This is a genomic window from Pontibacter chitinilyticus (assembly GCF_039748935.1).
Lineage (GTDB): Bacteria > Bacteroidota > Bacteroidia > Cytophagales > Hymenobacteraceae > Pontibacter > Pontibacter chitinilyticus.
In genome coordinates this window covers 115,343-173,013 of record NZ_JBDIZJ010000006.1, presented here as the reverse complement: position 1 = coordinate 173,013, position 57,671 = coordinate 115,343, and the positions used below count along the sequence as shown (strand labels likewise).

General features: G+C 51.1%; 38 protein-coding genes, 1 tRNA gene and 7 pseudogenes (2 of these 46 running past the window's edge). 21 read left to right on the top strand and 25 right to left on the bottom strand.

Translation table 11 applies throughout. The features are described 5' to 3' along the window. A protein-coding gene (locus ABDW72_RS11550; RefSeq protein WP_347158712.1) for an ABC transporter permease/M1 family aminopeptidase crosses the window boundary here: on the top strand, position 1 shows a 1-nt sliver of it. The gene continues 3,626 nt to the left of window position 1, outside the view; a 1-nt sliver of its 3,627-nt coding sequence is all that appears in the window; its start codon lies beyond the left edge, outside the window; the stop codon is cut by the window's left edge — 1 of its three bases falls inside, at position 1. A gap of 1,062 nt (positions 2–1,063) precedes the next feature. On the opposite strand, the gene ABDW72_RS11545 is transcribed toward ABDW72_RS11550, so the two are convergent. Beyond that, positions 1,064–1,375: a spore photoproduct lyase family protein gene (locus ABDW72_RS11545; RefSeq protein ID WP_347158711.1), complete on the bottom strand. Its 312-nt coding sequence runs from the start codon at positions 1,373–1,375 to the stop codon at positions 1,064–1,066. Next, a pseudogene (locus ABDW72_RS11540) lies at positions 1,324–1,896 on the bottom strand (SPL family radical SAM protein). The gene ABDW72_RS11545 and the pseudogene ABDW72_RS11540 overlap by 52 nt, the downstream one beginning before the upstream one ends. A gap of 447 nt (positions 1,897–2,343) precedes the next feature. Between ABDW72_RS11540 and ABDW72_RS11535 the strand changes: the two are divergent. Next, a complete protein-coding gene (locus tag ABDW72_RS11535; RefSeq protein WP_347158710.1) occupies positions 2,344–3,375 on the top strand; it encodes a spore photoproduct lyase family protein in 1,032 nt (343 codons plus the stop codon). 212 nt (positions 3,376–3,587) lie between these two features. On the opposite strand, the gene ABDW72_RS11530 is transcribed toward ABDW72_RS11535, so the two are convergent. After that, positions 3,588–3,875 carry a T9SS type A sorting domain-containing protein gene (locus ABDW72_RS11530; protein WP_347158709.1) on the bottom strand — a complete coding sequence of 96 codons (288 nt, stop codon included), beginning with the start codon at positions 3,873–3,875 and terminating at the stop codon, positions 3,588–3,590. Between the two features lie 408 nt (positions 3,876–4,283). Here ABDW72_RS11530 and ABDW72_RS11525 point away from each other — a divergent pair, with 408 nt between their 5' ends. From ABDW72_RS11525 to ABDW72_RS11490, 8 genes and pseudogenes are all read left to right on the top strand, one after another. Further along, entirely contained in the window at positions 4,284–5,981 is a 1,698-nt protein-coding gene (locus ABDW72_RS11525; RefSeq protein WP_347158708.1) for a glycoside hydrolase family 43 protein, read from the top strand. A gap of 76 nt (positions 5,982–6,057) precedes the next feature. Then, a complete protein-coding gene (locus tag ABDW72_RS11520) occupies positions 6,058–7,182 on the top strand; it encodes an alpha/beta hydrolase-fold protein (RefSeq protein WP_347158707.1) in 1,125 nt (374 codons plus the stop codon). Positions 7,183–7,254: 72 nt separating this feature from the next. Next, positions 7,255–8,085: pseudogene (locus tag ABDW72_RS11515) on the top strand (alpha/beta hydrolase); the annotation flags it as partial. 271 nt (positions 8,086–8,356) lie between these two features. Beyond that, the gene (locus ABDW72_RS11510) at positions 8,357–8,878 is read left to right on the top strand and encodes a VOC family protein (RefSeq protein WP_347158706.1); all 522 of its coding nucleotides are present in this window, start codon (positions 8,357–8,359) and stop codon (positions 8,876–8,878) included. Between the two features lie 95 nt (positions 8,879–8,973). Continuing rightward, a complete protein-coding gene (locus ABDW72_RS11505) occupies positions 8,974–10,566 on the top strand; it encodes a glycoside hydrolase family 43 protein (protein ID WP_347158705.1) in 1,593 nt (530 codons plus the stop codon). A 300-nt stretch (positions 10,567–10,866) separates the two neighbouring features. Next, positions 10,867–10,986 (top strand): annotated as a pseudogene (locus ABDW72_RS11500) (short-chain dehydrogenase); the annotation flags it as partial. Between the two features lie 400 nt (positions 10,987–11,386). Beyond that, positions 11,387–13,843, top strand: a complete 2,457-nt coding sequence (locus tag ABDW72_RS11495; RefSeq protein WP_347158704.1) for a glycoside hydrolase family 95 protein — start codon at positions 11,387–11,389, stop codon at positions 13,841–13,843. A 206-nt stretch (positions 13,844–14,049) separates the two neighbouring features. Continuing rightward, positions 14,050–16,578 carry a glycoside hydrolase family 9 protein gene (locus ABDW72_RS11490; RefSeq protein WP_347158703.1) on the top strand — a complete coding sequence of 843 codons (2,529 nt, stop codon included), beginning with the start codon at positions 14,050–14,052 and terminating at the stop codon, positions 16,576–16,578. A 472-nt stretch (positions 16,579–17,050) separates the two neighbouring features. Here ABDW72_RS11490 and ABDW72_RS20365 read toward each other — a convergent pair. Next, positions 17,051–17,896, bottom strand: a pseudogene (locus tag ABDW72_RS20365) (IS982 family transposase). 127 nt (positions 17,897–18,023) lie between these two features. Here ABDW72_RS20365 and ABDW72_RS11475 point away from each other — a divergent pair. Together ABDW72_RS11475 and ABDW72_RS11470 are read left to right on the top strand one after the other, a co-directional pair. Further along, entirely contained in the window at positions 18,024–18,407 is a 384-nt protein-coding gene (locus ABDW72_RS11475) for a hypothetical protein (RefSeq protein ID WP_347158701.1), read from the top strand. Further along, positions 18,404–18,793, top strand: coding sequence for a hypothetical protein (locus ABDW72_RS11470; protein ID WP_347158700.1), 390 nt, complete (start codon positions 18,404–18,406; stop codon positions 18,791–18,793). The genes ABDW72_RS11475 and ABDW72_RS11470 overlap by 4 nt, the downstream gene beginning before the upstream one ends. 200 nt (positions 18,794–18,993) lie before the next feature. Here ABDW72_RS11470 and ABDW72_RS11465 read toward each other — a convergent pair whose 3' ends face one another. Together ABDW72_RS11465 and ABDW72_RS11460 are read right to left on the bottom strand one after the other, a co-directional pair. Beyond that, positions 18,994–19,455: a transposase gene (locus ABDW72_RS11465; protein ID WP_347158699.1), complete on the bottom strand. Its 462-nt coding sequence runs from the start codon at positions 19,453–19,455 to the stop codon at positions 18,994–18,996. Between the two features lie 15 nt (positions 19,456–19,470). Beyond that, on the bottom strand, positions 19,471–19,665 hold the full coding sequence (locus ABDW72_RS11460; RefSeq protein WP_347158796.1) for a winged helix-turn-helix domain-containing protein: 195 nt from the start codon (positions 19,663–19,665) through the stop codon (positions 19,471–19,473). A 936-nt stretch (positions 19,666–20,601) separates the two neighbouring features. Between ABDW72_RS11460 and ABDW72_RS11455 the strand changes: the two genes are divergently transcribed. The 3 genes from ABDW72_RS11455 to ABDW72_RS11445 all read left to right on the top strand — a co-directional run bounded on the left by ABDW72_RS11455 (position 20,602) and on the right by ABDW72_RS11445 (position 23,623). Then, positions 20,602–21,477: a universal stress protein gene (locus ABDW72_RS11455; RefSeq protein WP_347158698.1), complete on the top strand. Its 876-nt coding sequence runs from the start codon at positions 20,602–20,604 to the stop codon at positions 21,475–21,477. Between the two features lie 177 nt (positions 21,478–21,654). Next, a complete protein-coding gene (locus ABDW72_RS11450; protein WP_347158697.1) occupies positions 21,655–22,815 on the top strand; it encodes a L,D-transpeptidase family protein in 1,161 nt (386 codons plus the stop codon). A 28-nt stretch (positions 22,816–22,843) separates the two neighbouring features. Continuing rightward, the gene (locus ABDW72_RS11445) at positions 22,844–23,623 is read left to right on the top strand and encodes an LOG family protein (RefSeq protein ID WP_347158795.1); all 780 of its coding nucleotides are present in this window, start codon (positions 22,844–22,846) and stop codon (positions 23,621–23,623) included. Positions 23,624–23,807: 184 nt separating this feature from the next. On the opposite strand, the gene ABDW72_RS11440 is transcribed toward ABDW72_RS11445, so the two are convergent. From ABDW72_RS11440 to ABDW72_RS11350, 19 genes and pseudogenes are all read right to left on the bottom strand, one after another. After that, complete coding sequence (locus ABDW72_RS11440; RefSeq protein WP_347158696.1) at positions 23,808–24,719, bottom strand: universal stress protein; 912 nt, start codon at positions 24,717–24,719, stop codon at positions 23,808–23,810. A gap of 30 nt (positions 24,720–24,749) precedes the next feature. Then, on the bottom strand, positions 24,750–25,754 hold the full coding sequence (locus tag ABDW72_RS11435) for a universal stress protein (RefSeq protein ID WP_347158695.1): 1,005 nt from the start codon (positions 25,752–25,754) through the stop codon (positions 24,750–24,752). Between the two features lie 312 nt (positions 25,755–26,066). Continuing rightward, positions 26,067–28,724 (bottom strand): cation-translocating P-type ATPase, encoded by a 2,658-nt coding sequence (locus ABDW72_RS11430; RefSeq protein WP_347158694.1) that lies wholly within the window; start codon positions 28,722–28,724, stop codon positions 26,067–26,069. 155 nt (positions 28,725–28,879) lie between these two features. Then, positions 28,880–29,959: an AI-2E family transporter gene (locus ABDW72_RS11425; protein WP_347158693.1), complete on the bottom strand. Its 1,080-nt coding sequence runs from the start codon at positions 29,957–29,959 to the stop codon at positions 28,880–28,882. A gap of 123 nt (positions 29,960–30,082) precedes the next feature. Beyond that, a pseudogene (locus ABDW72_RS11420) lies at positions 30,083–30,474 on the bottom strand (transposase). Positions 30,475–30,640: 166 nt separating this feature from the next. Beyond that, a complete protein-coding gene (locus ABDW72_RS11415) occupies positions 30,641–30,901 on the bottom strand; it encodes a F0F1 ATP synthase subunit epsilon (RefSeq protein ID WP_347158692.1) in 261 nt (86 codons plus the stop codon). After that, the gene (locus ABDW72_RS20360; RefSeq protein ID WP_430438154.1) at positions 30,825–31,328 is read right to left on the bottom strand and encodes a F0F1 ATP synthase subunit beta; all 504 of its coding nucleotides are present in this window, start codon (positions 31,326–31,328) and stop codon (positions 30,825–30,827) included. Before ABDW72_RS20360 ends, ABDW72_RS11415 begins: the two co-directional genes overlap by 77 nt. A gap of 19 nt (positions 31,329–31,347) precedes the next feature. Then, positions 31,348–32,367, bottom strand: a complete 1,020-nt coding sequence (locus tag ABDW72_RS11405; protein ID WP_347158689.1) for a 2-hydroxyacid dehydrogenase — start codon at positions 32,365–32,367, stop codon at positions 31,348–31,350. Positions 32,368–32,591: 224 nt separating this feature from the next. Next, on the bottom strand, positions 32,592–33,356 hold the full coding sequence (locus ABDW72_RS11400) for a VIT1/CCC1 transporter family protein (RefSeq protein WP_347158688.1): 765 nt from the start codon (positions 33,354–33,356) through the stop codon (positions 32,592–32,594). A gap of 57 nt (positions 33,357–33,413) precedes the next feature. After that, positions 33,414–35,843 (bottom strand): phosphoenolpyruvate synthase, encoded by a 2,430-nt coding sequence (gene ppsA, locus ABDW72_RS11395; RefSeq protein WP_347158687.1) that lies wholly within the window; start codon positions 35,841–35,843, stop codon positions 33,414–33,416. A 186-nt stretch (positions 35,844–36,029) separates the two neighbouring features. Beyond that, positions 36,030–36,473 (bottom strand): Hsp20/alpha crystallin family protein, encoded by a 444-nt coding sequence (locus tag ABDW72_RS11390; RefSeq protein ID WP_347158686.1) that lies wholly within the window; start codon positions 36,471–36,473, stop codon positions 36,030–36,032. A gap of 54 nt (positions 36,474–36,527) precedes the next feature. Next, positions 36,528–37,379 carry a universal stress protein gene (locus ABDW72_RS11385; RefSeq protein WP_347158685.1) on the bottom strand — a complete coding sequence of 284 codons (852 nt, stop codon included), beginning with the start codon at positions 37,377–37,379 and terminating at the stop codon, positions 36,528–36,530. A gap of 191 nt (positions 37,380–37,570) precedes the next feature. After that, positions 37,571–38,134, bottom strand: a complete 564-nt coding sequence (locus ABDW72_RS11380; protein WP_347158684.1) for a hypothetical protein — start codon at positions 38,132–38,134, stop codon at positions 37,571–37,573. Between the two features lie 21 nt (positions 38,135–38,155). Then, on the bottom strand, positions 38,156–38,662 hold the full coding sequence (locus ABDW72_RS11375) for an alpha-amylase family protein (RefSeq protein ID WP_347158683.1): 507 nt from the start codon (positions 38,660–38,662) through the stop codon (positions 38,156–38,158). 80 nt (positions 38,663–38,742) lie between these two features. Then, complete coding sequence (locus ABDW72_RS11370) at positions 38,743–39,426, bottom strand: alpha-amylase family glycosyl hydrolase (RefSeq protein WP_347158682.1); 684 nt, start codon at positions 39,424–39,426, stop codon at positions 38,743–38,745. Beyond that, positions 39,393–39,584: an early set domain-containing protein gene (locus ABDW72_RS11365; RefSeq protein ID WP_347158681.1), complete on the bottom strand. Its 192-nt coding sequence runs from the start codon at positions 39,582–39,584 to the stop codon at positions 39,393–39,395. Before ABDW72_RS11365 ends, ABDW72_RS11370 begins: the two co-directional genes overlap by 34 nt. Before the next feature lie 89 nt (positions 39,585–39,673). Further along, positions 39,674–40,432: pseudogene (locus ABDW72_RS11360) on the bottom strand (SDR family oxidoreductase). 136 nt (positions 40,433–40,568) lie between these two features. Continuing rightward, a pseudogene (locus tag ABDW72_RS11355) lies at positions 40,569–41,099 on the bottom strand (hypothetical protein). 195 nt (positions 41,100–41,294) lie between these two features. Then, a tRNA-Glu gene (locus ABDW72_RS11350) sits at positions 41,295–41,369 on the bottom strand. 290 nt (positions 41,370–41,659) lie between these two features. Here ABDW72_RS11350 and ABDW72_RS11345 point away from each other — a divergent pair. From ABDW72_RS11345 to ABDW72_RS11320, 6 genes are all read left to right on the top strand, one after another. Continuing rightward, positions 41,660–43,264 carry an alpha-amylase family glycosyl hydrolase gene (locus ABDW72_RS11345; protein WP_347158680.1) on the top strand — a complete coding sequence of 535 codons (1,605 nt, stop codon included), beginning with the start codon at positions 41,660–41,662 and terminating at the stop codon, positions 43,262–43,264. A gap of 517 nt (positions 43,265–43,781) precedes the next feature. Continuing rightward, positions 43,782–48,863, top strand: coding sequence for a translocation/assembly module TamB domain-containing protein (locus ABDW72_RS11340; protein ID WP_347158794.1), 5,082 nt, complete (start codon positions 43,782–43,784; stop codon positions 48,861–48,863). Between the two features lie 6 nt (positions 48,864–48,869). Beyond that, complete coding sequence (tamL, locus tag ABDW72_RS11335) at positions 48,870–51,254, top strand: translocation and assembly module lipoprotein TamL (RefSeq protein WP_347158679.1); 2,385 nt, start codon at positions 48,870–48,872, stop codon at positions 51,252–51,254. Positions 51,255–51,556: 302 nt separating this feature from the next. Continuing rightward, complete coding sequence (locus ABDW72_RS11330; RefSeq protein ID WP_347158678.1) at positions 51,557–51,943, top strand: hypothetical protein; 387 nt, start codon at positions 51,557–51,559, stop codon at positions 51,941–51,943. Between the two features lie 219 nt (positions 51,944–52,162). After that, positions 52,163–56,536, top strand: coding sequence for a CusA/CzcA family heavy metal efflux RND transporter (locus ABDW72_RS11325; protein WP_347158677.1), 4,374 nt, complete (start codon positions 52,163–52,165; stop codon positions 56,534–56,536). A gap of 3 nt (positions 56,537–56,539) precedes the next feature. Then, positions 56,540–57,671, top strand: partial view of an efflux RND transporter periplasmic adaptor subunit gene (locus ABDW72_RS11320; RefSeq protein ID WP_347158676.1) — the 5' portion only. It continues 11 nt past the right edge of the window; the window shows 1,132 of its 1,143 coding nt (coding positions 1–1,132); its start codon is at positions 56,540–56,542; the stop codon falls past the right edge of the window.

Here is a 57,671-nt window from a genome sequence, read left to right as displayed (position 1 = left end):
AAAGGGAGTAACCAGGTAGCAGCCTTGCCTCTATCTGTTGGCATAATACAGCAGGGAACAAGGCGAAGAGCATGCTTTGGTCTTTTTTCAGAATTTAGGCTGCACTAGAATAGATGAGACTCAGAAGGGTAGAGAACGTACAGCTATTGGGAAAATAATATAGCGCTAATCTAAAGGTTAGCAGTTGTTGAAAGTAGTTATGAGCTATAGAGAGCGGAAAGCCTCAAGCTATCTCCCGACCAGAATGTTCCAGGCAATGTGGCGAGGATTTATGATCTTATGTATGATGACCTGGTAAACAGACAGAAGACATCGAAGTTGTTCAGAAGAAATCAAAGCTCTTGATCTGGAAGAGAGAAAACGCCAGTTTCAGTATAGTAAATACTAGTAGTTACCGCCTTAGAGGTTGCTTTATAGAGAAAAATATAATGATGCGGATATAGCTGTTAATTAGGACGATATTCAAAGTGCGCCTTCACCCCTATCTCTGAAGATAATTTAAATTAGTTGAGTGAAACCCAGTATTAGTTTGGCGTGTGGCCTACATCTTGTTTGAACGCGTGGCTTAAATGCGATTGATATTTGAAACTTAGCTCATAGCCAGCTTCGCTCAGTGTTCTACTTGTGTCGAATATCTTCTCCTTGGCTTCATCTATAATATTCAGCTAGATATACTCCCGCAATTTTAGTTCATTGTTCACACTGCAGACTTACCGCAAAGTCGAACAGTTAAAAGTCACCTGCTGCTCGAAAACGAGACGATGCTCATCGTGAACTGGCAGACATGTATGAACTGCAGCTAATCAGAGCAAAACTAAAGAAAGGCGGGCAGCTGCGAAACGCAAATAAATAATGGAAAGCAGAGCGAAAGGAATAACAGCAAAGCAGAAACTTTTTGTTATGCTGAAAATAGAGAAGCATCTTATAATGTATGCTAAATTACTATTTGCTGTTTACGCTGTAGATCAAAGAAATGAATTATCGAATTTAATCATAGGGATCTTGTAGTTCTGAGAGCACATTTAGAGGAGAAGCGTCAGCATTGCCTTAAATGTGCTACCACTTAGGTCCAGTACAGGATAGGTGCATGAGGGAATCGCCTTTTCAACTCACCCTCAAAGAAGCTGCGGAGCGTTTTCATGGTGAGCGCCGGGTACACATACTTACTGCCGCCAAACTTATTAAACTTTAGCGAGCGGCTGCTTTCGTCGAAGTCTACCTGCGTATTTGGGTACCACTCCTGCAGGATGGCCTTGGAACCTGGCGTAAAACGGTGGCTAATCAGCTCAAAGGTAAGCTCACAGTCAAAGTCGAGCGTATGTTCTAACCTATCCAGCAGGTCCGTGTACTGCTCTTCCCAGTCAGGTAGGGGCATAATGGGCGCACCACTTTATAACCGCCTCCGCCCATGGATTTAGGCAGGGCTAGTTTGCGTATGGCTGCCAATCGCGCGTGCAAGGAAGCGGTGCCGCCCTCCATTCTCTTGGATACAAATTCTGTGTTTATACTTATCCGCGGCTGAGTGTTATTGTTGTGTGGCAACTGCAGCAAGCCATCTACCCGATCGAACTTAGACACCCAGCACAAGTGCATGTTTTGCTGCTCTCCGAAGAAGCGGATTGTCACAGCGAGGCTTCCAGTCAGGTGCTCTATACCCAGTGGGTCTGTATAGCAGCTTGCTTCATACGTGGTGACTTGTACTGCCTTTTTATACTTGGGCAGGTTGTTTAAAATAGCCGGTAAATTCGCGAAAGCCCTTATCACAGGAGGGCCTTACAGGCTTCCTGCCAGGTAGCAGTACTGGCAATGGGCGGGGCAGCCTTCTGCCAGGTGAAACTGGAAATCAGCGGAGGACGGGATTGGCTGCAGTTTCAGAGCACTAGCTGGCGCTGTCACAATGGCCAAAGTACTTTTAGCCTTGCGGCAAGTTTCCCGCTCATCTTCACCACGTAGCCCCAATTCTGTTTTGCTTTAACGCCGTCACGGGTAGCCCCAGAGCCTTTACGCGCTCATACATCTGTTGTCCCCAGGGCTAGTCTAAAGCGGCGGGCATAATGAGCACCTGCGTCGGCATCCATAGCTTTGACTTCGCTTGGGTTAATTTAGTTTTTGGCTCTTCCTTCAAAGCTACTTCCATACTATATTTTATGCTGTTATTTCTGTTGAATTGCACTCCTGCATCTACCTGCTAAAGAGCTATAAGAGGTGCTATAAAAGAAACAAAATCAATGCCTATTTGATTCAGCATTAGAGATCTAGGTTAAGTTTTAAGTTGTTATAAACAGTTGATTATAAATATGGTTTTTCTAAACCATGCAGGTGGTGTGGCTGTTATAAAAGGGTATGCAGAAATTTAACCCGTCTACCATTTTTTATACTCCGGATGCCTTGAATGAGCGAGGGGAAGAGGTGTTGTTAAGTTACCCGGATGCGGCTCCAATAGAGATCAAGCAGCACAATAAGTTACCTGCTTTAGATGGCAACCACTACCAGGTAAAGTCGGATGTGCTGGTGCTGGGGCGGCTGAAAACATTGGTGTGCCGAGAGAGTGGCCGCAGCTCCGATTTTATAGCATCCAGCCTAGCCAATGGTTGCCTGGGAGCCTGCGCCTATTGCTACGTGGACCGAAACAAAGCGGTAAATCCCATTACTCTCTTTACCAACACCGAGGAAATATTGCTGGCGGTTGACAAGCACGTGCAGAAGCAGGCGTGGCCGAAAGTGCCTAACCAGACGCACGCGCAGTACTATACTTACGATATTGGTTGCAACTCTGATGCATCCGTGGATGCTGCTATTTCTGACAGCGTACATTCGGCGGTTGATTTCTTTCGGGAACACCCCAAGGCTTTTGCTACTTTCGCCACCAAGTTTGTAAACGAGGAGATGCTGACGTATGACCCGCATGGAAAAACCCGTATTCGCTTCAGCCTTTTACCGCACAAAGTGAGCAAATTGGTGGACGTGCGCACAGATAGCTTGACTAAGCGCTTGGCTGCCATTAACAATTTTTATCACGCAGGGTATGAGGTGCATGTAAACTTTTCGCCGGTTATAGTGTACGAGGGTTGGCTGGAGGATTACAGGGAGTTGTTTGAGCAGTTAAACCAGGTAGTGCACCCGAAGCTAAAGGAGCAGATGAATTGCGAGGTAATTTTCCTGACGCACAACCAGTGGCAGCATGAGCTAAACTTGTCTATTAATCTGAAGGCGGAGGAGCTGATCTGGATACCCGCTATTCAGGAGACAAAGCAAAGTCAGTTTGGCGGCATCAACGTTCGGTACCAACACCAGCTAAAGGCGCAATGGATCAGCGAATTCAGAAAGCTGCAGCAGGAGGTGATCCCGTGGTGCGCAATTCGCTATATTTTCTAAAATAAGAATTAACTACTATAACCGAAGGAAAAGAGATAACAGCATAAAGGCCGCTCCATTTTGTATGGAACGGCCTTTATGCTGTTATAGTCCGAAGGAGTAAATTATCAAACTTTATCTACATTGATTTAGTGGCTCTGGAGGAGTTTCATATTATAAAAATATCAGCTCTGACTTTGAATATTTAACATGGGCAATCAGAATTTCAGCTTTTACTTCTCGACAATGACCTTTATCGTCTGCGTTCCGGTATCAGCGGTAAGACGCACCAGGTAAAGTCTCTTCCCGAGCCCCTCTGCTCTTAACTCGTATCCATAGCGTTGGTTAGCCTTTGCCGTGCCAATTGCTATTTTTCTGACAAGCGCTCCTTTTAGATCGTAGAGTTCTAAGGAGTTGTCAGTATCCTGCTCAGCGGTAAAGGCATGCGTCGTAAGATCAGCGAAGATGGTGGGATAGGCTTGAAGTCCTGCCGCTAGAATTTCAGCTTCTGCAGTGCTCAAGAAAAGACCAGCCAGGCAGATATACAGTAAATTTTAAGAATTGATCATTTGACATATGCACAATTTTGCTTAAGTTTAAAAGTGTACTTCGTACAATTATACTTGATATTGCTACAGATTTCTAGGGTTCATAGGTTTAGCTATAGCAACTTAACTTTTACTAAATTAAATAGAGCTGTAATCCCTAGCCGCCTTTGCAAGTAGCCGTAGAGGATACGGATTCCTAGAGATGCAATGTAAGAACCGGGATGATTAATAATGAACGTGTTTTGATACAGGCTTAGGTGGTACCGGTAAATGGGGTCGTGTTCGAAAGGTTGTGAATTATTACCGTGCTTTAATAACAATAACTATAATCATTGTCTAAAACATAAATTTAAACTGTCTATGCTGCAGAAGCGACATTTAATGCTGTCCCTGATCACTATTTTAGTATCTTCTTATACATGGGCGCAGGAGGCTAAGAAGCCATCAAAAGATGCTCCGGTTTTCACCCAGTTTAGTTATCAGGGCGACGATCGTATATACAAGGAAAACCCATTGCAGCCAGACGAGTTTTATACACCTATTCTGCAGGGATGCTATCCTGACCCCAGCATCACACGCAAGGGAAATGACTATTACCTAGTAAATTCTTCCTTTGCTATGTTTCCGGGAGTACCGATTTTTCATTCCAATGACTTAGTGAACTGGAAGCAAATCGGGCACGTGCTGGACAGGCCTTCCCAGTTAAAGGTACAGGATTCAGGCATATCGGCAGGCGTTTATGCTCCTGATATTAAGTATAACAAGAACAATGACACCTTTTACATGATCACCACCCAGTTTTCCGGAGGTATGGGCAATATAGTAGTGAAGACGAAAGATCCGGCAAAGGGATGGAGCGATCCGATAAAGCTTCAGTTTGATGGCATTGACCCCTCGCTTTTTTTCGACGATAACGGGAAAGCCTATGTGGTACATAATGATGCGCCACCAAAAGGTAAAGCACTGTACGAGGGGCATCGGGTAATTAAGATCTGGGAGTATGACGTTCAAAACGACCAAGTAGTGCCAGGCACCGATAAAATTATTGTGAATGGAGGCACTGATATTTCGCAAAAACCCATCTGGATTGAAGCCCCACATATATACAAGAAAAACGGACGTTACTACCTGATGTGTGCCCAAGGCGGTACCGGCGACAATCACAGCGAAGTGATTTTTGTTAGTGACAGTGTAACTGGCCCTTATCTGCCGGCTAAAAATAACCCGATTCTTACCCAACGGTACTTCCCAAAGAACAGGCCCAATAAAATGGATTGGACCGGGCATGCGGACTTAACAGAAGGTCCTGACGGTAAGTATTACGCTGTGTTTTTAGGTATCCGTCCCAACGAAAAAGACCGGGTAAACACCGGGCGCGAAACCTTTCTATTGCCGGTAGACTGGAGCGGTGAGTTCCCGGTATTTCAAAACGGGCTGGTGCCTTTAAAGCCCAAGTTAAAAACCCCGGCCGGCGCAAAAAACCAAACTGGTCAAAACGGTTTCTTCCCGAACGGCAACTTCACCTTCACCGATAACTTTACGGCTAAAACTTTAGATTACCGTTGGATTGGAATGAGAGGCCCTCGTGAGGAGTTCATCAGCACAAGCAAAAAAGGCTTGCAAATCACGCCTTTTGCAAAAAGCATCAAAGAGGTAGCGCCCATATCGGCTTTGTTCCAACGGCAGCAGCATAATGCTTTTACTGCAACCGTTAACCTAAACTATGTGCCGAAATCAGAAGAGGATTTGGCAGGGATTGCGTGTTACCAGAGCGAAAAGTTTAATTACGTGTTAGGTATCACTAAAAAAGGAAAGGATAGCTACCTGGTACTGGCCAAAACCGAAAAAGGCGAAACATCCATTTTAGGCAGTGAAAAAATAGATGCCCATAAACCTGTGCAGTTACAGGTGGTGGCGCAGGGAGACAATTACAGGTTTAATTATGCAACCGGTAATCAGGACTTTAAAAATATCGGTGGAACAGTCTCCGGAGATATTCTTTCTACCAACGTGGCAGGCGGTTTCACCGGTGCGCTGATCGGCTTATATGCCACCTCTGCCAATGACATACGGCCTTAGCAAAGCGCAAATCCTTCTTCAAGTATACTTGCCTGACTGATGAAATTTGAAATCTCTCACCTTAAAGTATAAGCTCATGAAAATGAAGTTATTAGCAACCCTGTTTGCGGCCGTTTTAACCAGCAGTATTGCGTTAGCACAAACGAGTCAGACAGCTGTAGTGGAGGATTTTAAGCCTTCCGTTTTAAACCAGCCCAGACAAGAATATCCGCAGGTCAACTCGCAGGGGTATGCGCGGTTTCGGATAGAGGCGCCACAAGCCGACAGCGTCAGGGTAAGCCTGGGTGGAAAAGGGGGAACGTTGCTTACTAAATCGTCGGACGGGTTCTTTACCGGCACCACGGCAGGGCCAATGGATGAAGGTTTTCATTATTATCATCTTTCCGTAGATGGCGGAACCTTTGATGACCCTGGCACCCTAAATTATTATGGTTCTACCCGATGGGAAAGTGGTATCGAAATACCTGCCCACGACCAAGACTTTTACGCGCTCAAAAATGTGCCGCATGGTCATGTGCAGCAAGTGCTGTTCCCTTCCAAAAGCACCAATACCTCACGCCGCGCCTTTGTTTACACGCCACCGGGCTACGAGAAAAACACCAAAACGAAATATCCTGTCTTGTATCTGCAGCATGGCTGGGGCGAGGACGAAACCGCCTGGAGTAATCAAGGGCATGCCAATCTGATTATGGATAATATGATTGCCGAAGGTAAGACAAAGCCTTTTATCATCGTGATGACTTACGGCATGACCAACGATATCAAGCCAGGCGCACCGGGCGGTTTAAAAAGTTTCAAGATCGAGCCCTTTCAAACCGTGCTGATAGATGAACTGATCCCTTACATTGACGCCAATTTCCGCACGCTAGCCAACCCATCCAATCGTGCCATGGCTGGACTGTCGATGGGTGGGTTTGAAACACATACGATCACGCTTAACAAGCCCGACGTTTTTGGTTATTATGGGCTGATGAGCGGAGGCGTTTATACCTCGGACGAAATCAAGGACAAGTCTAAAGTGAAACTCATTTTCCTCAGCTGCGGCGGCAAGGAAAATCCGGATAGGGTAAGAAAAGCCGCTACGGACCTCAAAGCAGCCGGCTTCAATGCTGTTTCATATGTTTCGAAGGGTACCGCGCACGAGTTTCAAACCTGGCGCCGAAGCCTCCGGGAGTTTGCCCCACTGCTCTTCAGGAACTAACTTACCATATGCCAGCCACGCTTTAGCGCCTCAATACTTGATTTTTCCAACTGTCCCACTTAAAGATTTTTTATGAAACGGTTATGTACATTGCTCGCAGTCTTGATGCTGCTTCATGTGGCGGCCAAAGCCCAGAGTATTGAAAAAGAAGCCCCCAAGGGCTTTGACGTTAGACAACCTGATATTGCCCACGGTAAAATAGATACCATCACCTATGACTCTAAAACAGTCGGTACCACACGCCGAGCGTTAGTATACACTCCTCCGGGTTTTTCTAAAAGCAAAAAATACCCGGTGCTGTACCTGTTACACGGTATTGGCGGCGATGAAAAAGAATGGCTGAAAGGCGGCCAGCCCCAGGTAATTCTAGATAATTTGTATGCCCGGAAAAAAGTTCAGCCCATGATTGTGGTCATGCCCAACGGCCGGGCCATGAAAGACGACCGGGCAACGGGAAACGTCTTTGACAGTGTGAAGGTGCAGGCCTTTGCTACTTTTGAGAAAGACCTGCTCAAGAACCTTATCCCTTATATTGAAAAAAGCTACCCTGTCCGCAAAGACCGGGAAAGCCGTGCTATCGCCGGTTTATCCATGGGAGGCGGCCAGTCTTTGAATTTCGGCTTGGGCAACCTGGGCACCTTTGCCTGGGTGGGAAGCTTCTCGGCTGCGCCGAATACCAGGGAGCCGGAGAAATTGCTCCCTGACCCGGAAGAAGCAAAAAAGAAACTACGGTTGCTCTGGATTTCCTGCGGCAGTGAGGATCGCCTCATGGGGTTCAGTAAACGCACACATGATTACCTGGAAAGCAACGACGTTCCCCATGTTTTTTTCGTGGAGCCAGGAGGGCACGACTTCAAGGTATGGAAAAACGACTTGTACCTGTTTTCCCAACTGTTGTTCAGACGATAGGGTCATGCGTTCAGAATAAGCCGTCTTTCGGGTTAACCCACAGGTGGCAAGCTGTGCAAAGAATAACAGCCAATAACAAAAGACTGAGGAGTTCCCGCTAAAAAGAGCCCCTGGTATCAGCTATTCTCGCTCATGAAAAGCTTTTTCACGAGTTCAGGTCTGCTGCATCCGCCACTTCATTCCCTGCAGCAGACAAACGAGTAGGGCCGGTAAAATGAAATTAACTACTTATACAGCTTCTTTAACCTTTTATAAATCAACTTACATGAGAAAATCTGTAATAAAGAATTCTTTCCTGCTTGCCGCCGTGTTGATGACTTTTGCTTCTCAGGCGCAATCCAACTTTAGCAGCAAGCTAATCGGCATGGGCGTGGTGGTGTCTGATATGAATCGTTCGTTAAATTTTTATATGAATGGGATTGGTATGGTAAAGGCCGATAGTTTTAAGATCGAAGAGGCTTTTTCAAAGCGTTCCGGCCTTTCGAATGGCATTCCGGTTTCTGTAACAATTCTGAAATTGGAGAATAGCCCTGAAGCTAATGAATGGAAGCTTATGAGCTTTGGCAAAAAAGCCTCTCACCCTAAGCAAAAGTTTATTCAGGACGATACAGGTGTACAATACATCACCATTCATGTAAATGCACTAAAGCCAGTAATCGAAAGACTAAAGAAAATGCACGTTCCTTTCCTGGGAAGCACGCCTATACCTTTGAACCAGGACGCGTACTTTGTTTTGGTGCAGGATCCCGACGGGACTTTTATAGAACTCATCGGGCCAATGGAATAATTCATCACCTGAAACCATTAAACACAGTCAGGCTGCAACAAAGAGAACGACATTTCTTTACGGCGGTCTTACATTAAAGAAAGCGAACAACACCAATGATAAAAAGGCTTTTGCAATCAGCTTTTCTTACCCTCGTTTGCCTGTTCACTGCTTTAAATTTGCGAGGGCAAGGCGCGCAAAACCCCATCATTCATGCCGATGTCCCCGACATGGCTATGATCCGGGTGGGTGACACGTACTATATGAGCAGTACCACCATGCATATGAGCCCTGGGTTGCCCATCATGAAGTCAAAGGACCTGGTGAACTGGGAGCTCGTGAATTATGCATATGATACCCTGGGTGATGTGGCCGCTTTGAATTTGGCGAATGGGAAAAATGCCTACGGCAAGGGCTCCTGGGCCAGCAGCCTGCGTTATCATAACAACACCTACTACGTAACCACCTTCGCCCAGACTACCGGGAAAACCTACATTTATACGACCAAGGATATTGAACATGGCCCCTGGAAAGTGCAGTCCTTTGAGCCGGCCCTGCATGACCATACTTTGTTTTTCGGTGATGACGGAAAGGTATACATGATCTGGGGTAGCGGACAGCTAAAGATGGCAGAGTTGAAGGACGATTTTTCAGGTATAAAGCCCGGTACGGAAAGCGTGCTGATAGAAAACGCAACGGCACCTGCCAGCCCCAATGTAGGGCTGCCTGCCGAAGGGTCTCAGCTTTTTAAGGTGAATGGGAAGTATTACCTGTTTAACATCGCCTGGCCCAAAGGCGGCATACGTACTGTCATCGTTCACCGGGCGGATAAGCTAACAGGCCCTTACGAGGGCAGGGTGGCCTTTCAGGATAAAGGCGTGGCACAGGGAGGACTAATCGATACACCGGATGGAGACTGGTATGCATACTTGTTCCGCGATTACGGAGCGGTAGGCCGCATCCCCTACCTGGTTCCGGTAAAATGGGAGGATGGCTGGCCTGTATTGGGTGTGGATGGCAAAGTGCCTGATGAACTGAATCTTCCCGAAAGCAAAGGCTTGATTCCGGGTATTGTGGCCTCTGACGATTTTACACGCAAAAAAGGGGAACCCTCACTGCCGCTGGTATGGCAGTGGAACCACAATCCTGTCAATGCGCTTTGGTCTGTTTCCCAGCGGAAAGGCTACCTGAGACTGAAAACCGGCCGTATTGACAAGGACTTCCTGCAGGCCAGAAACACGCTAACCCAGCGAACAATTGGGCCGGAAAGCGCTGGTTCAACAGCTATCGATGTATCGAACATGAAGGCGGGCGATTTTGCCGGTCTTGCCCTGCTGCAGCAAAAGTATGGCCTCGTGGGCGTCAAATATGAAAACGGTGCTAAATCCATTGTCATGGTCAATGCCGAGTCGGGTAATCCGGTTGTAGCGGAGAGTGTGCCGCTCAACCAAAAGAAGGTATACCTGAAAGCTGAAGGAGACTTTCACGACCGCAGGGATATAGCTACTTTTTATTATAGCCTTGATAGCAAAACATGGAAGAAGATAGGTTCACAGCTGCACATGGAGTACACCCTGCCACATTTTATGGGGTATCGGTTCGGGCTGTTCAATTACGCTACTAAAACGGCGGGCGGCTATGTAGACTTTGACTATTTCCACATTGGTGACCGGATTACCAACACCAGTAGAGGCCAGGCACCAAAGTAAAATGGACTACATAGCTGTACAAAATTATTTTCACTACCAAGTATACATGGAGGAGATTATAAGAACAAAATCTCAGGTTGAAAATTTGAAAAATGCCAGAGAAGAATTTTTGGAGTCTTCTGAGCATGCAGTATGCCTTCAAAATAAATATATTTTATAGTTGATGACTGTAAAATATATTTTCGTTAGAAGCCCTTTAGTTACGTCTACCAGCTTTTGAGTTAGCGCTCTTCCGGATTATCGGGCATAGTTGATGTAAAGCAAACGGTACGGCTTTTTTGCAGGCATTTTAGCAAGAGGGCGGAGGAAATCGCCAATACCATCGCTTTCCTGCTCCCGAAGCGCTCCAGCCATACCGAGCAACTCATACATGTAGACGGTGGCTTTTTATACCTGGACAGGGCAATGGGAAATGCTTGAAGCAGCCATTAACCTTAACATATATGAGAACACTAACATGTACTACACCAGAAACATTAAAGTATGGTGCAGCAGCAAAGCCAGAGTTAACCAAAGCCAAAGCAACCATGAAAGATTAAGCAAACTGGCATCTGCGGTACTGACCTTCATGCTTTTTGGAACGCAGCCATATATTAAATATCCGCGCAGACAATCATAAGGAACAGGGCTATTCACCATACAGTAAAAGTCGGAACCAGCCCTCCTGTAGTGCTGTTTAAGTCTGTTCCACGATATGTTCTACGCTTAAGAAAGCTCAATAAAATCAACTGCTTGTTTTGGCTCAATAAGCTACAAGTTGCTTATGAGCATAAATGCTTTAAGCTACAAACCAAAGATGATAGGATCACATAGAAAAATTATGAGAGCGTTCTTATGCTGTTTGGTATTTAATCTGGCATTCCTGCTTCATGTGTCTGCTCAAAATGATTCTCAGTTAAAACTTTGGTACACAGAGCCAGCGCATCGGTGGGTGGAAGCCCTGCCGGTTGGAAACGGGCGCTTGGGAGCCATGGTGTATGGAGACCCCGCTAAGGAAGTGATTCAGTTGAATGAGAACACCGTCTGGGCAGGGCAGCCCAACCGAAACGATAACCCACAGGCCAAAGAAGCCTTGCCTGAAGTTCGGAGATTGATTTTTGAAGGTAAATACGATGAAGCCCAGAAGCTGGTCAATCAGAAATTTATTAGTAAAACGTCGCAGGGTATGCCGTATGAGACCGTTGGTAACCTGAGGCTTTTATTTGAAGGCCACGAAAACTATACAAACTACCACAGAGCGCTTGATCTTGAGAAAGCGCTAACTACTTCCCGTTACCGTGTCAACGGGGTGAACTACAAAACGGAAGTCTTTTCTTCTTTTCCAGACCAGGTCATCGTTGTTCATCTGATGGCAGATAAACCAGGCGCAATAAGCTTCTCCGCTACGATGGACAGACCTGAAAATGCCGAGGTTTCAACCAGAGGTGGGGATGAGCTTATCCTTTCTGGAAGAACAGGTAGTCATGAGGGAGTGGAAGGCAAGGTGCAGTTCCAGGCCAGGGCCAGCATTCAGCATACGGGGGGGATAGTCAAAGCCACTGAGAGCAGTTTGCAAGTTGAGCAGGCGGATGAAGTCACTATCTATCTCTCGATCGCATCTAATTTCAACAATTACAAAGATATTAGTGGAAACGCAGGAGAGCGGGCAGACGCCTACCTGCAAAAGGCTCTGAAGAAGGGGGCAGAGGCAATTCGCAAAGACCACGAGGCCGACTATAAACAATATTTCGACCGGGTGAGCATTGACTTGGGTGAAACGGAAGCCGTAAACCTGCCCACAGACCAGCGGATCGCGCAGTTTCAAATCGGGAGCGACCCGGCCTTAGTAGCCCTTTACTTTCAGTTTGGCAGGTATTTGTTAATTTCTGCTTCCAGGCCAGGTGGACAGCCGGCGAACCTTCAGGGCATTTGGAACGACCAGCTCACCCCTCCCTGGGATAGTAAATACACCGTGAACATCAACACGGAGATGAACTACTGGCCCTCTGAAATAACAAACCTGACGGAGCTGAACGAGCCGCTGATACAGATGGTGCGTGAACTTTCTGAATCTGGCCGTCAAACTGCAAGAGCCATGTATGGGGCAGATGGCTGGATGCTACACCACAACACCGACATCTGGCGCATCAGCGGGCCTGTCGACGGTGCTTTCTGGGGCATGTGGCCGATGGGCGGGGCATGGCTTTCACAGCAACTGTTCGACAAGTATGAATTCTCCGGTGACAAGAGATACCTTGCATCTGTTTACCCCATTCTAAAAGAAGCCTCCAAATTTTACCTGGATTTCCTGGTTGAAGAGCCCGAACATAAATGGTTGGTAATTGCTCCTTCTGTTTCTCCGGAAAATGCCCCGACCGTTTACCCTGAGTCCTCTATATCGGCAGGTACGACCATGGACAACCAACTGATTTTCGACCTGTTTAACAAATCCATCAAGGCTGCAGAGGTTCTAAACACAGATGAGGCACTGGTAGCAGAAATGAAGGAAAGCCTGCAGAAGCTGCCACCCATGCAGATTGGCAAGTGGGGGCAGCTCCAGGAATGGATGCAGGACTGGGATAACCCCAAGGACCACCACCGCCATGTGTCACATTTGTACGGGCTTTACCCCTCGAATCAAATTTCCCCCTACCGTCATCCAGCTTTGTATAATGCCGCCAGAACATCGCTTCTTGCCCGTGGTGATGAGTCCACGGGGTGGTCGATGGGCTGGAAGGTGAACCTGTGGGCAAGGCTGCTGGATGGGAACCACGCGTTGAAGTTAATTGAGGACCAGTTATCGCCTGCCGGTAATAAAGCCTTTGGAGAGGGAGGCGGCACCTACCCGAACCTGTTTGATGCGCACCCTCCCTTTCAGATCGACGGAAATTTCGGTTGTGCGGCGGGTATTGCTGAGATGCTCCTGCAAAGCCAGGATGGCGCTGTACACATACTACCCGCTTTGCCTGATGCCTGGGCGAAAGGCAGCATCAGCGGCCTTAGGGCCAGGGGAGGATTTGGGGTTGACATCAAGTGGGAGGACAACGCACCAGGTGAAGTAACCATCCGGTCTGCCATGGGAGGCAACTGCAGAATACGTTCTTACTACCCGCTCTCTGGCAAAGGGCTGAAGCTAGCAAAGGGGGCGAATCCGAACCCTTTTTACCAGATAGCCGAAATAAAGGAGCCGTTGGTTGCACCAGAAGCAGACCTGAAAAGTATGCCACTCAGGAAAACCTACGAGTATGACCTTAAAACCAAACCAGGAGGTGTTTATGTTATCAATTTGGCCAAGTAAATGAACGCATGAGTTAAATGATACATAAATGGTGGCTTGGAGAAGGATTGAGGTGCAGGAGAGAAATCGGCCACAGTACAAAAATGGAGATTCACCCAAGTGGATACTTTGTAACTTAAACTACTTTAACAATTTTTGACATAGTGTTTAAAACTGCTTAGTTTATCTCTAAAGGTTTGCAACCAGGTCATGAAGGAATTTCAAATATGAAAACACAAACACTTCTATCAGTTGTAGTGCTGCTACTAGGTTCATTCCATTATGCTTCGGGCCAGGACTTGAAACTCAATGATCTTGAGTATTTCGAGAGGCAAGGCGTCAATGTCCTGGTGTACAATAACCTCTTTTCGGGAGGGTTCAATGATGAAAAGAACGCCGGTATAGAATTGATTCACCATGGCGTCAGAACAGCGCAAGGTGGTGCGGTGCGACTCTCCAATACGCCGGAGCAGTGGGATCTGGTTCCGGAGGTAAAAAACCGAAAAGTTGACCGTGCGTCAAAAAGCATTGAGGCTACACTCAGGTACAACGATTACAATTTCGAGTCGCGGGTGGTAGTGACGGCCAAGGGGAAAGGCGTTGAGATAGCCGTTTACCTGGATAAACCCGTTCCCAAGGCCTTGGAAGGAAGCGCCGGTTTTAATCTGGAGTTTCTACCCTCACAATATTGGTCGAAAGCTTATTTGATGGATGGGCGTTATAACCGGTTCCCGCGCTATGTGGTAGGTAACACCGCTACAAGGCCCAACAGCGAAAAGCCAAAACAGTTTAAGGGCTATAATACTTCAGACGACAGGGGCACCGGCAAGTATATTGTTCCGCTCCCGCTTGAAACCGGACATACGCTTCTTATAGCACCCGATGAACCGTCCCGTTTGGTAAAAATCACCTCGCCGGAGGCCGATCTTATGCTTTTCGATGGCCGTTTGGTGGCACAAAATGGTTGGTTTGTCGTTCGAAGTCTACTTCCGGCAGGAAAAACAGGCAAGGTTTTGACATGGATGGTGGAACCAAACGCTATCAAAGGTTGGGTAAGAGAGCCTAATATCGGGTTATCCCAGGTGGGCTACCTCCCGGCGCAGCAAAAGGTTTCGGTTATTGAACTCGACAAGGAAGACAAACCACTTGCAAAAGCCCAATTGTATAAAATAGGCAAAGATGGCAATGCTACCGAAGTATTTAGCGGCAAAATTATACAATGGGGAAACTATTTTAAATACAACTATGTGAAATTCGATTTCACCTCAGTCAAAAACCCAGGTATATACTACATCCAGTACGGCCATTTTAAAACAAACGATTTCCTAATAGATGATCACGTTTACGATAAAATCACTGATGCCACCAGCGATGTATGGATTCCAATCCATATGAATCATATGTTCGTGAACGAGGCGTACAGAGTGTGGCATGGTGAGCCCTTTAAAGAAGGTTATCGCCAGGCTCCCCCAAACACAGATCACTTCGACCTTCATAGCCAGGGCCCCACCACCGATACCAAGTATAAAGCACTCGAGTTGATTCCCGGCTTAAACGTCGGCGGGTATTTCGACGCAGGAGATTTTGATATAGAAACGGGATCGAATATCAACGTGGTGCAGAACTTAGTCCACATCTGGGAAAACTTTAAGCCATTACGCGATGAGACGTTTGTTGACGAGAAGCAACGCTATGTAGACCTTCACCGACCCGATGGTAAGCCCGACGTACTGCAGTTTATCGAGCACGGAACATTGAACCTGGTAGCCCAGGCAGAGATTGTCGGGCATATGACGCAAGCGCTCACCAACGCTGTGCTTGACAATTACCATCACCTTGGTGACGCAGCCTCCATAACAGACGGGCTCCCTTATAACCCGGAACTAGGCCCTTACGAAATTGCCAAAGACGGCAAATCGAGTGGGGTAAAGGACGACATGTGGGCATTTACAAGCCGCAATCCTGACCTTGATCTCAGTGCAGCTACAACGTTTGCCGCAGCAAGCCGGGCGTTGAAGGGCTACAACGATGAACTATCAGCAAGAGCGTTGCAGCAGTCAAAAAGGCTTTTGAAAGAGGCAACGGAGTTGCTCGCTAGTCAGCCGCAGGATACTTCAGGTTGGGCCAGGTCAGCAAATGTCAGCACCAATCTTCAGCTGTATATTGCAACCGGAGAGCAGCAATACAAGGATAAATTCCAGGAACTCTTGTGGGCTTCGCTTGATCGCAGCGTTAATTTCAACCTGTTGACGGCACTAAATGCCATACCATACATGGACGCATCCTACAAAGCAAAACTCCGCCCTTATGTGGTAAAGTACAATGATTACATTAAAGAGCTTGATAAGGATAATCCGTACGGTGTACCGATCGGGCTTGGCAACTGGGCAGGCAACGGAATGATAACAAATTTTGGTACCACTGTTTGTTTTGCCAACAAATATTTCCCTGACATCATCGACGCCAGCCATGCTTACAAGGTTACTAACTGGTTGTTTGGCTGCCATCCGTATCATAATTATTCGTTTGTGGCAACGCTGGGTGCCACGCGTCCCAAAGCTGTGTTTTATGGAAGTAACAGGGCAGATTTCTCATTTATCCCAGGCAATGTTGCTCCCGGTGTTTTGTTCAGAAAGCCTGACCACTTTGAAAACTATGATGACTGGCCCTTTATGTGGGGAGAAAACGAGGGCACAATTGCCGGCAATACCAGTTATTTAATCTTTGGATCAGCTTTCAAGAATGTGATAAAATAAACAGGTTGAGTTGAACAGGGTTGGATCATCTCCTGCTTCAAACTGTTCAGTTTTAGCGCAAGTAATAAGTATATTGATGAGATGCTTATTACTTGCGCTATTTATTGAGTTGTTCAGAAGGTTGGAAACGATTTTATAAACTACCATACTTGACGTACAGGTACGTCAGATTTCCTTTCCTTTACAAAACCTGACGTACTCTTTCCAAAGCTGGCAAATAGTGCTTTTCGGAAGTTCGCGCTCATGAGCTGTGCGGCTTCAATTTTCTTTTCACCGATATTTTCCTTGAGATTGGGTTTTTGTCCCAACTATGGCTTGGGCTTGCAGCAGTGTACCCTCAGGCCGTAGCGAAAAAAACGCATTACACCTGGGCCTACAAGGGGAACGAAGAAGAAAGCCGACCAGCTGTTCTGTCATCACAGCTGATCGGCTTTAAAAATTTATAAACTTTCTATTAACGTGAACTCGGAAATTAAGCTAAATATCTTGCAGGGTTAAATCTTGCGTTTTGATGGTCCAGCAAGGTATAGGCGCTCAGTCCTGAGAGGATGTGGACCAGGGCGTTGCTTGGGTTTCGATGGCGGGTGTGGTCGATGTCACAAACAGTCATCAGGATTTCGTTGACTGCCTCGATGCTGCCGCGCTTGAGCAGGTTGAGTTTATCAGAAAGGATGAGGAGCATGTTTTTCATGTTGCGCCGGACCTTGGCCACCAAGTGAGGGCCCTGCTCGAGCAGTTCCTCTAGCAGAGAGGTGAGATAGCCTTTGTCGCCGTAACACTTGCCCTTCAAGCCGGAAAGCAGGAAGGCGAGCACCTTTTGATTGTTATCGGCCACGTTTGCCGGGGTGATAAGAAAGCGCATCAGTTCCCCGTGCCTGTTGATGACCAGGTGGAGCTTACGAAGAACCGGCCGGTGGAGGCTTTGTCGCGGGTGGCGATCCCTTCAAAGACCTTGTGCTGATGGGTGCGCGCCTGTTATCACAAACGGGCAGCTTCTTGGAGTCAATGTAGTATCCATTCGCTCAGAAAGGCTCGAGCGGGAGTGTGCCAGCAGAAAGGCATGCAGCAGGGCCTGACGCGCAAGCTCCAGAAAATGTGTGTAGGAGACGGCCTTGGGAAAGTAGCTTTTCATCTCTCCAAGCACCAGGATGGTCAAGACTTTACTCTCCGAGAGCGAAGACCTGCGTCCGGTCGGATGCCGCTGCTCCAAACCGTCAGGCATCAGGTGGGAAGCAAAATACTTCTTTACCGCCAGGCAAAAATCGTGTATGGTGCAGAACACTTCCACCACTTCACGAGTATCTATGATAAAGTACATAGAGCTAAGGTATAGGTAGAACATCGGATAGTATTCCTACCCAATTCTCTGCCTTCTTGTTTAGGTAAGTATCTGATTGTTATTAATTTAACGAGTTCACCTTAGTTTAAAAGCATGGGTAAGCAACATGGCAAAGGCACGGTTTACACGCACTGCGCTGGGGGCGCTACTCCTGCTGATCGCCGCCAATGCGTTTGGCGGCGGCTATTACGGTATGGCAGGCGCAGAAGGCATTCCAACGGAATGGCTGGAGCACAGCCCCTTCCGCAACTACTTTCTCCCGAGCCTCTTTCTTTTTGCATGCGTGGGCGGCGCGTGCCTTGTGGCAGGTGTCGCCGTGCTCCGGCAACACCCCTGGGCGCGGAAAGCAGCCTTTGGGTGTAGTGTGCTGCTGCTTGTGTGGCTAAGCCTGCAAGTGGCCATCATCGGCTATGTGTCGTGGATGCAGCCGGCAACAGCGGTAGCAGCAAGCTTGGTCTCACTTCTAACCTTCTTTATCCCCAAACCATGAATGCGAAGCATTTTATACTTTGGCTGCCCATGATTGTGCTTGCCTTTGCCAACGCCACGCTCCGGCAATTGGTGTTGGTGAAGCAATTCGATGAACTACGGGCGCACCAGCTTTCGACCGTCACGCTCATCATCCTTTGCGCCGCCTATGTATGGTTCGTGTTTCCGCTGCTCGCCTTCCACAGCGCCAGAGAAGCCCTGTTCGTGGGTGCTATATGGGTGGTGCTCACGGTGCTGTTCGAGTTCTCGCTGGGGCGCTTAACCAAACACTCCTGGTCGTACCTGCTACAGGACTACAACCTGTCGGCCGGGCACATCTGGCCGCTGTTCCTGCTTTGCCTGCTGTTGCTGCCGTACGTGTACTTTAAAATAAAAGGGGCCGGTTAAGTATAAGCCCTTTACCGCAGCAACCATTGCTGCACCAGCTGCTGCACTCTGAGGCGGTACAAAGTATAAATCAGGAAGTAGCTGGACTTAAATGTTTTATAGACAATGACATTACCTGTTGCAGAAAGAGATTGTAAAGTTCTGCAGAAGAGCAGGCATCAATGTTTGCTGAACCCAGCTGGCTGCCCAACTCATCTTGCTTAGCAGCAGATCAAATTCAGAGAAGATAATCTGCTCAAGTTCACTCTTTTTGCAATCCAGCCTTTCTGGCTAATCCTGTACTTGAGCTGCTTCCATATCTTCTCAATCGGGTTTAAATCAGGAGCATAGGGCAGGTTGTTGACCAGGTAAATCTGCAGCCTTCTTGCCAGGCGCTCGACAGCTTCCGTTTTATGGGCAGGCAAATTATCCCACAACAGGATGAACGCCCTGTACGCCGAATTAGCCTGCCTGATTAGTGGCAGAACCCGCAGCACCTCCTTCTCAGAGGAAGTAGCTATTTCCAGCGCCAATGACTGCCCCTGCAGTGCATAAAAGCCAAAGGTGTTCTGTTTGACCTTTTCTGTGTTCACCCTCCTTTTGGCCTTCTTGTGAAAGGACCACACCCTGGCCGTGTTCGCCTGCAGGTAAGTGCCTGTTTCGTCTGCCAGCCCTATGGCCACAGCCTCCAAGGGGACCTACTGCAGCAGCAAGGCGTCAAGGGTAGCCTGCAGGCGCTGCTGCAGCTGCTCTTGAGCTCTTTCACTTTGGCGGTAGTCTACCGGTCGTGGTTTATGGTGGTACATGCCCATCTCCTGCAGTATCCTCCGCAGATGCCGTGGGCAATAATGAACGCCAAACCGCTCTGCCAAAAGGGAGGCAACCTGCTCCAGCGTCTAGAACTGCTGCTCGCTGGCAAGAACTGCCTTGAGCTCCTGTTGTGTTGCGGCATCAAGCCTGCGTCCTACTCCTCCCCTTTTTCCAGACTGTTTCGAAGATTAGAGGATTAAGCATGTGCTGGAAACGCACTTCCACGCAGACGTCGTGTCGGGCCATGTAGATTTGGCCAAGGCGACAGGCGCCGGGGTTCAATGTCGTCGCTTTCTTTCCCTGCGCACATCGCCCACAATGGCGAGTAGGTGAAATTGGGCGATGTAACGATACAAGTGCTGCACACGCCCTGCCATACCATGGAGTCCGTCATGTACCTGCTACGCGACGAAAACTGAAAGGATTAGGGCATCTTCTCCCGTGACACTCTTTTCATCGGCGATGCGGGCCGACCGGAGCTGCCATAAAGTTATACCTGACAGAGGAGCATCTAGCAGGCTACGTCTATGAATCACTGCGCCGCAAAACTATGTTCCTGATTGATGATGTAATTGTAAACCCGGCCCATGGGTTAGTAACTAGTTTTCTCCTAGTTTTATGCTTTAAATTAAATTCACTGAAGGTAAGTTTTCCCTTAATAAAGGGCAATGACTCGCGTCACCTCTTAGTAATGAAGCTCATCAAAAGCTAAACATTCGTATATAAATTAACTAGATTTCCGCTTTTTCTCTACTGCTGGCAAAACTGCCATACCAAAACGACCTGCCCTCTGCCAAAACACCGCTTTCAGGTAGCTTTCAACTACGCAACAGCGAACAGATGCAAGCCATCACCATCCCAATGCTGTAGCGCAAACCCTAAGAAAGCCGGATCAGGCAGACAATGACATATATCACCTGTTAACATGGCAGGGGTCATTTTATTCTCTTGCAGTGTGTTGTAGCTTTAGCATTAGCTATAAAGTAGTAAGCCATCCAAAACTAAAACAGGTAAAACTTATGAAAACGATTTTAGTACCAACCGACCTTCCTGACAATGCAGCCCACGCCTTACGCTCGGCTGTCGCTTTGGCCACACTTACCGGAAGCAAACTGGTGCTGGTGCATGTTCTGCCGATACAGGTCATTGCCACCGCAGAAAGTGCTGTCTATGCATCTCAGGAACCGCTCCTGCAGGAATTTTATACCGGTAAGCTCTATGACCTTGCCCGGCAGATACAACTGGAGAACGATTTTCAGTTTAAAGTAGAAACATATTGCGAACATGGCCCCTTTCATGACATTATCAACGAAATGATTTTTCGCCTGCAGGTAGACCTGGTAGTGATGGGCAGCAAAAGTGCCAATACCTTGCTAGACAACCTCATCGGCAGCAAGACGCTTTCCTTTATGAAAGTAGCCCAATGTCCTGTACTGGTTGTTCCTGCTGCGGCTCATTTGTTTGGTCTGAAGAAAATAGCATATGCCTCAGATTTTGCCGGCGATGAGCGCGTGTTCCTCCAACAGCTTTTCACCTTTGCGGCCCCTTTTAAGGCGGAGGTGTATGTTGTCCATGTGATCACCCCCGGACATGCGCGTTCAAGCGGAGCAGGTCTGCTGGAGGATATGATACGGGAGTTTCCGGACCAGAAGTTTTGTGTTGCCCAAATAAAAGCAAATACGATTGCAGCGGGTATCAGAGCGTTTGTAAAGGAAAACAGCATCAACGTGCTGGCTGTCTCCATCCATGAAAGAGGCATGCTGGAAGACCTGTTTCACAGAAGTGTTTCCAAAAAGTTGGCCACGGAGACATTGGTGCCACTCTTAGCCTTACCTGAAAGGCCCTATAACCTGCCGCAAACACAGCCACAGGAATCAGAGTCCATTGCCAAATAAAAAGCTAATGCCTAATTAGTCATTAACCATGCTGGCTTTGCAGGTATACCTGGTTTGGCAAACACGTTTTAATTTTATCGCGATAAACAGCACCTGCTAACCCGGTATCTAAGTATAAAGTGTATAGGGAGATTTATGATGAGCGTTTGTTACTGGTGCCTGGTATGGCTGTTGCTTTTGACCGCGAGTCTCCGGGCGCCGGAGGCCTTCAAACCCAGCGAGCAGCCCCCGCAGTACATGCGTCTGGCCCATGCCTTGCAGCAGTACCAGCAGAAAATGGCCGGCTACAGTTGGATATCTTTTCCGGAAAATACCAGCCTAAGGCTTCAGGATAGTAGCCGGTATGTTTCAGACCTGCGTCACAACTTGTCATTAACGGGAGATCTGCCGGCTGGTAACGAAACAGCCAACCCTGTTTTTGATGAGGCCGTGGCAGTTGCCCTCAAAAAATTTCAGCAGCGCCACGGTTTACTGGCCGACGGCGTGGTAGGCCAGCAAACTCTCCGTGAACTAAATACGCCTCCAGCTTACCGTATCCGGCAGATCGGGGTAAACCTGAAAAGATGGCAACAGTTTGCTGCTGACTCGGCTCAGCCTTTGGTATTGGTCAATATTCCGGGCTATACGCTGCAACTTTTTGACAAGGACGGGAAAACTATTTGGTCTACACGGGTAGTGGTAGGCATGACTGGTAAAGCATACCAGACGCCCCTTCTAAACGGCTATCTACAATACCTGGTACTAAACCCCGGTTGGAACGTGCCGCAGAGTATTATGCGGAGAGAAATCATTCCGGTGCTGCGGGAGGATAAAGGTTACCTGGCCCGAAACCACATGACGCTCTACCGGCAGCAAGGAGGGCAGAAGACCCGGATCTCTGTCTATGCGGTGGACTGGAGCAAGGCCGATCCGGAGCGGGACAGACTGCTGATGGTGCAGGAACCAGGGCCCTGGAATGCCTTGGGCAGGATAAAGTTTGTTTTCCCTAACTCACACGCCGTATACCTGCACGATACCCCTGTCAAACAATTGTTTCAGTATACCTCCAGAGCCTACAGTCACGGCTGTGTCCGGGTAGAGCACCCCGATACCCTTGCTGGATACCTGCTAAGCGAAGACTGGGGGCACAAAAAAAGTATAAAAGCACTTTTAAAGGAGACCACACCAGACAAGGCCATCCGGCTGCCTAAGCAGGTGCAGGTAAAACTGGGCTACTATACCTGCTGGGTGGATGATTCCGGTGCCCTGCAGTTCCGCCAGGACATATACAAACGAGATGGCCTGCCTGAGGTTGAGCTGTGTCCGCAGCCAATAACCTATAATGCAGGCGAAAAATAAACCTGATCTATACATTTAAATGGCTTATATGATGTCTTCGCCTGTAGCTACTGCCAGAGCATCCGAAAAAAAGGAAGTATCCGATGAGGAGAGGTACTTTCTGGAAGGACCTCACTCCCGGCAGTTTGAGTTGCTGTTTTTACTTAAAGTATTGCAGGAGTTCCTTCACGGCTTCCGGGTACTGCACTTTATCGGCCCTTGTGTTACTGTATTTGGCTCTGCCCGCTTTAAAGAAGATCATACCTACTATAAGCTGGCAAATGACACCGGCTTTGGTCTGGCTAAACTAGGCTTTACCGTAATGACAGGCGGCGGACCCGGTTTAATGGAAGCCGCAAACCGCGGGGCGAAAGAGGCACATGGTGTATCGGTTGGCTGCAACATACTGCTGCCGCAGGAACAATATCCCAACCCTTACCTGGACAAGTGGGTAAACTTTAAGTACTTTTTTGTTCGGAAGGTACTGCTTTCCAAATATTCTTACGCCTTTGTAGTGCTGCCGGGGGGCATTGGCACCCTGGATGAGCTTTTTGAGGCGCTGGTGCTGATACAGACTAAAAAAATGAAGCGGTTTCCGGTGGTGCTGCTGGGCAAAGCTTATCATAAGTCCCTTTATACCCATTTCGTGCACATGGCCACCGTGGGTACCATTCACTTAGAGGATTTGGACTTATTCCTGCTGACAGATTCTGTGCAGGAAGCAATGGCACATATCGAAAAGTATGCTATCGAGCCTTTTGGGCTGAAGCGCCGGAAGATCAGGTCTTATCCCTGGTTAGGTGAATCTAAAGCTAACGCACATGCCTGAGGGGTATGCACCGTTGTATTCTGCCTCGCAAACATGCTGCTATTATCTAGTAAAAGCAGGCCATTTATCTGAGAAGATATTGATTAAAGCAAAAGGCTCTGAGACAAACTGGTTAAAGTATCTCAAGGCCTTTGCTTTCTATCACGACATTTCTAGCCCGCCAACCAATCACCGCATCAGGACTCTAAAGCGTAGGGCCGGTATCTGCCGTTGGCAATGCTGTCTTATCCTCTTCGGAGCGGACAGTAATTAACTCAACCGGCTTCCCGTGCTTGGGCAAAGCAAGTATAGGGATATTGAGTTCCTGCAGCATCCGGCTGCACACACTAGGATGGAACAGCTCGTTCCATATCGCCCCTTCCGATACCCGGAAAGCGACCATATCCGCATTATACGCTTTGGCATAGTGCTCAATGCCTGCTGCTACGTGTTTGCTCTTGATCTGAACAAAGCTGACTTCATCGTCGGGAACATGCTGCAGCAGGTAATTTTTGCATACCGCTACATTAACAGGCTCCATTTTTCCATCTGTATCCACATAAAGCAAGGTGAGAGCGGCACGAAGAAGTCGTTTTATCTGAAGCAGTACCGGCAAGGTGTCCGCTTCGGTGGGCTTGAGCGCTGTCGCATAGACAATCCGGCTCACCGGCCCCGGCTCCGCGTTGACCGGAACAGCCAGCACCGGACAAGGCGCCTGTTGCACCAGCTCTTCGGTTGTGGTACCCAACAACTTATTCAGCAAGGAAGTCCCGCCTCTTGTTCCCATCACAACCATACTTACTTTTCTGGCTTTTATCAGTTCCAGCAGTTCATCTACCACGTCTCCTGCCCGCACCGTAAATCTTAGCGGCACCGCCACCCCGGCATTTTGTTTTATCAGCCTGGCAAACTTACGCAGTTTACTCAGGGCCTCTTGCTTCGTCTCATACTCGGGCAACGCAAACACGGGCTCGTTTACATCCGAGATAAGTACGGGCGGCTGGTACACATGGCAAAGCAGCAACTGCGCCTCCATCCGGGAAGCGAGATCCAAGGCCATCTCCAGTGCTTTCAGAGCGTCCTCAGAGTAATCAATTGGTACGAGTAAGGTTTTCATACTTCACAGTAGCTTAGCTACATGGCTTCATCAAACAGGTATTGATCTTTCGGCGCGATCCTCTACGTCCCTTGTGTTTTCCCGAACACAGGATGGGAGTGCCAAGATGGGAACAAATGTTCTTGTCAGTAACTGATGTGTCAGGCTCCTGTTCAGGAGCTTTTCCAGGAACGTATGCTTCTGCGGAAGCAGCACCAGCAACCCAGCCCGCTGCTCCTGAACAAAATCCTGCACCCCCGCGGCCACGTCCTCCCGCTGCTGAAAAACGACCCGGTAGTCAACACCCCGCAACTGCTGGTCTAACGTGTTGAGCGCTGCAAGCGCCTTGTCCATTTCCCGTTCCGGACTGTTTTTCCTGTACAGATGCAGCACCTGCAGGCGGCTATGAAACAAGCTGACAAACTCCCCTAACAAACCAAGCACCGCCCTGGAGGGTAGCTTGAATAGGTCGGCGGCAAAAACAACAGACTTGTATTCTTCAAATCGGGCATCAAGCGGAACAGCCAGCACGGGTACAGAGGCCTCCTGCATGACGCGAATGGTGGTACGCCCCAGTAAAGCCCTCGTGAAAGCATTTTCCCCGCGCATGCCCATCACCACCAGGTCCGCTTCGTGCACTTCCACGGCTTTCAGTATTTCATCAAAGGCAATACCGAACTTACAGATACACTTGATGTTTACTTCCGCTCTTTTTAGTGGTGTCTCATCTATCTCAACTGTATGAAAGCCGCTTTGGGTATGCGGAATACGGTTCACCGCCACATCTGGCGGCAGGATGCTCCGGAACTGAACAGCAAAATCCTTTAACAGCAAGCTTTTCACTTCTTTGGCGTAAGCCTCCAGCTTTTTTGTTCTTCTTCTTTCCAGATCATTGATTACAGCAGTATACGATCCCATATAGGGAAAGGAGAGCGGCTCAAAAAAAGCATGCAGCAGTACGATGCGGGCATCTGCCTCCCTGGCCACTTCGATAGCATACAATAAAGCGGTACGTGCACCGGGAGAGTAATCGGTAGGTACTAAAATAGTTTTCATAGTATGGGCAATTAAGTATAAAAAGATCTTTTAAAACATCAGCTACCTGAAAGCTTCTTAAAAGTACCCTTACTAGAAAATATTTGCAGTGATGCCCGTCAGTGTAAAAGATGATCTTTATCAGTCCAGGAAGAAACTATAATTTAAGTACATGCCAGCTTGCATCAACTTATGCCCGGCTTGTTGAACAGCTTGTATACTTAAACCAGGCAGGTATATTTTGTGGCATCTTCCAACGGGTCATTTTCTGCCGGTACTCTCCCGGTAAGCTATGGAAGGTTGCTGTTTATACGCAAAAGAAACTATGCGCTCTTAGTCCCGCTTCAATCTGTTTTTAACAGACCTGCTTCGCAGCCATTTGAATAGCTCCATGGCACCTAATACAACAGCGGCAGTAGGCAGCAGTTTCAGCCATTCGTTTAGTTGTACAGGCTCAAGCTCCAGGATGGAGGCCAGAAATGGAACATACGCGGCACTGATATGCACGAGCTGCGCCCCAACAATTCCGGCAATCAACAGATAATTGTTGCGGAGCGGCACCTGAAACAAGGATTTAAATTCGGACCGGCAGTTTAAGACGTGAAAGTTCTGGAGTAAAACCATGAGCATCATCAGGTCGGTGCGGGCATGCCGTACGTCCATCCCCTGCCCTTCTACCAGCCAGTACCAGAGTCCGAAGGTCAACCCTACCATTACCGCCGCTGAAAGAAGTATCTCCTTCCACATCAGGGGGTCAAAAACAGGCTCATCCGGCTTGCGGGGCGGCAGCTGCATTACAGCCGGATCCCCTTTCTCCAGCGCCAGGGCTATGTCCTGAATGCCGTTGGTCACCAAGTTCAACCATAGCAGCTGCACCGCAATAAAAGGCAAAGGCAGGCCCAGCAGCAAAGTCAGGGCAACCAGCAGCAACTCAGCTGCACCGGTAGAAATGAGCATGTATATGATCTTACGCAGGTTCTCATAGGTAAAGCGGCCTTCTTCTATGCCTGCAGCAATGGAAGCGAAATTGTTGTCGGTTACAATAATGGACGCGGCTTCTTTGGCCACGTCTGTGCCACTGCCCATGGCCACCCCTATATGGGCAGCCTTTAATGCGGGAGCATCGTTGGCGCCGTCCCCGGTTACGGCCACAAAATGGTTGTTGCGCTTCATAGTTTCTACAATGTCCTTTTTCTGCAGGGGAGCAACCCGCGCAAAAACGCGTTTTTCTGCCATCACCTGCAGAAACGCAGAGGGATTTTCTGATTGTAGCGCCGCCATTTCCTGGCCCGTGATCACTTCCGCATCCGAAGTAGCAATTCCCAGTTGCCGGGCAATAGCAACTGCGGTCACCGGGTGGTCGCCAGTCACCATTACGACCTTGAGGCCTGCCTGCTGGCAAGCTTTTACCGCCGCCACAACTTCAGCGCGCAAGGGGTCAATCAGGCCAATGAGCCCTGCAAACTCCAGCTCTCCCAGGCTTATCACATCCGTACTGGTGGCAGGACCAACGGCCAGGCCAATCACCCGGTACCCTTCCATGGCCAGCTGGCCGGCTTGCTGCAGCAGAAATTCTTTTTGTTGCCCCACATGCCGGGCAACAACTTCGGCAGCTCCCTTCATAGCAAAGAACAGCTGGCCCCCGTCAAGGTAAAACAAGCCTGAAAACTTATTCTCCGACTCGTACGACACCTGCTTTACCACCTCTAACTGCTGCCGGAAATAAGCAGGCTCCTGCCCGGCCTTAAAGGCTAGCGCCAGCAGCGCCACATCAACTGAATCCCCGCTGTACTCCCACCCGGCTGCTTCTTGCCGCAAGCTGCCTTCGTTACACAGCACCGCAGTTTGCAGCAGTATAGCCAGAGAAGGCGTGAGCACCGCCCTGGTACCGGCCTCCGTTTCTATGGTTCCTTCGCCGTTGTAGCCCTGCCCGCTCACCAGCAATGCCTCCCCGTCTGCCAAGACCAGTTTTTTTGCCGACTGCTGGTCCATCGTCAAGGTGCCGGTCTTGTCCGAAGCTATCAAGGTGCAGCTGCCCAAGCCTTCCACAGCGGGTAGCTTACGAATGATCACGTTGCGTTTGGCCATCCTGCTGGTGCCAATTGCCAAAGCCACGGTAAGGGCTACGGGCAGGCCCTCCGGGATAGCCGAAACAGCCAGGGCCACCATAAAGAAGAAGATGTCGAACGCGGCCATCCCCCGCCACCAGCCCACCAGCCCTAACACCAGGCATAACAGGAGCACCAGCTGGCTGATCGTCCTTGAAAACACATCCATGCGGCGCAGCAGCGGGGGCTTTTCCGTTTCAGTAACAGCCAGAGAACCTGCAATCTTCCCTAGTTCGGTATCAACACCCGTAGCCGTTGCAATTCCCCATGCCCTTCCTTTTATCACGGTAGTAGCTGCAAAGGCCATGTTGCTCCTGTCGCCGAGAGATGGTGCTTCCTGCTCCAGTACGCTGCTTGTTTTCTGCACCGGCAGCGACTCGCCGGTCAGCAGACCTTCCTCTAAAGTCAGCTCCTGTACTTCCGCCAGGCGCAAATCACAAGGCACTTTCATCCCCGACTCTAGCAGCACAATATCGCCCGGCACCAGTTGTTGGGCATCCAGGTCGTATACATTCCCTTCCCGCCTCACCCGCGTTCGTATTTTTACCAAGTTTCGCAACGCGGTGGCGTTCCGTTCGGCCTTGCCTTCCTGCCAGGTGCCCAGGCAGGCATTTATCAAAATAATAGAAAAGATAAAAAGGGCGTTCTCCAGGTCCTGCACCAGCAGCGACACAGTACCTGCCGCCATCAAAACATAGATCAAAGGGTTGAGAAACTGGCTAAGGAAGATCCGGAGAAGGGTTTTGGGTTTGGGCTCCGGCATGTTGTTGAGGCCATACTGCTCCTGGCGCTGTTTTACCTCATCCACCTGAAGCCCTTCGTGCCTTGTCTGTAATAGTTGGAATACGTCCTCCACTTTTAGTTGATACCATTGTTTCTCCATGCGGATTAGAGCTAGTCGTCAGAAGGTACTTCAGCCGTTATAAGTTGCTAAACGAAAGTATGACTGCCGGAGGTTGGCTTGGTTGCTTTGGTAATGGATGGCTTTAACAGGAAATATCTGCCAGCAGGTAGAGCCAAACCAGCTGAATGAGAGTGCTACGGCCTTAAGTTCTTCGTTGTGGCTGTGCGGGTACCAATGCCCAGCCACAGGCCAATCAAATGCCCGCTCTCCGTTTGTTCGGCAACCAACTTCAGAATAGCCACAAAAGGCACGAACAGGATCATGCCAGCCGCCCCCCAGATGAGGCCACCGGCTATGATGGCCAGAACCATAAACAATGTGTTAACCTGGAGCCGGTAACTTACCGCCAGCGGAAAAATAATGTTTGCTTCCAGGTACTGCACCACGGCGAAAACAGCAACTACCCCAAGCGGGTACCACACCGAATCATAGGTAAGCCAGGCCATTGTAATAGGTAGCAGCGAACCAATCGTAATGCCCGCGTAAGGTATAAAGGTTAACAAAGAAGCGACAATGCCAAAGAGCACCGCATGCGGGATGCCCAGTAGCAGCAGGCCGGCAATATTCAGCAAGCCTACAATCAGGTATACCAGGGCCATCCCTTTTATAAAATTGTAGAACGTTTTTATAGTCTGCCGCAGGATAAAGCGAACTTTGGGAGCATCCGCTGGCGGAAAGAGATAAACGAGTGCGTCGGCAAACTGTTCGCGGTAGTATAAAATCAGAGCGCAGTAGAAAGGAATAAGAATAAACAGAACCAGGCCCACGACAGAACTATAGGCCATCTGCTGCACCAGGAGCAGCAGATGCAGCATACTACTTTGTAGTATACTTTCCAGCCACTGTCCTTGCGTTACCAGCGGCAGGTTGAAGCGCAGGGTCAGGTATTGGCTTGCATGCTCTGTCACTTCTACTATTTTTCGGCGCAGGAAGGGCCATTCCTCAGAAAATTGCAGGACCTGCTGAATAAGTAAAAGCAGCAGGCCTGCTGCAGCTATCATCAGAAGCAGGAGGGCCAACGTAATGGACAGGAACCGGGGTATATGGCGGCGCTCCAGCCAGCGGCAAACCGGGTACAAACTAAAGCTGACAAGCACGGCAAAGCAGAGTGGCACCAGCAAGGGCTGCCCAAAATGCAGCAAAAGGCTGATCACCAAAACATATAAAAGCAGCCGCAGGTAATCGGGTCGATGTACTTCCTGAGTTGGTACCATACAAAGATCGCTTTTGTCGGGAGTATAATTTACACTATGTCACCTCACTATTTCCATGTACTGGCCCTTTTGCAGTTACGGCTTTAGCCTAGCGGCGAAAGGGCCAAACTTCTGAAGTGCGTCTCACTTCAGGTCCAGCCGCATCCGCTCCCCAAACCAGATGGCCAGCTGCTGGGCCGTCTGGCTCCTGTTGGCCAGCGGCATGACCCACTTTTTACTGATGTTCTGATGCGAGAGGTAAATCAGCTTGAGCAGGGCCATGTCCGAGGGGAAAACCCCCTTCGTTTTGGCCACCTTCCTGACCTGGCGGTGAAAGCCCTCGATGGTGTTGGTGGTGAAGATGAGTTTCCGTATCGACTCGGTATATTTAAAGTACGTGGAGAGTTTGTCCAGTTCCGCTGCCAGCTCTCGAGCACCTTCGGGTACTTTCTGCCCCACTTCTCCTCCAGCTCCAGTAGCCTGAGCTCAGCCAGCTCCTTGCATTCTGCCCGGTAGACGGGCTTCAGGTCCCGCATAAACTCCTTCCGGTCCCTGGAGCCCACGTACTTGAGGCTGCCAGCGAATCTGGTGCGCGATGCAGCTCTGCACTCAGGCTGGGGCGCGCCCGGAGCTTCTGGGTTTCTTTGCTCCGGATCTTCCGCAGAAAGCCCTCTGGTTCGCTGCCGCTTTCTCTTTTCATACTTACTCCTGCTGAAAATTAATAAACTGCCGTACAAAGTTACTCTTCCGTTTGGCCAGCACGGAGCGCACGTTTTTTTCGCACTCGCTCCGGTTCAAAAATTCCTGCGTCACCAGCTGGTGTAGCTTGTCTAGACCAGAGCCGCCAAGTGCATGACGCACCGATATAAAAATGCGCTGGCCTGCTTTAATCAGCACACCTTCGTCCAGGGCTACAAATACTTCTCCCTCCGTTACAGACTCGTAGAGCAGTATCCCCGGCACCAGTCCTGCGGTGCAATCGAGCCGGTTGGGCAGGAAGATTTAGGAGCCGGCCACCATGTCGGCCACCAGCCGCTTCACGTCCTGCTTCTCTGCAAAAACTTGGTCGGGCAAGAGTATTTTCAGCTGGCGCGGGCGTGCCAGCTATGGTTTCGCCAAATACGTTTAACATCCTGCCCAAGGTCTCGCGGCCGACAGGGGCTTGCAGCGGGCCTCCGGTGGTTTGCACCTGCGCCCCCAGCGCCAACCCCTGCGTGGGCGTAAGCGCGATGCAGCGCGCACGGCTGGTGCTAAGCTGCGTGAGCACCTCCAGCAAAATGCGCTGCTCCTGACCAGTGCGCAGCAGCATGTTGATGTGAGGGATGCCCGCCTCGAAGACAGCATCCACCACACTGCCGCGTATGCTGAGAACTGTTCCGGTTATCTGCATCGTGCTTTGTCGTTTCACATCAGGGTTTAGCCAGGGGCAAGACCGGGAGCAGCTCGTTTTCACTGGACTTGCCGCTGTTCCAGCAGGCGAGGTTGTGGAGCGTCGCTTCGGCGATGTTAGCCACTGCTGTCTGCGTCAGAAAGGCTTGGTGGCCAGTTACCAGCACATTCGGCAAGGTGAGCAGCCGGGCAAAGAGGTCGTCCTGCAGGATTTCCTCGGAACGGTCGGAGAAAAACAGCGCTTTTTCGTGTTCATACACATCCAGGCCCAGGTAGCCGATTTTACCGCTCTTTACGCCCACAATGGCGTCTGCTGTGTTGAGCAATGCTCCGCGGGAGGTGTTGATCAGCATCACCCCTGTTTTCATTTTCCCGATCGCATCTTTGGCGATCAGCTGGCGGGTCTGCTCGTTTAGCGGGCAGTGCAGGGTGATGATATCGGCGCTGGCCAACAGGGTATCAAGGGTTGTATACATCAGCTGCAGTTGCTTTTCCAAGCCTTGATCCGGGGCTATGTCATAGCCCAGCAGGCGGCACCCAAAGCCATGCAGGATGTGGGCGACGGCCGTGCCAATTTTACCGGTGCCGATGATCCCTACTGTTTTGCCGTGCATGTCAAAGCCCATCAGGCCGCTGAGGTGGAAGTCGTTGTGGCAGATGCGGTCATGGGCCAGGAGCAGCCTCCGGTTCAGGCACAACATCAAGGCTACGGCATGTTCGGCCACGGCGTAGGGCGAATACGCAGGCACATGGGCCACCCGCAGCCCCAGGGCTGCCGCTGCTGATAGGTCTACATGATCATAACCTGCCGAGCGCAGGGCTACGCCCTTCACCCCCAGCGCTTTTAGCTGTTGCAACACGGGCGCCGAGGCATCATCGTTAGTGAAGAGTACTACCGCTTGGCTCCCTTTGGCCAAGACCGCCGTTTGACTGGAGAGTGGCTCCTCCACAAAGTTTAAAGTATAGCCGTTTTGGTTGAACTGCTTTAGGAAAGGAGTCTCAAATGGCTTTGTGCTGAAAACGGTTACATACATGGGCATCTGCTTAGCGGTTGGAAAAGAAAAAGCTGCACCCTTTAAGGCGAAGTACAATGCCCCAAAAAGGCGACAGACACGGCATCAACTCCATCAGGCTTAAAGGTTACCTCAGCCAGCATCCACGGCAGCACGAGCCCTTTTTGCCAGCTGTTTCGACATGGAGGCGAGAACTTGCTATGTGTTTTTACTTGTAGTTTATCGTATCGTTGGCTGGAGAAAAGGAAAAGCTAGCCCAGCCCTTTCAGCAGGTCGCCTACTAGGTAGGCGAGGGTGGCGGCAGCGCCCCCGAGCAGCAGCGTCTCCAGGCCCGAAAGGTACCAGGGCTTGTCCACGAAGCGGCTTTTGATGGCCCCGATGGCAAAGAACGCGCCGGCGGTGCTGATGCTGCTCCACATAAAAGGGTCTCGGAAGGGCACAGTGGTCAAGTAATTCCACAGAAACGGGAAAACGGGCACCAGCCCCATCAGCAGGAACGCCACAAACGTAGCCAGCGCCGCTTTCCAGGCGCTGGCCTGGTAGAGCGGGAAGTCATACTCCTCCTGCAGCATGGTGTAGGTCCACTGTTTTTTGTTGGAGGTGATGATCTGCACGGCCTGCTCCAGCACGTCCCCCGTAAAGCCCTTGCCCGCAAAGATCTGGCGGATCTCCTCCACTTCCCCCTCCGGGTATAGCTTCAGGTGCAGCTGCTCCTGTGTACTGGCCCGCTCCAGCTGCTGCTTCTCCGACCGTATCCCCAGAAAGTTGCTCACGGCCATGCTGAAGCCGTCGGCAAAGAGGTTGGCCATGCCCATGATGATGACGATCCGGGGAGCGAGCCCGGCCCCCGCCACCCCCGACACCACGGCAAAGGTGGTCACGGCGCCATCCACGGCCCCATACACAAAGTCGCGGAGGTAGCTGTGGTTTTGCCCGTGCACCAGCCGCCGCCGGATCTGGTCCGGCGTGTGCGACGCCTTTAACTGCGCTCGGAGGGATTCGGGGTTCATGGCCATGTGCTTTTGTCTTTCGTCGGCAGCGCCCTTTACAGAAGAATGATGTTGTTTACGCGGTTATACCTGGTGCGGCACCTTGCCCTCGCGGGTGGTGGCTTTGCCGTCCTGTTGTTGCTTTTCGGCGGCCAGGATGTTCTCCACGCCCTGCAGCAGCGCATCGGGGTTAAAGGAGATGCTGTCGATGCCCTGGGCCACCAGGAATTGGGCGAACGCAGGGAAGTCGCTGGGGGCCTGACCGCAGAGCCCCACTTTGGCCCCGGCCGCGTGCGCCTCCCGGATCACGGTGCTGATCATCATTTTCACGGCCTCGTTCTGCTCGTCAAACAGCTCGCTGACGGTGGAGGAGTCGCGGTCGATGCCGAGGGTGAGCTGCGTGAGGTCGTTGGAGCCGATGGAGAAGCCGTCGAAGAGCTGGGCGAACTCCCGCGCCAGCAGCACGTTGCTCGGAATCTCGGCCATCACGTAGAGCTCCAGCCCGTTCTCGCCCCGCTTCAGCCCGTGCTTGGCCATTTCCTCCACCACCTTGCGTCCCTCCGCCACCGTGCGGCAGAAGGGGATCATCAGCTTCACGTTCGTCAGGCCCATCTCGTCGCGCACCCGCTTCATGGCCCGGCACTCCAGCGCAAAGCCCTCGCGGTAGCGCGAGTTGTAGTAGCGGGAGGCGCCCCGGAAGCCTAGCATCGGGTTTTCCTCCTTCGGCTCAAACTGCTGCCCGCCGATCAGGTTGGCGTACTCGTTGGTCTTGAAGTCGCTCATGCGCACGATCACGTCGTGGGGGTGAAAAGCCGCGGCGATGGTGGCCACCGACTGCGCCAGCTTCTCCACAAAGTAGTCCTCCTTGTTTTGGTGGTGGTGCGTGAGCGCGTCGATCTGCTGTTTTACCTCCTCGTCCTGTAGCTCATTATACTTTACTAGCGCCATGGGGTGTATCCGGATGCTGTTGTTGATGATGAACTCCAGGCGCATCAGGCCCACGCCGCTGTTGGGGTAGTAGGAGAGCGCAAAGGCCTGGTCGGGGTCGCCGATGATGAGCATGGCGTGGGTGCGGGGCTTACCAAGGTGGCCAAAGTCCAGCTCCTCCTCCTTCCAGCGCAGCTGTCCGTCATACACCAGGCCGTTCTGCCCGTCGGCGCAGGACACGGTGATCTGCTGCCCGTTTCGGATGGCCTCTGTGGCGTTACCGGTGCCCACCACCGCCAGGGCGCCCACCTCGCGAGCCACGATGGCGGCGTGGCTCGTGCGCCCGCCTTTGTTGGTGATCACCGCCGACACTTTCTTCAGGATCGGGTCCCAGTCGGGGTTGGTGATGTCGGTGACGAGGATCTCGCCGGGCTGCAGCTGCCCGGCGTCCTTTGGCGAGTGCAGCAACCGGGCCGTGCCGCTGACGATGCGGTGGCCGATGGCCTTGCCGCTGGCCAGCTGCCGGCCTTTTTCCTGCAGGGTGAAGGAGGTGCGCGTCAGCTGCTTTTTCTTTTGGCTGTGGATGGTTTCGGGGCGCGCCTGCACGATGAACAGCTCGCCGGTCTCGCCGTCCTTGGCCCACTCGATGTCCATGGGGCGGCCGTAGTGCGCCTCGATCTTCACGGCCCAATCGGCGATCTGCGTGATCTCGGGGTCGGTCAGCACAAAGGCTTCCTGCTTGTCGGCGGGCGTGTCGATGTTGACAGTGGGCTCGTCGGGGTTGTCGGTGGCATACACCATGGTTAAGGCTTTGGAACCCACTTTTTTGCTCAGGATGGCAATTTTGCCCTGCTGCAGCGTAGGCTTGAACACGTAAAACTCGTCGGGGTTCACGGTGCCCTGAACCACGTTCTCGCCCAGGCCCCAGCTGCCGGTGATGTAGACCACATTGTCGAAACCTGACTCCGGGTCGAGGGTGAAGCAGACGCCGGCGCTGGCCAGGTCGGCGCGCACCATCTTCTGCACCCCGATGGACAAGTATACTTTCAGATGGTCGAAGCCGTGGTCGTGGCGGTACTTGATGGCGCGGTCGGTGAAAAGTGAGGCATAGCAACGCAGGCAGGCTTTGAGCAACTGCTCCTCACCCCTGATGTTGAGGTACGACTCGTGCTGGCCGGCAAAGCTGGCCTCAGGCAGATCCTCGGCCGTAGCGCTGCTCCTGACGGCCACCGGCACATCGGCGCCATACTGCTGGCAAAGCTGCTTGTAAGCGTCTTTAATGGCGCCGGCTATACTTTCCGGAAGGCTGGCCCCAAGTATAAGTTCACGGATCTGGCCGCCGATCTGCTGTAGATTAGTAAAGTTCTCTGTGTCCAGCTCTGCCAACCGCTTTTTTATTTCCTCCGTGAGCTGGTTTTGCGCCAGGAACTCCAGGTAGGCCTTGGCGGTGGTGGCAAAGCCATCGGGCACACGGATTTTATCCGCTTCCAGGTTATGTAACATTTCACCCAGAGAAGCGTTTTTCCCACCCACTTCAGCCACATGCTGCATGGTGGTACTTTTAAAAGGAATGATGAAGGTAGGCATGAGAGGATGTTTACGAGTTAGATTTCGTGTGCGGCAGTTTATTCATTAGCTGTTGGGCAAGAAGCGATCATAGAGAGTTTTTCTTCAGCGTTTGGGGTTGAACAAGGATTACTACTGCTATTCTGGAAAAGAAGTAGCATGCCCAACAAGGCGAAGTAGTTATCCGCGCCTTGTTGGGCATAACAGCTAAGCAACTTCAATCTTCTTGTTGTTGCCTGTAAAGGCTTCTTCTTTTTTAGGGAGCGTCAGCATAAGAATGCCGTTTTCATAGGCTGCCTGTATCGTATCGGATTTTACAGAAGCTGGAAGTTCAAAAGAGCGCGCAAACGAAGTATAACTGAACTCCCTGCGGGTATAATGCGCTTTCTCTTCATGCTTTGCTTCCGTTTGCTCCGCTGAAACAGTCAGAATTGTATCGTTGACCTCCACTTTGAAGTCCTTTTTGTCCATACCCGGAACAGCTAGTTCAATCTCAAAACGGTCGTCTTTTTCTTTGATGTTGGTAGAAGGAACTTTTTTCATTCCTTTGAAAAAGGCGTTGTCCTCGAAAAAACGATCCAGGTCCAGGACATCCGTCAACATAGAGGACATCGGTGTTACACCATTTCTTTTTGATTTTACAAGTGACATAAGCTTACTCATTTATAGTTGAACAAAGTTTTAAAGACGGGCGAAGCAGCTGCTTTAAGGCAGTTCGTGACGCTTGTAATGCGTAAACAAGACCGGCAGATAGGTATGGTAGCCTCTTTCCGGAGAGGGATACCTAGGCTGGAGGTGCTGCCAGGGGTGGTCTGGGTGATAGCCTACTACCAGCATGTCTACTCTGTTTTCGCGGGCAAACTGGCTGATTCCTTCTTCAACGCTGTTGTTGAGAAGCACATGGTAGGTAACGTGGGGATAGGTTTGCCAGGCTGCTAAAGGGTAGATTTCTTCCTGGGCTGTGGCAGCAGCGCTGGCGTCGGATTCAGGAAGCACGTGCAAAACATAAATTTCTGTGTGGAACAGGTGCGCTAGTTGCAGTACCAGTGCCACATCCTGGTAAGGCTCTCCAAGCTTATTTACGACAAATAAAATTTTTTGAAGGGGTTTAAAGGTAGCCTGCTCCGGAACAACGAGTACCGGGCAGTTAGACGCTGTGATGCTAACAGCTGTAACTGGTTCATTAAATATATCCGTTAAGGCTTGCGCATTTTCCATGCCTACAACAACCAGTACTATCTGATCATCTTTAAGTATGACTGGGATGGTTTCTTTCGCTGCTCCGTGTTTTAGCTGAATGTCGCAGGTTACTCGGCGATCAGGGTTCTGATTAGTCAGGCGTTGTCTGACTGCTTCCAGTTTGTGTGCGGTTTCGTTGTGGTCATCCAACGCTGTCATCAGTTGAGAATGCGTGAGAACACCTGGTACAATGGCTGGTGCCGGTTGGCGATGGAAGAGCAGGAGTCTGGCAGACAGGAGTTGAGCCAGCTCAAAGGCGTAGTTCGTGGTGGCTTCTGAGCTCAACGGAAAGTCCGTAATGCATAAGATTGTTTTCATAAGAAAGTATTTTACAGGCCAAACTTGTGAAGTGAAGTTATATTATAAGATTTTATTATAGAATGACTTACATCAACTTTAGGAATGATAAATACCATTATTGCTGCAACAGCAGGATAAGTTTTTTGGCTGGTGGGGCGGCCTTTGTGTCAATGCTGGCTAACCTGCTGGTGGCAGGAAAGCCTTTTCAATCAAAGAATACCATCTATTGCAGGAAAACGGCTACAGACCGAGGAGAAACAGTATAGTGTGAGGTGCTTAGCTGCTCCGGGGGCGGTCGCAAAGTCGTCGGGAGGCGGCAGGTTAGTGACCACCATCCGGAACCATGGGCCGGCTTCCATAAACTTAAATTCTTTGCTTTCCCAGTGTGCATTCACCATCACATACAGATCCTGATCGCCGAGTGATTTGCCGGAGAGAAAAAAAGCCATGCTGTGCGATTCTGCGGACATGTCTATGGCTCCGTCTGTTCCATACCACCTCACATCAGATCGCCAGAAGCGGCTGCGGCCCAGGCTTGGATGGGCTTTACGGAAAGCAATGACTTTTTTGATAAATTCATAGTGGTCGTTCATAAACCTATGGCGGCTCCAATCTAACCAGGTGGTTTGGTTATCCTGGTTGTATGGGTTGTTGCCGCCGCCCTGCTTCTGTAGAAACTCATCCCCAGCCATAAACATAGGCGTGCCGTTTGATAACATGAGCAGCAGGAACAGGTTTTTTGCCTGTTCCTTGCGCAGTGCAAGCACTGCCACCGGCGCCTGTTCATCGCCCTCTCAGCCGCAGTTCCAGCTATAGTTCTGGAAGCTGCCGTCGTTGTTGTTGTGCCCGTTGGCGGTATTATGCTTTTCGTTGTAAGAGGCCAAGTCATAGAGCGTAAAACCGTCGTGGGAGGTGACGTAGTTGATGCTTTGGTAGAAGTGGTAGGGATGCAGCAGATCATCAGGAAAAAGTTGTTCACTGCCGTACATCCACTGTACCAGTGCGGCCACCATGTCCCTGTCACCTTTTACAAACCTGCGCACATCATCCTGAAAGCCGCTGTTCCACTGCAGCCAGGTGCTGCCGGGAAAGCTCCGCCCCAGCTGATAAAAGCCTTGCGCATCCCAAGGCTCCGCAATCAGCCTCACATGAGCTAAGTCTGGGTCTGTGGCAATATCTGAGAAAATGGGCCCCTCGCCAACTGTTCCGTCGGAGCGTCGGGTAAAAATGGAGGCTAAGTCAAAACGAAAGCCATCCGCATGCATCTCCTTTACCCAATACCGCAGGCTGTCCATGATCATGCGCTGAACAGCCGGGTGATCGGTCCGGAGGGTGTTGCCGGTGCCGCTGTAGTTTAAGTAAGGATCGGGAGATTCTTCTTTTATAGGTAATAAGTAGAAGGGTCAACGCCCTTTAGGTGATAAGTCGGCCCGATCAGGCCCTCTTCTGTCGTATGGTTGAAGACTACATCCAGTATTACCTCGGTACCGGCTTTGTGCAGTTCCCGCACCATACGTTTAAACTCAATTACTGCGCCATAGGGCGCCTGTATGGCGGCATAGCTTTTGTGCGGGGCAAAAAAGTGAAGCGGCATATAGCCCCAGTATTCGCCCGATTGTTGGTCGAATTGGTGTACGGGCATTAGTTCTACTGCTGTAACGCCTAGTTCTTGCAGGTAAGGGATTTGTTCGATTACGCCCGCAAAAGCGCCCCTGGATTCTGGTATTACATCGGAGTTGGGGTGGCGGGTAAATCCGCGCACATGCAGCTCGTATATGATCAGGTCGTGTGTATGAGGCGTAATGTGATCTTGCTGCCAGTCGAAGTGGTTGGGAGCGGGAGCAATGTAACCTAATGGTGCTTTGCCCAGATTAGTGCCTGAGGGGCTTGCCGCGCTCCGGCTAAAATCCGGCCGGAAAAAGATATTCCTGGCATAAGGGTCGAGGAGAATCTTTTCAGTATCAATGTTACAAAGCTTACCTAAGGGGTCGGAGCAGCCCTGCACCTGAAAGGCGTAGTAGATAGCTTCTTTCAGGTCGGCACGCCTGAGGCGGTAGTGCCCCATACCCGCTGCAACTTATGAATCCGCGGGTCGAAGTCATACGTGGCAACAGGTTCTTCATACATATCCTCCCGAAAAAGCAGCAGCCGGACCTTTTCAGCTTTCTTCGAGTAAAGGGTGAAGTTGTAGGCATCTTCTTCTGCAATAAAGGCCCCCCCCAACGGGTATGGTGCGCCTTCAACGGAAACCTAAGAGCCCATATAGGTGCTTTTTCTGTCAGTTAAATCCTGAAATGAATGCTGTGGGAATATTACCTGGCCACCCAACCGCCATCTATCAACATCGGATGGCCTGTTACAAAGGAGGAGGCATCAGAGCAAAGCCAAACGACAGCTTCAGCTATTTCCCGCGGCTCCCCAAACCTGCCGATTGGCTCCTGGCTGGCCATGGCTTCTCGTGTGATGTTGTTTTGGTCGATGAACCTGTCGATCATAGGAGTCTGAATTACACAGGGGCATACGGCGTTTATCCTTAGCCCGGAGGTAGCATATTCCAGCGCAGCTGTTTTGGTAAGGCCGAGTAGTACGCCATGTTTGGATGCGGTATACGCAGGAATGCCGGAAAAACCGATCACACCGGCTATGGAAGAACAGTTTACGATCGCTCCCTTGCCTTGCTGCAGCATGTGCGGCAGCTCATGTTTTATGCAAAGCCACACGTCTTTCAGGTTTATCTCGACAACCTTATCCCAGTTTTCTTCTGTTACTTCATGTGTTGGGGCGGAGGCGCCTTCTATACCCGCATTGTTGAAGGCATAGTCCAGGCGACCGAAGGAATGAAGCGTTTGCTCCACCATCGCCTGCACGTCACTGTCCTTTGATAGATCACACTTGATAAATATGGCCTCCCCGCCAGCAACTTTTATGTTGTTTACGGTTTCCTGATTTTCTACTCAATCCATGACGGCTACTTTAGCGCCTTGCAAGACAAAAAGTTCTGCAGTAGCTCTTCCTATGCCAAAACTGCCACCGGTTACAATCGCTACTTTCCCCTGAAAATGTTTTTCCATTATTTAGCCTCCTCTTAATTGGTTTACTGATTTCTTTAAATAGCCTTGTAGAAGAGCCGCTTTTGCTCAAACCGGTGCCTCTGGATAATGCTTACATTATCCCAGGAATGGCTGCCTCTTCAGCCGGTACGTACCGTTAGCCAAGTATAGCTTGCAGGTGTTCCTTGTATACTACTTCCTTTTGCAGCAGTAGCTGGGCTAGCTTTGTTAGCAAGTCCTGATGTTGTTCCAGCAGGCCTTTGGCTTTGCGGTAGGCCTGGTCGATGAGTTTAATGACTTCAGCATCGAGCAGCTTGCCGGTTTCTTCGCCGTAAGGCTTCGTTAAGCGGGTGTCCTGCTGGCCTGCGGAATCAAAAAAGCTGATGTTGTCTATGCGCTTATCAAAGCCATAGTAAGCAACCATCATATAGGCTTACTTGGTGGCTTTTTCCAAGTCGTCGAGCGCACCGGAGGTCACATAGCCAAATATTAATTCCTCGGCTGCTCTGCCGGCTAACGTGGCGCTTAAAGGCTCTGCAAAAGCAGTTGCCGATTTGAGTTGGCGCTCCTCAGGCAGGTACCAGGCTGCCCCAAGCGATTTTCCTCTCGGTATGATCGACACTTTTATAAGTGGGTCAACATGCTCCTGGAGGGCCAAGTTTATAAATAGAGCCCGCTCATAGCGCATTTTTCTAGGCCTCGGTGCAGGGCAGAAAGCAACTGCCGGCGATGATGTTTCCTGATGGGGTGTACTTTGACAGGGAAATTGAGGCGTATCGAACCACCCGCGTCAACTCCTTTTTCGGCATTGTGGCGGAGATTTCGCAGAAAATGGGGCAAAATGAAAGAGGGAAAAGCAGCTGTGAAACTGACTTTTCCCTCCTGGTAGTCCGTAGGGGAATCGAACCCCTGTTGCCAGAATGAAAATCTGAAGTCCTAACCCCTAGACGAACGGACCATCTTTCGGTTTTGATGGTGCAAAGATAGTGGCTGTTTTTGATACTACAAGAAGGCAAGGCAAAAAAAGCAGCTACTTGCGCGTATTTACATGATTGTCAGGCACAAAATATACTCTGTTAAGCGCCAGGTTGCTGCAAAAGCTTCCGCCTTACTGCCAAATATAAAATTTAAGGGGTTCCCTCCTTTTCTGCTTCATCGCTGCCATTGGCATTGCCTCCCTGAAATATCCTATGCTCCCATATGCCGTACATTAAAATTCATTGCATTAATCAAAACAACAAATTACCTATGACGCATCAAGAGCAACAATACCTATGGTGGCAGGATGGAATTATTTACCAGGTATATCCCCGTTCCTTTCAGGACAGTAACGGAGATGGTGTCGGCGACTTGCAGGGTATCATCAAGCGGCTGGATTATTTGAAATGGCTGGGAATAAAGGCGGTCTGGCTCTCCCCTATTTACCCGTCTCCTATGGCTGATTTTGGCTATGATATTTCTGACTACCGCGGCATACACCCTTTGTTTGGCTCGATGGACGATTTTGATACGTTGCTGCAGGAGGTGCATCAACGCGGTATGAAACTGATACTTGACCTGGTACCGAATCATACATCTGACCAGCACCCCTGGTTTCTGGAGTCACGCTCCTCGCGCGACAATCCCAAACGTGACTGGTACATCTGGGAAGATCCGCAGGAAGATGGCACGGAGCCTAACAACTGGCTAAGTGTTTTTGGCGGCAGCGGCTGGGAATGGGACGAGAAAACGCAACAATACTATTACCATGCTTTTCTGAAGGAGCAACCGGACCTGAACTGGCGTAACCCTGAGGTGCAGGAAGCCATGCTGGACGTTATGCGCTTCTGGCTCGACAAAGGCGTGGATGGCTTCCGGGTAGATGTGATGTGGCATATGATCAAAGATAAGCAGCTGCGCGACAACCCTACCAACCCGGAGTATCAACCTCATATGTCGACGTACGACAAATTGCTTCCAGCTTACTCTACGGACCAACCGGAGGTACACGATATTGTGCGGATGATGCGGGAAGTAACGGATAGCTATGCAGAACGTGTGATGATCGGCGAAATTTACCTCCCCATTCAAAAGCTGATGACCTACTATGGTATCAATAACAAAGGGGCTCATCTCCCTTTCAACTTCCTGTTGCTGAAACATAGCTGGGACTCCAAAGAAATCTCCGCCGCTATTGACCAATACGAGGGAGCGCTGCCGCCGAATGGGTGGCCTAACTGGGTGCTGGGCAATCATGATAATCCACGCATTACGAGCCGGGTGGGGCAAGCACAGGCCAGAGTTGCGGCCATGCTACTGCTAACGCTGCGCGGTACGCCCACGATCTACTATGGCGATGAAATTGGCATGCGTGATGTGCCTATTCCGCCCGATCAGGTGCAAGACCCACAAGGCCTAAACATGCCTGACCTGAACCTGAGCCGAGATCCGGAGCGAACGCCCATGCAGTGGAGCGATGCAGAAAATGCGGGTTTTTCTACGGGTACCCCGTGGCTTCCGCTGCCTGTGAACTATAAACGTGAAAACGTGGAAGCGCAGAAAGATGCCCCATATTCGATGCTCACCTTGCACCACCGCCTGATTACCTTACGGCAGCAGGAGCCCGCTCTGAACATTGGCAAGTATGCTCCCATTTTTTCTGATAACCAGATGTTGGCGTATACCCGGCAGCATGAAAACACCTGCTTCCTGATCCTGCTAAACCTAACGCATAAACCTTGTTATTTTAAACCGCCGCATTATAAGTTTACAGGTACTATTGAGCTGGCAACTACCACGGACCTGGAAGGCAGCCGCATCAGCGATATTGTTAGTATGGGAGGAGACGAAGGATACATTATTCGGCTGGATTAAAATTCAAGCACTTGGTTCTGCAACACTGGTTTCAGTAACTGTGCTGGAACGCCGTAGCATCACTAAAAAAGCGCTAAGGAGCAGGACAATTGCCCGCTCCTTAGTGCTAAATCCAGTAAAAGCATGTTCCTTCTCAAGCCCAAAACACCAGTATGGCACCTATGCGAATAGTATACCACTAGCCCGTTTATACTTCGTTTGCTTAACTAATAAGCTGCCTTATTTTTAGTATGACACACTAGCTAAAGTAAGCTTTGATCGTATTGGTCTACTCTCTATTTCAAACTGCTGCGAATCTTTGACAGTTGTGCAGACAACCAAAAATCTTCTTAACAAGCATGCTTCTACTTGAACATTATAGAAATAATTTTTTATTTTTTTGTACTACTCAGGCCGTAATAGGTGGGCTTGGGAAGCAGTTTACTGGTAAAAACAGCCGCCAAAACATTATTTTCCTTCGCCATTTCACCTTGTGGCCAATATTTACGTAAGGCAATACAGCACATTAAATTGAACGATTATCGCATCTCCCAAACATATAGGAAAAGTTTTGCTAAAGATACTGCTAGGGATACTACTGTTTGTAGTAGGCCTGGTGGTCCTGATCGTGGTTGCCTTGCAGTTTCCACAGGTGCAAAACTATGTCGCCCATAAGGGGGCCAATTACTTATCTAATACGCTTGATACGAAAGTTGAAATTGGCGGCTTCACAACAGACTGGCGCAATGCGCTGGTTCTGAAAGACGTGTATGTGGAAGACCAACAGCAGGACACCTTATGGTATAGCCAACGCCTGGGAGTCGACATGAATATTCTGGGGCTCATCAAAGGCAACATTGATATTGGCAAAATCAGCCTCGATCATGCCACACTCAACCTGCACGTTCAACCCGACAGCAGCACCAATTACGACTTTATTATGGAAGCCTTTGCCTCCGATACAACGGCGGCTCAACCTGCTGATACCACTTCCTCTTCGCTGGCCATTAACCTGGATGTGATCAACCTGAATGATGTGTATATCAACTACCGCGATGAAGCAGGAGGTAACTGGATCAAAGGGCGTGTGGGGCACCTGCTTACCACCATGGAGGAGCTAAACCTGGATGCGCAGCGGTACCTGGTAGACGAGGTAGAACTTAAGAATACGGCTTTCTCCTATATACAAACCAAGCTTCCACCGCCCGATACGGCAGCAACTGAGCCGCTGGAGCTTGAATTTGGGCTGAATCGTATAGCGCTCGATAATGTCAAGCTTAACTATAAGAGTCGCCCGGCAGACCAAAGCATTGCGCTGGATGTCGGCAGGTCATTGTTAACAGCCGACAAGATCGACTTGAAGAACGAACGCATTAATTTGAAAACATTTGAGTTACACAATACGGCTGTCGTTTACAAGCAGGACAAGTACAAACCAACTGATTCGCTGGCCGTAAATCCGCAGCGAACGGTACAGGAACTGGACTCTGCAGCAGAAGAAACGAGCGGACAGCCGATGAACTGGGTAGTAACCCTCAATGGCTTGGATGTAAGTGATCTGGATGTGAAGTTTGATAACTTCAATGTGCCGGCGCAGGAAAAAGGCATGGACTACAACCACCTGCTTTTTAACAACATCGCTTTGGAGGCCGAGGATCTATACTATAGCCTTAACCGCACGACAGTAGATGTAAATCAGCTGCAGCTACAGGAAAAAAGCGGTTTCCAGGTCAAAAACTTTGAAGCAAATGTTATTTTTGATTCAACGAAAACAGAGCTCTCAAACCTGGATCTGCTAACCGGCAACAGCCACCTGCAGCGGCATCTGGCTGTTACGTACCCCTCACTGGATGCTGTGGCGGATCACCCCGAAACACTTGGCCTGAACCTGGATATCAATAACAGTTATGTGGGCATGCAGGATGCTTTATACTTTGCACCATATCTGGCTGATAACCCCTCGTTCAGAAGTATAGCCAACACCAAACTGCAAGTAGATGGCAAAGTAGATGGCACCATGCAAAACCTGCATGTGCGTCAGTTTAACATGTCCGGGCTGCAGGGCACGAAGGTGGCTGTTACCGGTGATATCCGCAACGCGACAGATCCTGACCATTTATATATGGACCTGCGCATTAACCAATTGGCTACCACACGTACCGATATACAGGCGCTTACGCCCGCTGGCACCATCCCACCTAATATCCGGGTACCGCGCCAGCTAAGTATGACTGGTACTTACCAGGGCTCCCTCACAGCATTTGACACCGATGTGAACCTGCAAAGTAGCTATGGCAATGTGGCGGCGGTCGTGAACATGGAATCAGGCCCTGCCGGCGCAGAGCCCTTCACCGCTAAAGTCAGCACCAATCGCTTTGATCTGGGCCAGCTATTTACCGACAGTTTGGGAGTTGGTATTATTGCCCTTAATGCGACGGCCAAAGGCACCGGCCTGACGCCTGAAACCATGCAGGCACTGGTGCAAGCCAATATTAAAACTCTTGAGTATAATAACTATACGTATAACAACCTCGACGTAAACGCCAATATCAACCGCAACCTGTATACGTTTGCAGCTACAGCAAACGATCCGAACCTGGACTTTGACCTGAAAGGTGATTTTAACATGCGGGATACTTCGCATGTAGCTTATGGGTTTGATATTGACATTCAGGAGGCGAACCTGAGGGCGTTGAACTTATACTCAGACTCCTTACGCATAAAAGGTAGTATGACGGGGCATTTCACAGGGCTGGATCCTAGCGCCATCAGCGGCCAGTTACAGGGGCAGAACCTGGTCATCAATCTAAACCAAGCTACGTACCCGATCGATTCGCTTGCAATGACACTCCAGCAAAATGGCCAGTCGGCTGCTATACAACTGCAGTCGGATTTGGCCGATGCGAACCTGCAATTCGGGAACACGCTGGCAACCCTGCCGACAGCATTAGAAAAGCACTTCTCCAAATACTTCGACCTGCAACCCGATCCGCCCTACCCTGCCGGCGTAAACCTGCATGACTTTAAGGCTCGCATTCAGCTGAAACAGAGCAAGCTTATTACTGCGTTTGTGCCCGGGCTGACGAAGCTTGCTGTAAATAACCCGATCATAGCCACCTACGATGGCACAAATCAAACGCTAACGGTAGATGGCAATGTAAATGCATTAGAATACACGGGCTATAACCTGCATGATCTGGCCCTGCAGGTGAACGGCACCCCGGAAGCACTCAACTATAATGTAACGCTGGCACAGTTCTCCTCTCCTTCGCTAAACATGCACCATGTAACGCTGGAAGGCGCTGCCCACGATAATTTTCTGACTTTGCGGCTGGGCATTGCTGATAGTACCGGCCAGCAGGAACGCTTTGTGTTGGGCGGGCAGCTGAACAGCCTTGGCCCCGGCTACCGCTTTACCTTCAATCCTCAACAGTTGGTCATCAACAGCGATAAATGGACGGTGCCAGAGGATAACTACCTGCAGTATGATACTAATTTGCTGTATGCCCACAACATAAAACTACAGCACGACAACAGTTATATTGCTCTGAACAGCCAAGGTCCGTTGGGTCCCAATGCGCCACTAAAGGCTGAATTCAACAATTTCGACATTGGCTACCTGATGGATACTTTTCAGAAACAGGACAGCCTGATTGCCGGCACCATCAATGGCACCGCTACTGTGAAAAATCTGATGGCGGGTACGATGAGCTTCACCTCTGATCTGACAGTGTCGCAATTTGCCTACGAAGGCGTGCCAGTGGGCACCATTGCCCTAAAGGCCAACAGTGAAGGCGGCAACCGCTATAACGTGGATGCCTCCCTGACCGGTAATGGCAACCAGGTACTTATCAACGGCTTTTACGAGTCGCAGCCGAATGCCAGCCTCCTGAACTTTGACGCCAATATTCCAAGCCTGAACCTGGCCTCGCTTGAAGGTTTTACCGCAGGTATGGTGAAAGAAATGGATGGTAATGCCAGCGGGAAGTTGCACATTACGGGTACCGTGGATGATCCAAACATCTTGGGAGAGCTGAACTTCAACCAGGCGCAGTTTAACGTGGCGATGCTTAACTCGCTCTACCGCCTGCAGGACGAACGCCTGGTGTTTAACGAACAAGGTATACACTTCCCTGACTTTACGTTGACCGATTCGCTTGGCAACAATATGGTAGTGAACGGCGACATCCTGACTGATACTTATACTGATTTCAAGTTTGACCTAACAGTAAATACAGACAGATTCCTGGCGATGAACTCCACTGCCAAAGACAATGACCTGTATTATGGTACTGTTTTCATTGCTGCTGATGCAAGTATTGGAGGGGATCTGGCGCTGCCGGTGATCAAAATAGATGTAAAAGTGCTCGATGGTTCTGCCTTCACAGCTGTTGTTCCGGCGGATGAAACCGGGGCAGCCGAACGGGACGGCATCGTAGAATTTGTGAATCTGAACGACTCTCTTACCGCCATCATCGGTGGGCAACAGCCCCAGGATTCGGCCCAGACAGGTTTTGTAGGTGCTGACATTGAAACTCAGGTACACATCACGGATGCTACACCCGTCACCATCGTCATAGATCCGCTTACGGGCGATAATTTGGTGGTGCGGGGCACTGCCGACCCTTTGTATGTAGGCATCACCCCCAGCGGCCAAATAAATATGACCGGGCGTTACGAGATCTCGGATGGTAAGTATAGCATGGACTTCTACGACTTGGCTTCACGGGAGCTGGATATAGCAGATGGAAGTTACATTGCCTGGACCGGCGACCCGATGCAGGCCAACATGCAAATCAAAGCCATCTATACTGTTAAAACAGCGCCCCGAGAACTTGTGGCAGCACAGGCTTCCGGCGCTGATGATCCTGCACTGCGTAACCAAGTGCCTTTTCGGGTTATTGTAAATGTAAATGGCGAAATTCTCACTCCCGAAATCGACTTTAATATTGAATTACCGGAAGAGCAGCGGGGAAAAGTGCCGGGAGAGGTAACAGCTAGTCTGGCTAATCTGCGCGAGGATGAATCGGAGATGAACAAACAGGTTTTTGCACTGCTGGTGCTCGGCCGTTTTCTGGCGCCAGATCCGCTGGAAAGCTCCGGAGGAGGCCTTGCCGCTTCAGCCCGTAACAGCCTGAGCCAGGTGATGACGGACCAGCTAAACCAACTGACCAACAAGTATGCCGGTGGTTTAGGGCTGGAGTTAGGTGTTAATTCTTACGAAGATTACTCCTCCGGTTCCGCACAGGGCCGCACCGACCTGAACGTTGCTCTGAAACAGCAGTTCCTCAACGACCGCCTGACTGTACGGGTGGGAAGCGATATCGGGCTGGAAGGCCAGGGAGAAGCCAACAACTCCATGAGTGGTTTTGGCGGCGACATATCCGTGGAATACTCCATAACCGAAGACGGCCGCTTGCGGGTACGTGCTTTTCAGCGAAGCGAGTATGAGGGTGTATTGGAAGGCGATGTGCGGGAAACTGGAGCTTCACTCATTTACGTACGCGATTACAACAACTTCTCTGAGCTCTTCCAAAGTGTCGAAAAGACCCAGGCGGAGGAAGAGGCACGCAAACAACAGCGGACCGGGCTCAAATCAGAAAACAATCAGACGCCATAATACCTTATGATAACTTCTATACCTTATTCACGGCTGCTATCCTCATACACCCTGCCGCTCCTGCTGGGAATTATGCTGGTTTTTTCAGGGTGTAGCAGCACGAAAACTGTGCCTGAAGGAGATGCGCTGTTTGGGAGTTATCAGGTGAAGGTTAAAGATAAAGGAGACAGCAGCAACCGCAAAGGAGATTTGCAAGCGGAATTAGCAGAAACTGTTCGCCCTAAGCCCAATGCTTCTATACTTGGTATGCGGCCCAAACTCTGGATCTACAATGCCTTCTATACTAAAAAAGAGAAAGGAATCAAACACTGGATCATGACCAAATTTGGTGAGCCGCCGGTGCTGCTCTCGGCAGTGGATACCACCACCATCAGCGGCGTTATGAGCAGCAGGTTGCAAAACAGGGGCTACTTCAACAACACTGTAGACAGCAAAACGACTATCAACAATAAGATCGCCTCTATTCAGTGGACAGCTACGATCAGCGAACCCTACCGCATTCGCAAGATCGAATACACGCTTAACGATTCACTGCCCGTACTTCGCGCCATAAATGCCACCGAGTCCGAATCCTTATTAAAGACCGGCGACCCGTATGACTTGGAGACTATGACGGCCGAACGCACCCGCATTGACCAGGAACTGAAAGAAGAAGGATTTTACTATTTTAGCCCCGAGTTCCTGATCTTCAGTGTTGATTCTGCAGTGGGCAACCGGCAGATGGATGTGTTGTTACGCCTAAAGAACAATACCCTAAAACAAGCCATACAGCCTTACACCCTCGATGATGTATACATCTTTGCCAATTATGGGCTGGGTGATACCTACATTGCCGGCGATACCATTGACGTACGAGGCTACCACTATATCCCTGATGAGAACTATGTAAAGGCAAAATACCTGCTCCGAAGCGTGTTCCTGCACCAGGACAGCCTTTATCAGCGCCAGGATGCCCTGCTCACCACAAGCCGCTTGATGGGACTGCCTGCTTACAAGTTCGTGAATGTGCAATATGAGCCGGATACTACAAAGACCAACCAGCTGGACGCTTTTATTTACCTGACACCCGCACTCAAAAAATCATTACGGGCCGAGGTGCTGATGGTCAGCAAGTCGAATAATTTCGTAGGCCCCGGGGTAACGGTGTCGTTCCGAAATCGCAATGCGCTGAAAGGCTCAGAACTATTGAGCGTAGAAGTATCCGGAAGCTTTGAAACTCAGACGGGCGGTAAGGCGAAGACCGCAACCGAGAGCAGCAGCGGGGATACCAATAAAAATTCCGCTCTTACCTCCTACGAACTACAGGCGCAGGCTACCCTTACCTTCCCGCGCATTGTATCGCCGTTCAAGCTGCACAACCTGCGCACTGAGTTTGTGCCTAAAACGAAAATTGGCCTGGGCTTCGACTTCCTAAACCGGGTGCAGTATTTCCAGATGAACTCCTTTAATGCCACTTATGGCTATAACTGGAGGCCTACCCGAACCATTACGCACGAGATCACACCTATCAACCTGCAGTTTGTGCAATTGCTGAATCCGTCTGATAAGTTTACCGAGATATTGGCGGACAGGCCATACCTGCAGCGCAGCTTCGAAAACCAGTTTATTATTGGGTCGCTGTATCAGCTCACGTTCAGTACCCAGATGTTTGAGAAGCGTACGCACCAGTTTTTTGATAACTTTGCTGTTGATGTTTCCGGCAACCTCCTGAACACGATTGCTACGGCAACCGGAGCAGACCAGCCTGAAGTAGACATGCCACGGGAGATCTTCGGACAGCCCTATTCGCAATACTCCCGCTTCGATAATGACTTCCGTTACTACTTTAATTTTGGGAAAGAAAGCCAGATTGTTGCGCGCCTTGTCACTGGTGTGGGCATCCCCTACGGCAACTCGACAAACCTGCCCTATTCAAAGCAGTTTTCTATAGGTGGGCCTAACAGCCTGCGTGCCTTCCGGGCACGAAGTATAGGCCCAGGCACTTATGATGTTCCGGATTCGGTAGCTTCCTCCTACTTTGACCAATTGGGTGATATCAGGTTGCAGGCGAACTTGGAATACCGCTTCCCGATCGTAGGCTTTTTTAAAGGAGCTGTGTTTGCTGATGCTGGTAACATCTGGCTCCTAAAAGATTATAAAAATGCCAAGGGTGAAACCGACAAAGAAGGAGGTAAATTCGAAGCAAATGATTTTCTAAGTGAACTGGCAATAGGTACCGGCGTTGGACTTCGGGTAGATATTCAGTTCTTCGTTATTCGCCTGGATCTGGGTATACCGGTGCAGGTCCCCTACCTGCCAAAAGGAGAACGGTTTATACTAGACGATTTCAAACCGACCTTTTCAGGACGCAACAGTATGGTACTCAACATCGCCATCGGCTATCCGTTTTAGCCCGCTTCTCCCATACTTCCCCAGAAGTTCGTGCAGCTAGCCGGCTATGCCAGGAATTTATACCTCGTCTAAATAAGTATGGAGGTACCTTTTGCTTCGGCCATACTTATTTAGATGGTTACTTCATTAATAGGTCAGCAACCTTTACGTTTTCTGAGGAATATATACTTTTTTAGACATACCAGCGGCGGCAGCCTGTTTACCGGCTTCGGAGGTCAGGTGACAAAAAAGGGGCGACTGTTTTACACTTTTAGCAGGCAAATTTGTTCTACATAAAGAATACACTTTGTATCTTTATACCTGTGAGACGGTTTCTTGCCATCGGTCTGCTGTTGCTGTACCTGCTTTCGGCTACAGAGTTCAACCAGTTGCTGAAGCTGCCGGTGCTGGTGGAGCATTTCCGGGAACACCGTCACGCTAACCCGAACCTTTCCATCGCGCAGTACCTGCAGATCCACTACCTCAGCGGCAATGTGCGCGACCCCGACTATCCCCGCGACCAGCAACTGCCGTTTAAAGCCTGCGACCACTACCTCGGCAACGCGGCCGTGTATACTGTCCCGCTCTTTCAGCCTTACTTTACCCTGGCACCACCCCGCGACGCACGCACCTACCATGTCGTGACGGATGAGGCCTTCCGGCTGTCCCAGTACCTGTCCACTATCTGGCAACCTCCAAAAACCGCTTAAATTCTTTCCCGTTTCTGCTGTACCGCCACAGGGGGTGGGGCCACTGCGCCATGCCTTTGTAGTATGAACAGCGCGCGCCTATACTTCCTCATCGGCACTCTGCTAAAGGCGGAAGAATAGCGCCAGCTAAAATAATTGGCCGTATAGCGGCGGGTAGAGGGCTGTTGTACCACAGCCTGCCCCACGCTGTGCGCAGAAACAAGCATAAGAATACTAGCCATGCTGCATAAAATCATTTCCTTTTCAATCAACAACAAGCTGATCGTGGGGCTGTTCGTACTGGCGCTTATCGTCTTTGGTGCCTACAACGTCACGAAGCTGCCCATCGATGCCGTGCCCGACATCACCAACAACCAGGTGCAGGTCATCACCATTGCGCCCTCGCTCGGCGCCCCGGACGTAGAGCGGCTCATCACTTTCCCCATAGAGCAGGCCAACAGCAACATTCCGGGCATGCACGAGATCCGTAGCTTTTCCCGCTTCGGCCTGTCGCTCGTCACCATTGTGTTTGACGATGACGTGGACGTGTACTGGGCGCGCCAGCAGGTGTCGGAGCGCCTGCAGGGGGTGCAGGGCCAGATCCCTGAAGGGGTGGGCACGCCGGAGCTCGGCCCCGTCAGTACCGGCCTGGGCGAGATTTACCAGTACTTGGTGCGGCCCAAGCCCGGCTACGAAGGCAAGTATGACGCCATGCAGCTGCGCACTATCCAGGACTGGATCGTGCGCCGGCAGCTGCTGGGCGTGCAGGGCGTGGCCGACGTGAGCAGCTTCGGCGGCTACCTGAAGCAGTACGAGATCGCCGTGGACCCCGCCAAGCTCAAGTCCTATGGCCTCACCATCACCGACGTCTTCACGGCCCTGCAAAACAACAACCAGAACACCGGCGGCGCCTACATCGAAAAAGGCCCGACGGTGCTCTTCATCCGCAGCGAGGGCCTGCTCGGCAGCCTCGACGACATCCGCAGCATCGCCCTCAAAAGCACTGAAAGCGGTTCGCCCCTATACCTGCGCGACGTGGCCGAGGTTGACTTCGGCCACGCCACCCGCTACGGCGCCATGACCTATAACGACCAGGGTGAGGTGGCCGGGGCCGTGGTGATGATGCTCAAAGGGGCCAACAGCAATGAGGTGATCAAAAACGTGAAGGCGCGCATTGCACAGATACAGGCCTCGCTGCCGGAGGGCGTGGTGATTGAACCCTTCCTGGACCGCACCAAAATGGTGAACAACGCCATCGGCACTGTAGAGAAAAACCTGCTGGAGGGTGCGCTGATTGTGGTGTTCGTGCTGGTGCTCTTCCTGGGCAACCTCCGGGCGGGCCTGCTGGTGGCCTCTGTTATCCCGCTGGCCATGCTTTTTGCCATCATCATGATGAACCTGTTTGGCGTGAGCGGCAACCTGATGAGCCTCGGCGCCCTCGACTTCGGCCTGATCGTGGACGGGGCCGTGATCATTGTGGAGGCGGTGCTCCATACCTTCGCCCACAGCAAGCGCTTTGCCGACACAAGTCGCCTCTCGCAGCAACGGATGAACAAGGTGGTGGAGCACTCGGCCAGCCGCATGATGAACAGCGCCATCTTTGGGCAGATCATCATCCTGATCGTGTACCTGCCGATCCTGGCGCTGCAGGGCATCGAGGGCAAGATGTTTAAGCCGATGGCGCAGACCGTTTCCTTCGCGCTGCTCGGTGCCGCCATCCTTTCCCTGACTTACGTACCGATGATGAGCGCCCTGTTCCTGAGCAAGAAGATCTCGCACAAAACCACCTTCTCCGACCGCATGATGGCCCGCATCGAGCTGTTTTACGAAAAGCGTCTGCGCCGCGTGCTGCACTTCCCCAAAACGGTGGTGGCCGTAGCTGTAGGCTTGTTTGCGGTGGCGCTGGCCGTGATGACGACGCTGGGCGGGGAGTTCATTCCTTCGCTGGAGGAAGGTGACTTTGCCGTGGATACGCGCGTGCTGACCGGCAGCAACCTGAACACCACCATCAAGTATACCCAGCAGACGGCGCACATCCTGCTGCAGCGCTTCCCGGAGGTGAAGAAGGTCGTGACCAAGATCGGCTCCGGCGAGATTCCTACCGACCCCATGCCCCTGGAGGCCAGCGATATGATGGTGATCCTGAAGCCCAAAGCCGAGTGGACCTCCGCCAAAACCTTTCCAGAGCTGGCCGAGAAAATGAGCAAGGCGCTGCAGGACGTGCCGGGCGTGACGGCCGGCTTCCAATATCCGGTGCAGATGCGTTTCAACGAGCTGATGACGGGTGCCCGCCAGGACGTGGTCTGCAAGATCTTCGGGGAGGACCTCGACACGCTGGCCCATTATGCCCAGCAACTGGGCGGCATCGTCAACACCGTAGACGGGGCCAAAGACCTGTACGTGGAAACCATCACTGGCATGCCGCAGGTGGTCATCAACTACAACCATGCCGCCATTGCGCAATATGGCACCAACATCGCCGACATCAACCGCACCGTGAACGCGGCCTTCGCCGGCATGAGCAGCGGCCTGGTGTACGAGGGCGAACGGCGCTTCGACCTGGTGGTGCGCCTGCAGGGGGCCATGCGGCAGAATGTGGAAGACGTGCGGAACCTGCTGATACCAACACCGAGTGGCAAGCAGGTGCCGCTCTACCTGATGGCGGACGTGGCGGTGCAGGAAGGGCCTTACCAGATACAGCGCGAGGACGCCAAGCGTCGCATCATCGTGGGCTTTAACGTGCGCGGCCGCGACGTGCAAAGTATCGTGACGGAGCTGCAGCAGAAGGTGCAGCAGCAGATCAAGCTGCCGCCCGGCTACTATATTTCCTACGGCGGCGCGTTCGAAAACCTGGCGGCGGCCAAAAAGAGGCTGAGCGTGGCGGTGCCTATCTCGCTGGCGCTGATTTTCCTGCTGTTATACTTCGCTTTCCGCTCCATGCGGTACGGCCTGCTCATTTATTCGGCCATTCCGCTGTCGGCCATCGGGGGCATTTTTGCACTGGCGCTGCGGGGGCTACCGTTCAGCATTTCGGCGGGCGTGGGCTTTATCGCGCTGTTTGGCGTAGCGGTGCTTAATGGCATCGTGCTTATCGCCGAGTTCAACCGCATCCGGCAGGAGGCGCAGGGGCAGGACCTGCGGGACGTGGTGCTGGAAGGGACCAAGCTGCGCCTCCGCCCTATCCTGATGACGGCCAGCGTAGCCTCGCTGGGATTTCTGCCGATGGCGCTGAGTCAGGGGGCTGGGGCGGAGGTGCAGCGCCCGCTGGCCACGGTGGTGATCGGCGGGCTGCTGGTAGCCACCTTCCTCACGCTGTTCGTGCTGCCTTCGCTCTACCTGCTCTTTGAGAAAAAGAACAAGGACGAGCAGCAACGCCTCCACCCTGCCGCCACGGTAGCCGTGGCGCTTTGCCTGCTGCTGCTGCCGGGGCTGGCCCGGGCGCAGCAGCCTATTACCCTACAACAGGCCGTGGCCAAAGCGCTGAAGCAAAACCCTGCGCTGCAAAACGAGCGCCTGCAGGCGGCGGCCCTGCAAAAGCTGCAAGCCACCGGCTGGGACATCCCCCAAACCTCTGTTACCGCAGAGTATGGCCAGATGAACAGCACGGCCAACGACACCCGCTTCGGCGTGGCGCAGTCGCTCCGGTTCCCGACGGTGTATGCGCAGCAGAAGAAGCTGCTGACGCAGGAATGGCGACAGGGGGAGCTGCAGGCCAGCCTATCGGCTTTCGAGCTGGAGCAGCAGGTAAAACAGCTCTACTACGAGATGCGCTACGTGCAGGAAAAGCAAAAACTGCTGCAACGCACCGACAGCCTGTTTGGCCACTTCCTGCGGAACGCGGAGCTGCGCTTTGCCAAAGGGGCCAGCAACGTGCTGGAGAAAAATACTGCCCAGACGCAGCGCGGGCAGGTGCGCCAGCAGCTCCTGCAACTGCAACAGGAACTGGCGGGACTGCAACACCAATTTCAAGTGATACTTCAAACAGACAGTCTATACTTGCCTGCAGAAGAACCGCTTAAACTGCAGCCCGCGGCAGTGACAAATAGCTCTTTGCTGGCCGCCCACCCCTACCTCAAGCTGCTGCAGCAACAGCAGGAAGTCAGCACCGCCAGGACCAAGGCGGAGCAGGCCAAGCTGCTGCCCGACCTGTTGCTGGGCTACTACAACCAAAGCATCAAAGGCGTGCAGACGGTAGATGGCGTGGAGCAAAGCTATACTTCTGCCGACCGCTTTTCGGCGGTGCAGGTGGGTGTGGGCGTGCCCCTGTTCTTTGGGGCGCAGCGGGCGCGGGTGCAGGCGGCGAAGATACAGGAGCAGGTGGCGCAGAATACCCTGCAGGCCGGGCAACTACGCCTGGAAACGCAGCTGCGGAAGGCCGTGGCGCAGTATCAACTCGCCAAACAGACAGTAGACTACTACGAAAGCACCGCCATGCCCAGCGCCACCTCCACCATCCAAACGGCTGACATGCAGTTCCGGAACGGGGAGATCAACTACCTTGACTACGTGCTACTGCTCAACCAGGCCATCAGCCTGCAAACTGCCTACCTCGACGCCGTGCGCGACTATAACCAAAGCATTTTAGAGATCAATACCTTAACCGGAACCCGATAAGCCATGAAATATCAGTTATTTATACTTGCAGCCGCACTCACGCTGGCGGGCTGCAGCACCAAACAGGCCACAGAAGCAACGACAGAGGCCAAACCACAGGAAAGCAACCTCGTGCAGCTCACAAAGGCGCAGCTGCAGAACGCTAAGATCAAGACCAGCAGCCCTGAGCTGCGCAGCATCTCCAGCACCTTGCTGGTGAACGGAGCCATGGAGGCGCCACCGCAGAACATGGTATCGGTGAGTGTGCCACTGGGCGGCTACCTGAAACAGACGGAGCTGCTGCCGGGCATGCACGTGAAAAAGGGGCAGCTGCTGGCCGTGCTGGAAGACCAGTCGTACGTGCAGCTGCAGCAGGATTATCTCACGGCGAAGGCGCACCTGGCTTACCTGCAGCAGGAGTACGAGCGCCAGCGCGACCTGAACCAGAGCAAAGCCAGCAGCGACAAAGTATACCAGCAAACCGAGGCCGAGTATAAAAGCCAGCAGGTGCTGCTGCAAGCCTTGGCTGAGAAGCTGCGCCTTATCGGCATCAACTCCAACCGCTTAAGCGCTGGCAACCTCTCCCGCACCCTGCGCGTCACCTCGCCCATCAACGGCTATGTGACGAAGGTGAACGTGAACATCGGGAAGTACGTGGTACCGACAGATGTACTGTTTGAGCTGGTAGACCCCAGCGACCTGCACCTGATGCTGACAGTGTTCGAGAAAGACCTCGACAAAGTGGAGATCGGGCAAAAAGTGCTGGCTTACCGCGCCAACCACCCGGAGAAAAAATACCCGGCCGAAATCGTGTATATCGGCAAGGATGTGGGCAACGACCGCGCCGTGGAAGTACACTGCCACCTGCACCAGGAGGCCTATGACCTTCTGCCGGGCATGTTCATGAACGCCGCCATCGACGTGCAGCAACAGCAAGCCTATACCTTGCCGACGGATGCCATCGTGCGGTTTGAGAGCAAGGAATATGTGTTTGCCGACCGTGGCAACGGCGTATACGAGATGCTGGAGACCAAAACCGGTGAGAGCGAGAACGGCTACACCATTCTGCAACCCACCGCCAGCCTGAAGCCCGAGCAGCAGCAGTACGTGACCAACGGCGCCTATGCGCTGCTGATGAAACTGAAGAACAAGTCGG

Bases quoted from the DNA above. Each gene is read 5' to 3' on its own strand.
- ABDW72_RS11505 (WP_347158705.1), top strand. From the start codon at position 8,974: ATGATAAAAAGGCTTTTGCAATCAGCTTTTCTTACCCTCGTTTGCCTG.
- ABDW72_RS11490 (WP_347158703.1), top strand. From the start codon at position 14,050: ATGAAAACACAAACACTTCTATCAGTTGTAGTGCTGCTACTAGGTTCA.
- ABDW72_RS11385 (WP_347158685.1), bottom strand. From the start codon at position 37,379: ATGAAAACAATCTTATGCATTACGGACTTTCCGTTGAGCTCAGAAGCC.
- ABDW72_RS11370 (WP_347158682.1), bottom strand. From the start codon at position 39,426: ATGGGGCACTACCGCCTCAGGCGTGCCGACCTGAAAGAAGCTATCTAC.
- ABDW72_RS11510 (WP_347158706.1), top strand. From the start codon at position 8,357: ATGAGAAAATCTGTAATAAAGAATTCTTTCCTGCTTGCCGCCGTGTTG.
- ABDW72_RS11455 (WP_347158698.1), top strand. From the start codon at position 20,602: ATGAAAACGATTTTAGTACCAACCGACCTTCCTGACAATGCAGCCCAC.
- ABDW72_RS11390 (WP_347158686.1), bottom strand. From the start codon at position 36,473: ATGTCACTTGTAAAATCAAAAAGAAATGGTGTAACACCGATGTCCTCT.
- ABDW72_RS11440 (WP_347158696.1), bottom strand. From the start codon at position 24,719: ATGAAAACCTTACTCGTACCAATTGATTACTCTGAGGACGCTCTGAAA.
- ABDW72_RS11475 (WP_347158701.1), top strand. From the start codon at position 18,024: ATGGCAAAGGCACGGTTTACACGCACTGCGCTGGGGGCGCTACTCCTG.
- ABDW72_RS11425 (WP_347158693.1), bottom strand. From the start codon at position 29,959: ATGGTACCAACTCAGGAAGTACATCGACCCGATTACCTGCGGCTGCTT.
- ABDW72_RS11435 (WP_347158695.1), bottom strand. From the start codon at position 25,754: ATGAAAACTATTTTAGTACCTACCGATTACTCTCCCGGTGCACGTACC.
- ppsA (WP_347158687.1), bottom strand. From the start codon at position 35,843: ATGCCTACCTTCATCATTCCTTTTAAAAGTACCACCATGCAGCATGTG.
- ABDW72_RS11345 (WP_347158680.1), top strand. From the start codon at position 41,660: ATGACGCATCAAGAGCAACAATACCTATGGTGGCAGGATGGAATTATT.
- ABDW72_RS11495 (WP_347158704.1), top strand. From the start codon at position 11,387: ATGAGAGCGTTCTTATGCTGTTTGGTATTTAATCTGGCATTCCTGCTT.
- ABDW72_RS11325 (WP_347158677.1), top strand. From the start codon at position 52,163: ATGCTGCATAAAATCATTTCCTTTTCAATCAACAACAAGCTGATCGTG.
- ABDW72_RS20360 (WP_430438154.1), bottom strand. From the start codon at position 31,328: ATGCAGATAACCGGAACAGTTCTCAGCATACGCGGCAGTGTGGTGGAT.
- ABDW72_RS11400 (WP_347158688.1), bottom strand. From the start codon at position 33,356: ATGGCCATGAACCCCGAATCCCTCCGAGCGCAGTTAAAGGCGTCGCAC.
- ABDW72_RS11545 (WP_347158711.1), bottom strand. From the start codon at position 1,375: ATGCCCCTACCTGACTGGGAAGAGCAGTACACGGACCTGCTGGATAGG.
- ABDW72_RS11520 (WP_347158707.1), top strand. From the start codon at position 6,058: ATGAAAATGAAGTTATTAGCAACCCTGTTTGCGGCCGTTTTAACCAGC.
- ABDW72_RS11525 (WP_347158708.1), top strand. From the start codon at position 4,284: ATGCTGTCCCTGATCACTATTTTAGTATCTTCTTATACATGGGCGCAG.
- ABDW72_RS11470 (WP_347158700.1), top strand. From the start codon at position 18,404: ATGAATGCGAAGCATTTTATACTTTGGCTGCCCATGATTGTGCTTGCC.
- ABDW72_RS11535 (WP_347158710.1), top strand. From the start codon at position 2,344: ATGCAGAAATTTAACCCGTCTACCATTTTTTATACTCCGGATGCCTTG.
- ABDW72_RS11375 (WP_347158683.1), bottom strand. From the start codon at position 38,662: ATGATCATGGACAGCCTGCGGTATTGGGTAAAGGAGATGCATGCGGAT.
- ABDW72_RS11405 (WP_347158689.1), bottom strand. From the start codon at position 32,367: ATGCCCATGTATGTAACCGTTTTCAGCACAAAGCCATTTGAGACTCCT.
- tamL (WP_347158679.1), top strand. From the start codon at position 48,870: ATGATAACTTCTATACCTTATTCACGGCTGCTATCCTCATACACCCTG.
- ABDW72_RS11445 (WP_347158795.1), top strand. From the start codon at position 22,844: ATGATGTCTTCGCCTGTAGCTACTGCCAGAGCATCCGAAAAAAAGGAA.
- ABDW72_RS11430 (WP_347158694.1), bottom strand. From the start codon at position 28,724: ATGGAGAAACAATGGTATCAACTAAAAGTGGAGGACGTATTCCAACTA.